Here is a 57,671-nt window from a genome sequence, read left to right as displayed (position 1 = left end):
GATTCAATCTATAAGCTGAGTCCAATTTATCTTGCTAAGAACAACCCTGTGATGTTTGTTGTTATATTTGGTTTTTTCATTACAGCTATAATGTTAATAATACCAGGTCAAATTCCAAAATATGAAATCAACTTTTATTTAGCAGTTTCCCTAACGTTATTTTTTGCTGTGTGGTTTTCTACATTTTCTGAAGCTTTTTCAGAGTATGAGGCAAAGGCAAGGGTCGATTCCTTAAAGATATTCGAAAAAGAAATTATTGCACATAAAATCACAAATGATCATTACACTGAAGTTAAATCCAATTCTCTAAGGCAAGGTGACAGAGTTTTAATCAAAAAAGGTGAAATCGTACCAACAGATGGATTTATAATAGATGGATCTGCATATATGGATGAATCTATGATAACTGGAGAATCTGAACCTGTTTATAAAAACAAAGGAGATCATGTTATAGGAGGAACTAAAGTTATTGAAGGAGAAATAAAAGTAGAGATAACGTCTGAAAGAGGTAGGAGTTTTGTAGATAAAATGATTTCATTGGTTTCGCAAGCAAAAAGGCCTAAGTCACAAAGCGAGATATCTTTAAATATATTGCTATCAGGTTTATCATTAATATTCTTAATAGTTGCAGGAACTCTTTATTATATATTAAAATCTTTAGGCTATACCTACGTTAATATCGCATTAATAATTGCATTGCTAGTTGCTCTAATGCCTACAACAATTGGGGGCTTATTACCTGCTATCGGTATAGCTGGTATATCCAGACTTACAAGAGATAATATAATAGCAAAATCAGGAAAGGCAATAGAAGCAGCAAGCGATGCTGACATAATATTACTTGATAAAACTGGAACTATAACAGAAGGAAACAGAGCTGCTATAGAATTTATACCTTTAGACAATTTTGATGTTAGATGTGTTGCTATTACATCGTATTTATCTTCTTTTAATGATAATACTAGAGAAGGAAAATCAATTATAGATTTAGTAGAAAGCATGAAGATTGAAATTCCAGACAAAATAATTGATATAACTTTAATGTCCAAACCTATAGAATTCAACATAAAAAATAGGTATTCTGGCATTGAAATTTCAAATCCATCAAAAATAATGAATTATATTAAAGACGAAAAGATTTGTATGAAATTCATGGAAATCCTAAGAGAATATGCTACAAAGGGTGAAAACATTAAAATATTAAAAGGTTCTGTAGACGCTCTTCTTCCGCACATTGATAATATGAATAAAGAAGAAATAGAAAAAATTGTTAGAGACATTGGAGAAAAAGGAGAAACACCGTTACTTTTAACAATTAATACTAAAGCTGTGGGAATTATAGTATTAAAAGATAGGATTAAAACAGGTATAAAACAAGTTATATCAGATCTAAAGGTTATGGGCATAACTCCAATAATGGTAACAGGGGATAATCCTATAACCGCTAAGGTAATAGCTAATGAAGCAGGAATAGACCATGTTATATCTCAAGCTAAACCTATAGATAAACTTAATAAGGTTGATGAAGAACAAAGGAAAGGCCATGTGGTTATAGCCATGGGGGACGGTACAAACGATGCCCCTGCATTAGCTAAAGCTGATGTAGGTGTGGCAATGAACTCTGGGACAAGGGCTGCAAAAGAAGCTGCTAATATGATAGATTTAGATTCCAATCCTTCTAGAGTCGTAAAAATTATAGAGTTAAGTAAACAGCTTTTGGTAACAAGGGGAGCAGTTACAACATTTAGCATAGCAAACGATATATCAAAATATTTTACTATATTACCTATGATACTAGTATTAAATAATCCCAAAATAAGTTATTTGAACATACTCCATTTAACAACTCCGGAAACAGCTATTCTTGCAACAATGATTTTTAATGCAATTATTATCCCTGCCTTAATTCCATTAGCTTTAAGGGGGGTCAGATATAAACCGGAAAATCCAAGAAAAACATTTATAAAAAATTTCTTAATTTACGGTATAGGAGGTGCTTTATTACCTTTTATAGCTATAAAATTAATTGATATGTTATTGGCTATTTTAATGGGTGTTAAATGATGGTAAAGCAATACGTTCTAGTACCGATAGCAATTTTTGTTTTCTGTTTGATATTGTTAGGCTTAGTCTATCCATTAATAATTAGGGGGTTTAGTCTTGCATTTAAAAACAAGGCTGATGGGAGTCCAATAATAATAAATAAAACAATCATTGGATCCTATTTAATTTCTGGATATATAAATAATAGTGCATTTTTCTGGCCAAATTATAATAATTCTTTTGCTTTTGGATACGACCCGTATATTACAATCAATCAAGCACTAAGCCAGATTAATAGGATAAGCAACTCAACAGGAATATCAAAACAATTCTTGAAAGAACTGATATACAAGAATTCATATCAAATAGAAGAAGAAAATTTGTTTTTATTTTCTCCAGGCCAAAGAATAGTTAATGTAATGGAATTAAATGAAATATTAATAAAAACCTATCCAAATATTTATAGCAAATTTCTAGGTGAAAAATAATGGGAATATTAGATATAATATTTATAGGCTTCTTATTAGTATCAGGTTTCGTGTTGCTAAGAGCAATGTTAAAATCGTAATTTAAAGTTGATTTTTAAAAATTCTGTCTAACTTTTGTTTTATAAATTCTTGCACTTTTTCCTTAATATTTTCCAGATGATTGGCCATACTCAAACTTTTTTCATATACTAACAATGATACTATTTCTTCATATGTTAACCCCCTTGATTGCAAATAGAAAAGTATGTCGTCACTAACCCTATATTGAGCTGATTTATGTGTAGCGGAAATTACATCTCCCGTTTCAATTTTCATCATTGGCATAGTATACGCTCTAGCTGAATTCCCTAAAATTATAGCCTCAACAATAAAATTAGACCTGCTCTTTCTTCCATCGTAAGTTATTATATCAGTTCCTCTAACTGATGATAAAGAAGAATCAAACGCAAATCCTAAGCCTGAAACATCGCTATCTGAGTTTTTGCCAACTTGTATTGTATCTATTATATTATCAACCCTTGAATTTTTGTAAGATAATGTAAGTGATTTATGATTAAAAATAGAATTATCAAATAAAACGACTTTTTCTTCTATTCTATTCATTAATGTTGGTGTAGAAAATGTCATTGAATTCATGCTGGCCTGACTATATATTGCTTTCCTTATTAAATAGGCTGTTGGATATTTTATTTCAGGATCAAGAAGTATAGCAAGGTTTGACTTAGAGTTTTTATGTGCATTAATTTCTATAACACTACTTCCTGGAGATTTTCTACCTTCATAAATTAATAAAGAGACGTTAGAATTTTCCTTTATATTCACAATAAGATGTTGCGAGACCCACCTTTCGCTTATTGGATTACAAAAAGATATGGCATATTCTCCTGAATCTAAGTTGATTTCATTAATCTCATTTAAGTAGTAAAAATGATATGAAGCAAGTTTACTTTCCTCAGGTTTAATAAGTTTGGGTTCGTATGCCTTATTAGAATTTCCACAAGGACCTACTATAAAATCGAATTTTCCATTTGGTTTTTCAAATTTTAATTCTCCTTGTTTATTTAGTATCTTTTCATATTGGCTCCAATCAGTATAATATTTTGTAGTGGGAGAGTCTCCAATATCTTGCCATTTATGCTTTTTAATGTTTTCTATATTAATCTCAAAAGAATTCATAAATTTTCACCCAACGCTTCCTAATTCGCTAAATTCTAGTCCAATAACTTTAGTCAATATACTTACAGTCTCTAATGGAAGGCTCTTCAAAACGTCCCTTATAAAACCATTAACAATTAATGCCTTAGCCTCTCCTTCTCTAATGCCTCTAGAAGCCATATAGAATAATTGATCTTCGCCAAGTCTACCGACTGTTGCTTCATGAGATACTATTGCTGTTGGTTCATCAACCTCATTTCTTGGTAACGTATATGCCTGACTTTTTTCATCTAATATTAAACTATCACATTGCACGTGAGAAAAACTTCTCTCAGCTCCTTTCAATACTTTTACTAGTCCCCTATATGTTGCAATCCCTCCATTTGAGCTTATACTTTTTGATATAATCATACTTTTAGTATCTGGAGCAGCATGAATTGCTTTAGAGCCTACATCTTTTATATAAGGGCCGTTTGAAATGCCTATAGAAATGTTTTTTGTTGAAGCGCCTCTTCCTCTTAACATCGTACTAGGATAAGTATAAGTCATTTTACTTCCAATGCTACCTTCTACCCATTCCACATGAGCATTTTCTTCTGCTATAGCTCTCTTATTATTAAAATTGATTATGCTTCTGCTCCAATTTTGTAGAGTTGAAAAATATACCTGAGAATTTTTACCAGCATAAATTTCTACCATTCCATCATGAAAACTATAATTTCTTAATACTGGAGCAGCACAACCTTCTATAAAGTGTATATAACTTGTTCCAAAAGAACTATTGTCATCTGCCACAAGTAATGTATGTTCAAATTGCCCTTCCAACTCCCCTCCTATTATAAAAAATGCTTCAACTGGGTTCACTATCTTTGTGTTTTTGGGTACGTAAACAAAAGCTCCCCCGCTCCATAATGCATAATGAAGTGCAGCAAACTTATGGTCTGCCATAGGAAATTCTTTACCAAAGTATTCCTTGACTAGATCAGGGTATTTTTGTACTGCTTCATCCATAGGCATGAATATTACATTTTTCTCTTTAAGTTCATCCTTAAGTCTGCTAATAATATTTTCGCTATCGAAAACTGCTGTTAATCCTGATAAAACCTTTGCTTCAGTTTCTGGTAAGCCTATCCTAGAATACATATCCCTCATCCAATCAGGTAATTGATCCCAATTTTCTGCGACCTCTACTTTAGGCTTAACATATTGGGCGAATTCCTCTAAATCTATGCTTTCTACTCCTGCTATCCAATTTGGCATTGGGAGTTTTTCAAATAACTCCAATGCTTTTAATCTAAGATTTAGCATCCATTGAGGTTCTTTTTTAGACTTTGAAATCTCTTCTATTATATCTTTTGTTATCTTCCCTTTTATTTCAATGTCTTTAGGGTATGGAATTGATTTACCTAATATATCTTCTATACCTTTATTCTCTACTATTTCTTTTAATTCCTTATCCTTTGCTAATTCTATTGGAGAACCCATTTATTGCACCCCTTCATAATCTTTATATCCATATTCTTCAATCTTTTTAATTAACTCAATGCCGCCTTCGTCCACAATCTTTCCTTTAGACATTATCATAACTTTATCGGGTGAAACAAACTTTGTGATTTCTGCATGATGGGTAATTATTAAAATTCCTTTTCCTGCGGATCTTAAACTATCTATAGTTTCTCCTATAAGTTTTATGCCATCAACATCTAATCCGCTATCAGGCTCATCTAAAATTATATATTTTGGATCCATAGTTAATATTTGTAACATTTCTGACCTCTTTTTCTCTCCACCACTAAAACCTACATTTACTTCTCTTTCCAAAAATGAGGGTTGAAGTCCTAATTCTCTTGTTTTGTTTCTTGCCCAAATAATTAATTTTGGATCTATTGATGAAATATCAAAACTTGAGCCGCTTTTCTTCATTTGAATAGCATTTAGTAACATTGATAATCTTAAACCAGGTATTTCAACTGGATTTTGGAATGCTAGCCCTAATCCCATTAAAGCTCTCTGATATGTTGGATAGTCAGTAATATCATTATTATCTAAAATTATTTTTCCTTTGTTAATTTGATATTTTGGATGACCTAACAATGCAAAAGCAAGAGTTGTTTTACCACTACCATTGGGTCCCATCAAAATTAGAACTTCTCCTCTTTCAAGCTTAATAGTCATGTTATTTAATATCTGCTTATCTCCAATTGTTACACTTAAATCTATTGTCTCTAATGACATATCTTTTACCCACCTACTTTAACAGGTGTTAAAGTTAATAAATTAAAATATAGAGCTTTTCAATTCAAATTTATTATATTTAATAATAAAAAGTTGTATATTTCTCTACTACATTTAATAGCTCTTTCGGCATCATCTTTATTAGCATATTCAAGTATTTCTGATCCAGGAATCTCATCTGCACAATATGTATCACAATGACTAATTTCTAAATTTTTTAAACTATCTAAATAATCTATGCAATATTTTATCGAATTTAGATTTAAAAAACGATTAATTTGTTTATATAATTCTCTTAGGGTGTTATTTTTTGTCTCTAAGTTTAAATAATCAGCTAACTTTTTTAGTGAAATTATTGCAGATAGTCTTGACTCATAGCAAGAAATACCAAATTCCTTATTAATTAAATGATTCTCTGCAGATCTTATGAGCCTAAGCGATTCATTTATTTGATTCAATTTTTTTCCCTTTAAGTATTGGAATTCCTGGATTAACTAATATATTTATATCAGTAATCAAATTTATTGTTTTTTCATCTAATCCCAAATCCTTGGCTACATCTTCTAATCTTTCTCCGTTTTTAATTCTTTCATATAGGCTTTTTGCTTTTTCATATCCTATTAAGGGAGAAAATATTGTTATTAAGGATGGACTACTGAAAGCAAGTATCTTCATTCTTTCTCTTAAAGGTTTAATGCTTGGTAAAACGACTTCTGTAAGCTTTTTCAATGACTCATTTAATAACAAAGATTGAAGCGATATATTATAAATCACTGATGGATTACCCATATTTAGCTCGAATTCTCCTAATAAAGATATGTAAGAATTTGCATTGTCTAATCCCAATATTTCAGAAGATGCCTGCATAATAGCTTCTACAGTTACTGGATTTATTTTTCCAGGCATTATACTGCTTCCTGCCAAGTTAATCTCCATATCGATTTCTCCTATAGCTGTATTGGGTCCCGAGAACATCAATCTTATATCATTACCTAATTTCCATAAGTCTATAGCAATTTTCTTATATACGGAGCTTAGTAGTATTAAATCGCTTAGTAGCTTCATTGGCCTCATTAAAGACTTTGAAGGTTTTATATCTATATTCAGAAATTCTTTAAGATTTTTTATCGCTAGTTCTTTGAATCTTTCATGACTATTAATACCTGTTCCAACAGCAGTACCGCCTAGTGGTATTTCTAATATTTGGTTCATAGCATATTCCAGGTCTTGCTTATCTTTAATGAATTCTTCATAATAGGCATAAAACTCTTGACCCAATGTAACAGGCAAAGCATCTCTCAAATGAGTTCTACCGGGTTTTATAAAATCCTTGTATTTTTCAGAGTATTCATACAGCACATTTAATAATTTTGCTAAGTTTGATAAAACATCTTTAGCTTCTAAATAAGATGCTATTCTTATTGCTGACGGTATAACATCATTACTACTTTGAGACATATTTACATGATCGTTTGGATGTACATTTTTATTTATTAGTTTAGAGGCATGTCTAGATATTATATCATTAATATTCATATTAATTCCTGTACCAGATCCCGTTTGAAATACATCAACTCTTATTTCATCTGCAAACTCTCCATTTGCAAGCATTAACGATATTTTTACTATTGCATCAGCAATCTCGCTATCTAACAATTTTAGTTCTTTATTTGCTATAGCAGCAGAGGCCTTTATTAACGATATTGACTTTATTAAACTAAACGGAAATTTAAGTCCAGTCTTCAGATAATATTTTTCTGCTTCTTCTTCATATGACAAAGTGTCTCACCGTGATATAATTTTAAGAATAAAGTTAATATCTATTTATATATTGAAAAGATACTTTAAAAAAGCAAGTATATAATTTATAGTAGTTAAAAGGGTTTTCATATTAAAATATCTTGTTGTAAAAAGCCGTATAAAAAATAGTTATATATAACAAAATTATGAACGACCCTAAAAACCATTTATAATAAAGTAATCCAGATATATAACATCAATTTAATCATACACTTTTACGTTATTTAACTATTTTAATATATTTAAGAAAAATATGGTTATACCTTGATATAGTATGTATTAATAAATGTTTATTAATTTTTTCAATATATTATGAATATATAGAGAATTATAATATTTGGTGGTTATCATGGGCAATGGAGTAAAAATAATTTTAACTGCAGAAGGAGCAACAGCGAGCGAGACACTTGGTTCTACTGTTGCCGGGTTTATTAGTGCATTGCCTGATAACTACATGCCTCCATTTATTTCAAATTTTTATTTTAAGGTAGAAAATAAAAAAGGAATTGCAAAAAAGGCCCCATATGGTCTTTCAAAAGTAGAAGCAGCTTTGCTAGATTTTGGTATTCCAAGAGAAGATATAGTAATAGCTAGCCCATACGAGCTTGATAGATTTATAGGTGATAATACAAGAATATTGGGAATATATGTTATGGATCCTTTAGGTCTAAGCTTCGGCAGCGGAATAACATATTGGATATTAAAGCTTGCAAATTTGCCGTATAAGGGTATTCCATATATATCAAGATCTTTTCTAAATATATTAATAAATAGAACCTTATTAAAACATAGAAAACACATAAAAATTTTAGTTGGAGGTCCTGCAACGTGGCAATTAACAGATACCGGATATAATAAAAAATTAGGCATAGATGTTGTATATGAAGGAGAATTTGAGTCGATAGGACCTAAAGTAGTTTTTGATCTAATAAATGGGGCCAATGTCCCAAGTATAGTTTATGGTGGTCCTGCACCCCTAGATAAAATTCCTATAATTAGGACTCCAGCTAATGGAGGTCTTGTTGAGGTAACAAGGGGATGCGGTAGAGGTTGTTCTTTTTGTACTCCTACACTTAGCGGTATGATAAAATCATTGCCATTTGAAGGTCATATAGAAAAGGAAATCAAGATTAACATAGAAAAAGGTGGATCTAAGGATATTACTTTACACAGTGAAGAATTTTTTAGATATGGAGCTAAAGGTATAGATCCTGATCCAGAAAAAGTTTTAAATCTTGTCAAAAAATCCTATAAATTAGTTAAATCCTATGGAGATGATTATACTATATCAACAGATTTTACAACGGCGGCAGTTGTATTAGAATCTCCTAAAATGGTTCAAGAGGTAGGTGAATATATAAACGAAGGTGGAAGATGGACTTATATTGAAATGGGCATAGAAACTGGTTCTCCAAGATTGTTAAAGAAATTAATGCCAGGAAAAGTTTTACCATTTAAACCTGAAAACTATCAAGAAGTAGTAGAACAAGGAATAGGAATACTTAATGATAACCGTTGGATTGTTGTTGGTACCATTATATTAAATTTGCCTGGCGAAAAAGATGATGATATACTTAAAGATTTAGAACTTTTAGACAAATTAAAGAAATTAAGAGTTATTACATTTCCATTACCATTTATTCCTATGGGTGCTTTAAGGCATAGGGACTTTACAATATTAGATAAATTGCTAGAAAACCCATTAAGAGGAGAATTTATTAGAGAAGCGTTAATAAAGGCTTTATCTGAGTCTAAGAGAAGCTTAAATTTAGCTGTTGACAAAATGTATAATCCTATAATTAAATCTCTTATATTGAATATAGGCAATTACATTATAGACTTTGTTATAAATAGATATAAAAATTATAGCACAACTTATATAGAAAAAACAAAAGAAATGATTGAAAATGAAGAAACATTTAACAAAAACCTAATTGAAAGTATAACTTAATTTTTAATTTAAAAATAAAATGAAGGTTCTAAACCAAATAAATTTAAAATGAATCAAACAAAATGATATAATATAGTAAACAGAAGAATTTGGTGATTATGATGAATATAAATGAATTTTATTTAGCTCAGATTTGTGATGTAATGAAGTTAATGTACAATAGAAATTTAGTTCAAGTTAGAGGTGGAAATGCTAGCCTTATAGATAGAAACAGCAAATTAGTCTATATAAGCCCTACAGGTGTTCCAAGACATAAGATATCTAATAATGATGTTGCTGTTATAGATTTTGATGGAAAGGCAATTATAGGCTTACCAAGTAGTGAATGGAGAATGCACTTATCAATTTATAAAAATGTTGAAGACGCTAAAGCAGTTGTTCATGCACATCCACGATATTTACTTGCATTAATTAAAAAAGGCATGAAGCTGGATTTGAATTACTTAACAGAAACGTCTTTAAAAATAAAATGCTTACAAGAAATTCCACTTATAGCCCCTGGAACAGAAGAATTAGCCAATGCTGTAGGAGAAGCCGCTAAAATGGGATGTAACGCGATTATATTGGACAATCATGGAATAGTCTCATATTCAAACGAATCTATATATCATGCATTGGAAATTATTGAGGCTGTTGAAGATTTATCACTGATTCAATTGCAAGGATCTTAAAAGATCTTAGCCTCCAGGTGTTCCATGATACATAGCATCATTCCATATTTGTTGCCATATATCTTCTTCTGTTAAAGTAATATTTTTTATCAATAAATTATAAATATCAGATAACATTGCGTGATGAAGTTTTTCATCTCTAAGTAACATATCTATTAAAAACTTTAATGGTTTATCGTTTTTTATTGCATCGTTTTTTAGTAGTTCATTAAGTTCATCTATAGATTCTTTTTCCATTTCTATATGTTTCTTCATATCATCTAAAACCATTTTGGATTCAGTTTCTGTAATAAGCTGAGGATTTTCAATTATTAATGCCATAGTTTCATATATTTTTGAATGCTTAATAGAATCTTGTGCTACAGCGTCCATAATTAATCTAATTATAGGATTTACAGAATTATTACTTGTATTTTTTATTTTCCCAGAATATTCTATTTCTCTTTTAGCCTCTTTTCTAAAATAGGAAACTAATTTCCTTCTATCTTCAAATTTGTAAGATGACATAGCTATCCCTATTATTTTTAGTTAGGTTTAAGTTTAAAAATAAATCATATGATTTTATAAATACAATTATGCTTATCGAACAATTATGGTTATGGACTTTTTTTAAAAATAGGAAAGTTTTCTTGTTGTCTCAAAATTGTACGATTTATGTGAGGTGTTATATATTATGATATTGTATTTTTAAATTAAAAAATAGGTTTCACGTTATAATTGAAGAGAACATTCTTCGATCATAATTTAAACAAAATACAAAGCTTTGGAGTTAATGAAATAATATTATATAAGATTTGCACATAAAGAAAAAATTAAGATACGTTTAATCAACGATAAGAAACTTAAAATGGAAATAAATTTTCAGATTAATATTTTAAATAGTGTGAGAAGATGAAGCCAAAAGCTAAAGCAACTAGATTGGAAAACGAACTAGCTAATTTATTTTGGCAAAATGGTTATGCTGTTGTTAGAGGTCCATCAAGCGGAGGTGGGGTTTCTAAAAGATATCAACCTGATTTGGTTGCTATAAAGGATGGAAGAATTTTAGTAATAGAAGTAAAAAGTAAGAGAAATGATTCGCCTCTTTATATTGATTCCTCTCAAATTTTAAATTTAATGGAATTTTCAAAAAGATCTTTAGGTATACCTATTATCGCTTTTAAATCATCAAGAAAAGAATGGAGATTTCATTTTATAGATAATTTAGAAAGTAAAGGAAACAGCTTTAAACTTGAGAATCCAGGAGAAGGCCTCAGGTTTAGAGATTTGGAAGAAGCGTTATTTAAAAAACATAAGGATATGGAAGAATTTTTAAAAAATAAGTAACAAATTTTTAGATTTTAAATCTTTTAAATGATAAAAATTTTTAGATTTTAAATAACATATGTTCATAACATTTTATTTTAAAGATTTATGTATTTACTAAAACAATTATAAAATGGGTCTGAATTATGACAAGTAAGATAGAATGTGAGGTTGAGGAAACTCCATTAGGGAAATTCTTAACTCCTCCACAACAAGGTTATTATATAAGAGTACCAAAAGGATTAGTTGACGTCATTACTGACACTACTAACGTGAGCGGAGTAGATCCAAAAGGTACAAGCACTATATATAGAGGGTATACAATTGATGATATAGGAGAACATGCTGATTTCTATGAAGCAGCACATTTAATACTATATGGCCACTTACCTAATGAAAGTGAATATAAAGAAATAAAGAATAAAATTGATACGTATAGAGGACAGATTCCTGAAAAAATATTTGATGCATTAAAATATGTGCCCGCAACGCATCCTATGTATTATGCTCAAGTTGCAGTAAGTATGATGGGTCAATACTTTGCTCCAGAATGGAAATTTGAAAGAGATTTATTATATGATCATGCATTAAGGTTAATAGCAGCAATGCCAGTTTTCTTTGCTGCTGGATGGCACTTATCTAGGGATGGCCAATTATATAAACCCGATCCAAGTTTGCCTCATGGCAAAGACTCTTTAAGAATGATATTAGGTAGAATGCCATCAGATTTGGAGGCAAGAGCATTTGAGAGCACTTTAGTATTATATATGGATCACGGATTTAATGCTAGCACATTTACTGTAAGAGTAGTTGCTAGCACTTTAACAGATATATACAGCGCTATAGCAGCAGGTATTGGTGCATTAAAAGGCCCATTACATGGAGGTGCTAATGAACAAGCGATGGCAATGTTCTTAGACGCTTTAGCTAAAGCTAAGGCTAAAGGTGTTCCATTAGATCAATACATAGAAGAATATATAAAAGATAAGCTTGCTAAAAAAGAATTAATCATGGGATTTGGGCACAGAGTTTACAAGGTACATGACCCAAGAACAGACGTTGCAGGGAAATTCGTTAAACAACTAAAAGATGGAGAAATGTGGTTAAACGTTCTTAAAAAGTCTGAAGAAGTCATGAAGAAAGAGAAGAACTTACCTGCAAATATAGACTTATACACAGGTGTACTTTACTATCAACTTGGTATTCCAATACCTATGTACACACCAATATTTGCAATGGGTAGAATTGTTGGTTGGTCTGCTCATTACATAGAACAGGTTGGTGAAGGAGACACGAAGAAAAACAAGATAATGAGGCCAACAGAAGATTATAAAGGGCCAGTAGGACTTAAGTACGTTCCTATGTCAGAAAGAAAGTAAATTATTTTTTTTTAATTTTTTTTTTTGGTTTATGCTTTTTCCATTGCATTTATACTAACCAGCATTCCTATTACAAATAGAGTTATTGATATGACTATAAGAATTATCCAGCTCAATAAATAATTGCTTATAGGTGCACCTACTAAATTATATCTAACTATGTCTGCGGCATAAGTTATTGGGTTAAATTTGGCTATTTCTTGTAACCAACTAGGCATTTGTTTTAATGGAAATAGCGCACTTGACGCAAACATTAATGGCAAATTAATTAAGTTTACTATAGCAAACATAATTTCAACATTATCAACATTAAATGCTATTGCTGCAAAGATGCTTACAAACCCTATAGCAACAAATATTATTGCAATACCAGCTAATAATATGTTTATTACTGTCAATTCTGGCTTGAATTTAATCCCCAGTCCCCAAGCTATTAATATTAATATAGCCTCATAAAATAATATTCTGATTAGAGTTCCAAACACCTTTGATAAAAATATACCTGATCTTGGCGTTGGAGTCATTAATAATCTATTTAAGTAGCCTAACCTCTTTTCGAAAACTAGGTTTGTTCCGCCAAAAACACTTTGGAAAAATCCAAATACAACTAACATTCCGCTTGCGAGATAGGTAAAGTAACTTGTTGTACCGAACAAGTTTAACAATTGTTGGTCAACATATTTAGAAATTAAAGATGAGTATTGTGGGGGTATATTTGTTGGGGCAAACATCTGAGCAAAGTTAAGACTCTTTCCAAATAAGCCTAACCAGAACAATGGAGTTATTAAAGACACTACAAATGTACCCCTTCTACTTAACCACTTTTTAAGTTCCCTAATAGTCAATGTATAAACTTCCTGAATCATCTTCTAGCACCCCTTGTGACTCTCATATATTTAAATCTATCAAATCCTCCTTCTTCTTCCCTAAGCTCTCTACCTGTTAACTCTAAAAACACTTCTTCTAAATTCGGTTTCACTACTTTAAGCTCAACAACATCGTAGCCTGATAATATCTTAATAAGTTGTGGAAGTAACTCACTTGATGATTCAGTTTTAACTAAAATTTGATTATCTATTTTTATTGCTGAATTAGGGATTATATCATTGATTTTATTAATAATCTCATCCAATTGATCATTTTCTTTAACTAATATATAAATTCTATCGCCTTTTATTTTAGCTTTGAGTTCATCAGGAGTTCCTATAGCTATAATTTTTCCATGATCTATTATTGCTACCCTATCTGATAATGCTTCAGCCTCTTCCATATAGTGGGTTGTAAGCAAAACAGTTGTTCCATTTTTCTTAAGCTCTCTAACGAGTTCCCAAATATGCCTTCTTGATTGCACATCAAGACCTAAAGTAGGTTCATCTAAAAATATAACAGATGGATTATGCACTATACTCATAGCTATTTCCAATCTTCTCCTCATACCTCCGCTATATTCTCTTACCCTTCTAAAAGCGCTGTCCCACAAATCCATAAACTTTAAAGCCCATTCTGATCTATCTTCCGCTTCCTTACCTTTATAGCCAAAAAGCTTAGCCATAATCAATACATTTTCATAACCGCTTAATTCATCATCTGCAGTTAAATCTTGAGGAGAAACCCCAATAATTTTTCTAACGTGGTACTTCTGTTTAACTATGCTATATCCTAATATATAAGCATCACCTTCTGTAGGTCTTTTTATTGTTGATAGCATTCCAATTGTTGTAGTCTTACCTGCTCCATTAGGGCCTAATAAAGAAAATATTTCACCCTTATTGATTGTAAAGTTGATATGATCTACTGCAACAAAGTTTCCATACTTTTTGGTCAAATCTTTGACTTCGATAGCAGTTTCCATTTGTTTCACCCGGATTAATGTATATAAAAATAATATATAAATATTGCTATATATTAGAAAAGTGTATATAAATAATTTATCATATAGTTAATTTTATCCGGAAAACTAAACAAATATTGATGAAAAATGGAATATAATAAAAAACAAACTCATATAGCAATTGGTAACATAAATATAGACTTTATATCAATAATTGAAGAAGAATTAAAACCGGACTTTAATGTTGTTGCAAAAGATGTATGGATAGGTTTAGGAGGAGCTGCCACAAACTACGCTATAGCTGTATCTAGATTAAATCATAAAGCCAAACTTATAGCTAGATCTGGAGAAGATATAGTCAAATATGGATTTTTAGATAAATTAAAAGAAGAGGGCGTAGACGTTTCATCTGTCGAAATTTCAAAAGAAAAACCAGGTATGGTAATGATAATTGTTAATAGAAAGAAATCAACAAGAACAATGATTACAGCAAGAAATGCTAACAAAGGGTTAAGATTAAGCAATGAAAAAATTGATGGAGACCATATACATTTTTCTAGTGTTGACCCAGATTTAATTAAATATGCCAAATATGCGAATAAAACAAAAACAATTAGCTATGATCCTGGCGGGGAAGCATGCTATAATAAAGAAAAAATTATTAACAACATAAAATATATCAACTGGTTATTAATAAATGAAAATGAGTTCTCATGCTTAGATTTAGATGTTAATAAGTTATTTAAAAACTATGGGTTAGAATTTATAGCTATAAAGAAAGGATCAAAAGGAGCGGAAATTATAAACAAAAATAAAAAAATTTTAGGCAAAATAGAGACTACAATAAATCAGATTGATCCAACTGGTGCAGGAGATGCCTTTAATGCATCCTTTAACATTTTTTATAAAAGCACAGGCGATATTAATGAGGCATTAAAATATGCCATATCGGCTGGATCTGCTAAAGTAGAAAAGTTGGGAAGCAGTAACATGCCTTATTTAGATGAAATTGAATCTAAGCTAAAATTTGTTGAAATTTTGCATTATTAACTATTTTTTCTATAAGACTTTCAGCTTCGCTTAGATGCTTTTGACCTATCCTTAAATGGCCTCCTATATCTATTAAAACGTCTTCTCCAGCTAAGAGGCTTTCTATTATTGCGTTTTCGTTATATATGTTTTTTATATAATCTAATGTTCCTTTATAATAATTCATCGCTGGTGGTCTAGACGTATCATAAACAACAATTTCAGCTTTGTTGTTTTCCTTTATTATATTTGGAGGTAAACCAGCTAAAGCCCTTATCTTTTCGCTTTTTTCATAAACATTTTCTATTTTTGATAAATTATAACTTCTCTTGCCTAATAATGTTAAGTAATCATTAGAATCCTCGCTAATTCCTTTTCCATCGCAACCATAGCCGCTAACTTCTATTTTTCCACTGAGGCTTGGTGGTACTGATATATTGTCTATACAAGATGGCGCAGCTATGCCAAAGAATCCTCCTAATTTATCTTGAAGATCAATGATATACGAAACGTCTATAGACTCAGCAAATATCGTTGTAACTCCATGCATGTTTAACTCATAAATGCTTGGCAAAGATAAAGTAAACAAGTCCTTTTTACTAAGCATCTTGTACAATTCTATTCTTTTGTTCATCTTTAAATTAAAAAATCTAATTAAGAAGGTTGATATATCTGCTATAGCTGTTAGAGATGGGGCTATAATCCTACCTTTTCCTCCTAAAACTAAAGAAGGCTCGCTTATTTCATCGGGAACTGGCTGAATTCCCACTTCTTTTATTTTACCATCTTCAATGAAAACGTAGCCATCTCTTATCAATTCTTTTCCTGTGAATATTGATGACCCTGTTATTAGCATTGAAACCATTTTTTCACCTATAAGTTAATTAATTTAAAGAAAGTATAAATACGTTAATAAAAATCTTATGCATTAATAGTGCAATCCTTTTTCATGTGGACTTTTTAGATGCTTTAAAAATAATATTAAGTGATTCAGAAATTTAAAATAAACAAAAGCGTTAACACAAGTAGGTCAGCAATAATTTCAAACGGATTTATAATAGATGATTATACATGTATTGAAGAAGGAGCAATTATTATAGGTCCTGCTTATAAAGGAAAAAGAAGTCAAATATTAGCTAGTAGTATAATTAAACCATATACAAGTATTGAATAAAATGGTATAGGAGAAAATGGTATAGTTTATTCTTCCCTTATAATGAAAAACTCTTATGTATCTTCATTATCAGAAATAAGATATTCAGTTTCGGGAGAAGGGATTAAAATAGAGCAAGAATTTCATTATAATAGAAAGTGCCCCTGAAATGCTTTTTGATAGGTTAAAAAAAGAAACAGAGTTCTTGGGATAAGTAAAACTGGGCGCAATAGTTTCTTCCAGAGAAAAAACTAAGCCATTTAGCATATTGTGTAGCTGTAAAATTGTTGAATAATTTAATGGTAAACAAAAACATACTCAATATCATTTGGTAAGTTAATTGTTTTGCATTCTTTATTTTTGCATATTATTTCAGCCTCAACTCCTTTATCATAATAATCCATTTTTGCATTATTTCCGTATACGTGAAATTCTATATTATTAAACATCTTTTCTTCTATATAAGAGATTTCATCCTTTAGCATTGGAATAATTGAGTTTAGCTTAACAAATAAAGGAAACTCATCTAAATCATAAGATAAATTATACCATTTTCCTCCTTCAAAATACTTATTTGAAAAGAATTCAATATAGTAACCCTCTGGCAAATAGACTTTTCTCTTACCTCCTTTTTCCATTATAGGTGCAACCAATAGACTATTACCTAAATAAAACTCGTCATCTATATTATAAGTGTTAGGATCATCATTTTCAAAGAACAATGGCCTAATAAGAGGAGTTTCTTCTTTTATAGATCTTATGGACTCGCTATATATGTATGGTAATAGCTTATATCTTAATTTTATCATTTTTTTAGTTATTTCTTCATTATACTTCCATGGTTCTCTCTCGCTATTCCCATGGGCTCTTACATGACTTATCATTATACCCGCTTGCAACCACCTTATGTAAAGTTCTTCACTTGGTTTTCCAATAAAACCTCCAATATCAAATGATGCAAAAATTCCTCCTGATGAATGAAAAGATAAAAGTCCTCTTAAAGCCTGCCTAAGTCCTTCCCAAGTTGATGGGGGATCACCTCCCCAGTTTAATGGATATTGCCAAATACTTGTATAGCCAGATCTACCCCAAACTATTCCATATCCTTTAATCTCTTTAGTTGCCTCATAAACAGCTTTCATATAATATAAGGGAAAAAGGTTGTGAAGTTCCTCACCTCTTAAACCTTTTGATATTGCATCAAAAGGTATTGCTTCTCCATAATCGGCTTTAATTACATCAGCATATTTTAAAACTAGCTCTTTTAAGACTTTTTTATATCTTGAAAAGCCTTCTTCATCAAACAGATCCGGTATCCCAGCATTTTCTCTTTTTTGGCAATCTGCTAGAGGAACTGCATGGCCTCCATTTGATGATTTTAACAGCTTATCTTTCATAATATTCCATAACTTTGTCTCAGGCTCTATATAAGGGTTTATCCATAAAGAAAGCTTGAATCCCATTTTATGTAATTTTTCTATCATTTCATCAGGATTTGGAAATGCTTTTTTATCCCATTCTAAATCCACTGTATCGCAATTGAATTTATCCCAGTTTCCCATCCATGGAGGGTCTATATGAATAACATCACTTGGAAATTCTCTTTTTCTTAATTCTTCTGCAACACTTAATACTTCTTCCTGATTTCTATAGGCGCATTTGCTCTGCCAAAAACCGAAGCTCCACTTAGGTAATTCATTTTTTGGTTTACCTGTTATACTATATAATTTCTTAAATATTTCCTTTACATTACCTAAAAATAGATATGAATCGAAATAATCCCTTGTTATAATTAAAAGCCTATCATAAGAAGTCTTTCCTATATCAAAATAAACTGGTGAAGAACTGTTTATTAAAAGACCCCAACCCTTTACGGACCATATGAAGGGTATTGGAATATAGGTTGCATAATTAGGAGTTGAAGGCATATCTGAAGCCCACGTTATAAAATCGTAACCCCTTTTATTTATATGCCCAAAATGCTCACCCAAGCCATATATAGGTTCATCGCCAGATAAAGATACGGAAAAGGAAAAACAAGTTTTACCATCTTTACAAGTTAAAACGCCAGTTGTTATAGTTGTCTTATCATACCATTCTAATGAAGAATCAAACAATGGATCAAACCATGATCTCTCTCCTTCATTTTCTCCAGTTCCCCACTCTTCAAGAACCTTATCATTATTAAAGATTAGCAATTTTGGTAGTAAATGAACTCTATAGTTATTTGTAGTAAATGAACTATTTACGTTTCCATTAATTCTATTGCCAATCCTTAAAATACCATCATCAACTAATGAATAACATAATTTGCCATAGTCTGAATAAATACATCCATCTTTAAAAAATCTATTTTTATATGGGTGAAAGGATAAAGTTTTAAATTTCAACTCGTCAAATTTTAATGTTGCCATTTTTTCACCTGATTCTAACAATATTATTTATTAATAATTTATACGTTTATACTCAGATAAGAAATTATCTGAAAAAACGAATAGGCCTCTTGGTGCTCGATGAGGTTTTTAAATATTGAATCCATTAAAAATTTTAATCCATCAATTTATTAATAACAATCGTCAACACATAAATTAAAAAGCAAGATGCTGAGTGATTAAAATGTATAAATACTATAGACCTCGGCTTGGAAGAAAAAGATTTGGAGAGCCAATAGTGACCTTCAGTATACCATGGCCTGAAAAGGCAAAAAGGCTTTATTTGGCATCAGAGTTTACTTCTTACTTTCCAGGTAGGTTTGAACTAAAAAAAGAAGGAAATAGGGGCTCAGTTTCCCTAAAAATATGGGAAGGTATTTATAAATATTTTTATTTTGATAATTACTACAATGTTTTAACTGATTTCGAAGTGGAAGATCATGAATTCATAAAAATTTATCCTTTTGATACCTTGTCATCTATAGCTAATATAGGTCTTCAAGATTTAAGAGACTCAATAAAAAACGGTTTATCTGATGAGCTCATAATACATGATGAGACTATGCCTTCTTTTATATCAAAACTTGGGAATAGATATCATATAAGAATTTTTACAATAAAAGATCAAATCGATGATATATATTTAATGTTTTTTAACGGGAAAAGTTGGAATGAAATAAAAGCAAAAAAAGTTTATTCAGACAATTACAGGGATTATTACGAGGCAATAGCAGATAACGATATAAAAGCTTATAAATTTAAGCTGATTATTGATAATCGAGAAAAGTACTTCGGTTTTGATGGTTTTGATGATGATAAACCATTTTATGTTTCTGATGGAGAAAAAGAAATACCATGGTATGTAGGAACGATTTATTATTTAATTTTTCCTGATAGCTTTTTATCAAAAGATTTTGATTATAAGGAAAGGTTACCAACAAAGATTGGTGGTAAGATTGATGATATAATAAACAAAATTGATTACATAAAAGACCTAGGAATAGAAACAATTTATTTAACTCCTATATATGTATCTCCCAGTTATCATAGATATGATGTTATAGATCACTTTAATGTAGATCCTAACTTGGGTGGAAATGAGAAATTTAAAGATTTAATAGAAAAAGCACATAAAAAAGGTTTGAAAATAGTTATAGATATTGTAGCTCATCATACGTCCCCTTGTGCAAAGGAATTCAAAGAGGCTTTAAGAGACTTTAATTCTGAAAAAAAGAATTGGTACAGGTTTTTAGTAGAGGATTTAAAGGAAGTAAATGAAGAAACAATGAACTTTTTTAAAAATTATATAGATAACAACTGTCAGAAACTGCCTCAAGAATTAAAAAGCTTAAAGCCATTTTACGAATCTTTCTTCAATTTATGGTCAATGCCGAAACTAAATCATAATAATATAGATGTTGATAACCATTTTTGTGAAATAGTTAAGAGATGGTTAAGTTTTGGGGTTGATGGCATAAGAGTTGATGTTGCTCATGGAATACCAGATAAATCAATGGAATTTTTAAAAGAATGCGCTCATAGATTAAAGGAATCAGTAACAATAATGGAAATTATGGGAAATTCATCAGATTTTCCCCTAGGAAAAATTGCTGATTCTGCAATGAATTACGAAATAAGAGAAAAGATAATAAAATTTTTAATAAATGAAATTAGTGCTTACGAACTATCAGAACATTTAAATAAACAATATATGAAGTTACCTGTTAATGTTTCAAATTCTATGTATAACTTGTTGGGAAGCCATGATATTCCAAGGATTATTAATGTTTTAGGCTATGATGTTGATAAAGTAAAAAGAGCTTATGTAATAATGTATTCCATTTATGGATCTCCCAGCATATATTATGGAGATGAAATAGGTTTATCAGGTCAAAAGGATCCTGATAATAGAAAACCTATGATTTGGAATGAAAACAAATGGAATAAAGAAATATATTTATTAATAAAAGAATTAAATAAAATAAGGCTAAATAATTCAACTTTAAAATATGGTTCATTTGTATCAAATGCTTTAAATAATGATGGGTTAATTATAAAAAGAAGGTTCAAAAAAGAGGAAATTATCGCTTATATAAGTAGAAAAGAGATTAGCGGAATAAAAATAGATAACCATAAAATCATTATTCAAGAAGGATATAATGAAAACAAATTAAACGGTTATGTAATAGCCCTCTCAAACTTACAATATTAATTTTTTTAATATAAACCATAAATATATTTATACTTTTTTGCGTATACAATATAATTAGATAACTTTGGGTGAAATTATGGGTAAGTATAGGTCCTTAAGTGGAACTGCGATAGCAGTAATAGTTATAGTCGTTGTAATAGTAATAATAGCAGCAGGAATTGGAGCATATTATGCAACAAGAAAGCATATTACTGCGACTTCGACTACACCTGTTGTAACAACAACTTCTTCTGTTCCAGTAACTTCTACCACAACTACGACAACACCACCTCCAACGACTACAACCACTACCACAACAACTACTACCACAACAACTCATACTCCTGTAACAATAACTGTTGCAGATTCTTATAGTACATCAGAAAATGCTGCATTTAATCAAACATTAGCTGCATTTGAACAACAATATCCATGGATTCATGTAAATGTAGAGTATGGTGCTCAAGACTCCGCAAGCAATTACCAAAGTGAAGTACAGGCTGGAGATGCTCCTAATGTGCTAAGAGTATCAAGTGATTCAGCAGGCGTAGCATTTGCATCAGGATGGTTATTGAATTTATCTCAATACTTACCTAAGAGTTATTTTGAAAGATACATAAATGTTGCAATTCAGGACTCAATGCTTAATGGCTCAGTATATGGTTTGCCTGATGATGTAAACTCCATTGTAATGTTCTACAATAAGAAATTTGTGCCAGAACCACCAAATACAACAAATCAATTAATACAAATTGCCGAAAATGTTAACAAAACATACCATATATGGGGTATTGCCTACGGTGTATCAGATGAATATGGTTATAGATTTGGTGCATGGTTTGCTGGTTTTGGTGGACAAATATTTACTACAATAAATGGAAAAATATATCCAGATTTGAATTCAACAGCTATGGTTAATGCATTAAACTTCTGGTATAATTTAACTTATAATTTAAAAATAAACTACTTAGCACCATCGCCTGGAGCAGGAGGTGCAGAAGGTGAACTATTTACATCTAATCAAACAGCTATAATTTTTGACGGACCATGGGATTTAGGAAATTATTTCAGTGCTTTGGGCTGTAATTTAGGTGCAGCACCATTACCAGTTGTTAGCCAAACTGGGCTGTATGCAACTCCATTTGTTGGTGCACAAGATTGGGTAATAACAACTCCATCAGCATCTGGGGCAACACCTGCGCAAATAAATGCTTCATTATTATTCATAGAATTTGTAACGAACTATTCAGCAGAAATGAGGTTATGGAATACAGCTGGGGATATTCCAGCTTTAACTTCTGCATACAACACAGCTTTAAAAGAATTAAGTGAAACCAATACAACTAATGCCACTATATTATGTTTAAACAATATAAAGAAAGGCATTTTAGAGCAAGAAACTCATGGAATGATAATGCCAAATATACCGCAAATGGGTTCTTATTGGTCCTCATTCCATCAATATGCTAGTGAATTCTTTGCCAACAAAATAAATGCAACACAAGCAGCTCAAGGAATGGAACAAGCATTTATACAAGCATTACAGCAATCCGGTTTACTATCACCAATTCCACTACCTAATTCTTTATATTTATTGCAAGAATTTTCAACAAAGTATTGAGGTATAGTAAATGGTTAGTTGGAATACAAAACAAAAAATAATTGGCTTTTTATATATTCTTCCTCTTTTTATTGTTGTTTTGCTTCTTTTCTTGTATCCATTAATATATTCAGTTTATATTTCCTTTACTAACATGGCAGCTATTCACTTCCTTCATTTCAAATACATTGGATTGTTTAATTATGAAATGATGATTAAGGATAAATATTTAGCGACACTTTTAATAAACACAGTTATATGGACTCTTGGAAGCCTAATTCCTATGATAGCTTTAGGTTTATCATTAGCTATAATACTAAATCAAAAGGATTTATACGGTAAATCAATTTTTTACGCCATTCTAATTTTGCCATGGGCTTTTCCTGGTTTTATTTCATTATTAGTCTGGCAAGGTATGTGGGTAGATCCATATGGATTCATGAATAGATATGTCTTACCATTTCTTCATTTGCCTCACGTAAATTCATTGATATCTGTAAGCTCTGCGTGGACTGAATTAATTGTAACCAATTTGTGGTTAAGCTTTCCCTATTACATGACAGTTTTCTATTCTGGTTTGCAAAGCATACCTCAAGAACTCTATGAAATAGCAGATGTAGATGGAGCGGGACCTTTGCAAAAGTTTGCAACAATTACATTTCCATCCTTAAGAAAAATTATAGCTTTTGTTTTTATAACAAGCTTTGTATTTACATGGAATAACTTTTACCCAATTTACATATTAACAGGAGGGGGTCCAGGTATTGCAACGGAAACCTTTACAGTTTATGCTTATCAGCAGGCTTTCAGCCAATATAATTATGCATTTGCAGCAGCTCTTTCAATAGTTTCTACGATAATAACTGTTGGTCTTGGTATAATTGTTTTAAAGTTTACTGGAGTTTTAGAGAACATAACATGAGGTGGTTAATTTGAAATTTAGGTTAATTAAGAAAATTGTGAGATTGATTATTTCATATTTGGTTCTTATTGCAATAGCGATATGGTCAGTTTTACCTATTTATTATATTATTATGACATCGTTTAGCAAAGTAGGTGGGTTAATTTCAATAAGCATAAAGACACTAATACCAAATCATATTTATTTGGCAGCATATAAAACGCTCTTAGAAGGCAAATTCATTCCATCTATAAAGGTGCCCAACTTTCCTATATGGATTTTACATAGTATAGAATTAGCAGCTGCAACAGCAGTTTTATCTGTTATATTGGCTATGCTAGCTGGTTATTCCTTATCAAGAATGCAAATGCCAGCTAAGCAAACACTTGCAACATTTATTTATATAATAACATTTTTACCTATGACAGCAACAGCAGTTCCCCTCTATCTCTTATTTGCGAAATTCCACTTATTGAATTACCTTGGCTTAATCCTGGCATATACTCCTGGAACAGCGGTTTTCGCAGCTTTTCTAGCTAAGCTTTCTATAGATTCTATACCTCCTGATTATGAGGAGGCAGCAATGATAGACGGATTATCAAGATTTCAGGCATTTTTAAGGATTATATTTAGATTAGCCTTGCCAGTTGTTATGCTTACTGCCTTACTAGGCTTTTTAGGGGCATACATGGATTACGCTTTGGCATATGCCTTTATCGGCCCTGCATCAGCAAAGTGGACTGCTATGATAGGTCTTTATTATTTATCAGGTTTGTTTAATTATGCAGCTGCTCCAGCATATAATATATTTGCAGCTGGAGCGGTACTAATGGGTTTACCATTAATGGGTTTATTTTTAGTATCTCAAAAGATGATGACTAAAGCTTATAGTAATTTAGCAGGGATAAAATAGGTGATATAAATGGAATACATAAAATTAGAGGATATATGGAAAACATATAAAACGAAAAAAGTTGTTACTACGCCTCTTAAAGGTCTTAATTTGTCAATCGACAAAGGGGAATTAGCGGTTATTTTAGGTCCTTCAGGAGAAGGAAAAACAACAATTCTGAGAGTTATAGCGGGTTTAATTAAACAAGATAAAGGTCATGTATTTTTAAGGGGGAAAAATGTAGATGATTTATCACCAAAAGAAAGGAACATAGCAATGGTATTTCAGAGTTATGCAATTTATCCATTTATGTCAGTATATGATAACATTGCATACCCATTAAAAATCTCACATGTATCAAAAAATGAAATAGAATCAAAAGTTAAATACATAGCTGATATTTTAAAGATAAGCGATATTTTGCAAAAAAAGCCTTCAGAATTGAGCGGCGGACAAAGGCAAAGAGTTGCTATAGCAAAGGCCTTAGTGAAGGGAGCTGATATAATATTAATGGACGAACCTATGGCAAACCTTGATGCAATTGTTAGAGTATACGCTAGAGAGGAATTAAAGGAACTTCACAGGAAATTAAATACTACAATAGTTTACGTTACACACGACCAAATAGAGGCATTATCCTTAGCAACTAAATTAGGAATTTTGCATGATGGGATAATACAGGATTACGGGGATCCTATGGAAGTATATAAAAATCCAAGAAACAGCTGGGTAGCTTCATTTGTTGGCAACCCTCCAATGAATCTTGTTGAAGGTATCGTTAAGAATAATGAGATATCATTTATTAGGGGGAATTTAAAATTTGGTTTACCTAAAAGGTATTTAAACAATATTAATGACGGGCAAGAAGTTATAATAGGCTTTAGACCTGAAGATGCTATTATAGGTAAAGGGCAATTTAAGGGAAAGGTTTCTATGACTGAAAAAATCGGTGCGTATACTGTTATTCACATAGATGTAGGAGATAATGTTCTTTTAAGGCTAATTCAACCAGCGTTTGCTAATTATTCTAGAGGGGATGAAGTAAATTTTGATATAAAAGAAGATTCGTTAGTTTTATTTGATAAGAAAAGCGGGAAAAATTTGTTAAGATAATTATTACTATTATTGTTTTTCTTTGTATTTAATATATTAAAATAACTAATTTTCTTTATTTTTCATCATATTTTACAATAGATTTGTATCTAATGTTTTAAGTTTTATTTTAATAAATTAATGAGTGAAAAATTGGAAGATAGATTTTATAATGAGATTTTTGGTCCTTCTTCTAACGGGTTTGAAACTCATAGAATTTTGACGAATCTATATTTCAATTCTTAATCCTTAGGCTTTACTATAACCACAAGGTATAGAATCTTTCACCTTCCTCTTTAGCAAGATAACATCAACCCACACACGCGAAATTTCACATAATGGCAAAACATATACTTCTTTATATCTAAAGGTCCTACATATCTGGAAAATCATCCATATATAGGGAAGGACTTAGATATGAGAGGCGAGATCACCTCCTTTAGAAGAGAACTGTAAAGTGAGCAACTTACATTCGAAAACGCTACGAGTCTTCCAAACAATTCTTAAAACTTTTCGTAAATGAGTAATATTAGCATCTTTAAACGTCTGTTGTTTGTTCAGTACTTCAACAGCAAATAGCATTAAAGGATATTTCTTCAATAAGTTGCTTAAAAATTTATGAACATAATCTTTAACTCGTTTTTCTTCTATATGGGAGTATTTCTTCAATAACTCCTTACTTTTTCTATCATGTTTTGATGGATAGTGTTGTATTTTGTTCCTCTTCAATCCTATACCATACTTTAGACTGTACAGTTCCTTAAAGGTTGCTTTCTATAGCTAAAAAGTTTAATTGAGAACTCAACAGTAACTTATAACGTAAAAGTAAGTAAACTCTATGTTCTTTTATCAAGGGCTAATTAAGTTCAAACCTTTTAACATTCTTTGAAAATCATATATCTGACCAAAAAAATATCCAAATGCTAACAGTTATCCTAACAGTTTCACCTTCAACATTTCCTAACGTTGATTTAATCTTAACATAAGTTCTCTTTATCTTGGGTTTTATATTATAGCTTTTCTTTTTTCAGATCTCCTCTTCCGGCTCTTCGATATAGAATAAGCTTCATTAATAGCCTTATTAACGTAATGGGGAGCTAAGACATTAGTTTTCTCTAATTAATCCAATAATGTTTTGTATACCCCATTCTTTTTAGGTAAAAAAGTCTTGACCTTAGTTCTGATTTTACTTCCACTTCTTACCTCATTTCTTTCTATCTTTGTCCTTTTCCACAACCAATCAAAAGCTTTCTCTAGAAGGCCTTCTATAGTTCTCTAGAAGCGTTCCCCTCATTTTTGTTATTTTTGCAGAATATGTTAGATAAACGTACTCTCCCTTCGGTTTGAAAAATTTAAGCCATTGACATCAGCTTTAAAATTCTTTGAATTTAAAAAAGAATAATATAATTTATACTCCTATTTTACATAAAATTATTGGTAAGGGGATAACAAAGTTGGTAGAAAATGCAGGCCTATATTTAGTTGACATAGAATCTGTATTAGATGGTAGTGCGAGGAGAGCCATTGAGGAAGGTATGGTTCCTGTAGGAAGAGTGATAATATTAAAAGATCTAATTGAGTATTTTTATAACCAAGCTAAAAAGGGAATGAGCATAGGATTTACTGGTTTAGATGAAATAAAGAAGATAGGTAATATAAAAAGAAGTGGAGTTCAAATAGATATAGTGGAAAGAGATAGAAAATTAACAAGAGAAATAACTTATGAAGAATTAAAAAAAGAAATTAGAGATTACGCTTGGAAATCAAGTGCTATTATAATAACAAGTGATTTGATGATGTTAGAATCCTCTGAAGCGTTAAATATACCTGTTCTATTTACAGGATCTAAGAAATCTGGAAAACTAAAAATAGAAGAATTTTTTGATGAGAAAACTATGAGTGTTCATTTGAAAGAAGGAGCTTTACCATTAGCAAAAATAGGTAAGCCTGGCAGTTGGATATTCGTTAAGCTGTCAGATAAAACCTTAGATAGGTCTCAAATTGAAGAAATGTCGAGAGAAATAATAGAAAGGGCCTCTACAATGGAGGAAGGATTTGTAGAAATAGATAGAACAGGATCCACAATAATTCAACTCAAAGATTATAGAATTATAATTACGAGACCTCCATTGAGCGATGGATGGGAAATAACGGCAGTAAGACCAATAGTCAGACTAAAGTTAGAAGATTATAATTTACCTGAAAAGTTAATGAAAAGACTGTTAGAAAGGGCTGAAGGAATTCTAATAAGCGGATCACCAGGAGCTGGTAAAACAACTTTTGCCCAGGCTCTTGCAGAATTTTATTCTAGCAAAGGAAAAATAGTGAAAACTATTGAATCCCCTAGAGATATGAGATTACCTCCTGATGTAACTCAATACTCGAAAACTTATGCAGAAATGACAGAACTCCATGATATATTACTTTTATCAAGACCTGATTATACATTCTTTGACGAATTGAGAGACGATGATGATTTTAAGCTCTATGTGGATTTGAGATTAGCAGGAATAGGCATGGTAGGTGTAACTCATGCTACATCACCAATAGATGCAATACAAAGAATCGCTACAAGGGTTGAACTGGGTATGATACCAAGTATAATTGATACCGTAATATTTATAAATAATGGAAGTGTTGAGAAAGTTTATGAATTAGAAATAACTGTAAGGCTTCCTACTGGGTTAAAAGAAGCTGAGTTAGCAAGACCTGTTGTTGAAGTGAAGAACTTTTTGACAGGTGAACTTGAATATGAATTATATACATTTGGAGAACAAACTATGGTAATTCCTGTAAGAAGAAAATATAGAGAAGGTAAAGGAGGTAAAACTAGCGTTAATTTATTGGAAGAGGATTTTTCATCTATATCAGATAAAATAAGTAGGCTAATTCCTAATGCTAAGACTGAAATAATCGAAGGTAGCCTTATTATAAGAATCCCTAGGCATTCAAGGGTTACAGCGAAAAAGGTAAAATCAATAAAGAAAATTGCAGATGAATATGGATTAGACTTAAAATTTATACCATTAGATTAGGAGGATAAAACTATTAATGATTAATTCCACAATTATATCGTTTCTCTATGTTGGTGTTATAATATTAATTGCTAAAATACTAGAAGAGGGCCTAAAAAAATTCTACATTCCAGCATTTGTTAGTATAATTATTTCTGGCATTATATTGGGGCCAGCAGTATTAAATTTTATAGTTCCAAATCAATCAATAAATTTTTTATCTCAACTAGGCATAACTTTTATTCTATTTCTTGCTGGAGCTGAGGAGTTTAATTTAAATGAAAGACCAAATATAAAATTATTTGTTGCATCTTTAATACAAGTATTGATTCCCATTACTTTTATTTTGTTATTTTTTAAACTAATAAACACTGAGAATGCTTTAATATTAGCTGTACCATTAGCTATGACAAGCACCGGTCCTCTTGCAAGAGCACTTTCTGATATGAATATTTCAAAAACAAAAACGGGAACTACACTCTTTTATCAAGCTGTGATAACTGAAATTATATTTATTATTTTATTTGTAGGATTTAGTCAAAAGACAAGGATATTAGAAGCTTTCATTGGAACTTCTTTAGTAATAATAGCTATCTTTGCTCTAGGACAAATATATTCGAAAATATTTTCAAAAATACTGTACTTATTAAAAGCAAGAGAAATTGAATTGGCATTAATAATATCAATAATTTTAATCGTAGGTTATTTCTCAGACTATTATGGTTTCAATGCCGCTATTTCAGCTCTTTTTCTAGGATATTTGTTTAGAGATTACTTCGAAGACAGACAAGAAATTTTAGAAAGAGTTCGGGGATTAACTTATGGTTTTTTCGAACCTATATTTTTTGCTGATATTGGATTAGAAGTTGTTAAGATAACAGCTAACATAGTTATAATGTCATTAATACTTGTTGGAATTGTCCTGTCATCTAAACTTTTTTCTGGGTATCTTTCTTCTGATATAATAAAATTTCAAAACAAATGGCTCAATTCGTGGGCCCAAACGGCCAAGGGCGGCGTTGATACATCATTGTTGCTTATTTCATTACTAAGCAATTATATAACTGGATATCAATATTCTTTTTCGGTTTTAACAATAGCTATAGTTGCAATAATATTCCCATTTGTTTTAAGAAAATGGAAGCTACCTGGAGAAAAAATTGAAAATATTAAGCTCTCAATGCCATTATCAACTATTAAAGTTGATAACTATGATATATTGCATTGCGATTCTACATTATCAGATGCTGCAAAAATATTTTCAAAAAGAGATATAAATGAAATTGTTGTTGTTAATCGTGATATGGTTCCAATTGGAGTTTTTTCTATAAGAAGCCTCATAGATGTAGATCCTAAGAATTATGAGAACACGATGATATGTGAAACCTATTTAAAACAAGTTGAAGTATTATTATATAATAATACTATAGGTGAAGCTATAAGAAGAATAAAAGATAAGGACGCCTATGTAATAGCTATAATTGATAAGGATGGTAAGTTAGTCTTCCCATTATATAGAAGAGATATATTAAGGATTTACAGCAGATAAAAATTTAGGTTTTATGTATAATATGATCTTGGTGGTAATGATTGAATAAAAATGATTTAGCTAGGTTCTCTAGACAATTATTAATGCAAGATATAGGATATGAAGGTATGGAAAAAATTATGAATTCCAAAATAGCTATTGTAGGCTGTGGTGCCTTGGGTTCAACCCAGGCAGAAATTTTAGCAAGGGCAGGAATTAAAAAAATCAAAATTATAGATAGAGATTATATAGATTTAAGTAATTTACATAGGACTCATATGATCACAGAAAAAGATGCTTTGGAATCATTACCTAAGGCTATTGCCTGTGAAAAGTGGATTAAAGAAATAGATCAAAGTATAAAGGTAGAAAGTGCTATAGATGAATTTGATTCTTTAAACGCCGAAAAGTTTTTAGAAGATGTAGATTTAATTCTTGATGGAACAGATAACCTAGAAGCTAGATTTTTAATTAATGATGTTTCAGTTAAACACAACATACCCTGGATTTATGCAGGCGTTAATTCGTGGTATGGTAATGTTATGTTCATAAAACCGAATCAAGGGCCTTGCCTTAGATGCCTTATACCTGAAATTAGCAATCAAAATGAGAGTTGCGATATTATACCTTCTATTGGAACTATAACTTCATTAGTTTCTTCCATATCTTCTAATTTAGCTATAAGATACTTAGCAGGTAATGAAGTGCCCTATGGTGTTTTATTTGTAATAGATGGAAGAGATGTGGGCATAGAAAAGATAAAAATAACTAAAAATGAGAAGTGTCCTACATGCGGTTTACATCACTATGAATTTTTAGAGAAAAAAACATTAAGAGGTGTAGTAAAGATTTGCGGAACGCATGCTGTAGAAATAAGGCCAGAAAAATTTGTTAATTTTGATTTTAGTAAAAAAATTAATAAAATTAAAGAAAAGTTTAATGTAATATCTATAAACAAATATAGTTTAAGAGTACAAAAAGATACTATTCAAATTGTTCTCATGAATAATGGCTTAGGCATGGTAGAAGGAATTGATGATATAAATACTGCAAAGAAAATATATGATGATCTCTTTAATATTTTAATTCAATAAGATTTAAAATTATTCTTTATTGATGTCTTCAAGTTTTTTGTTAATTGTTTCAACCCCATAAACATACCATAATATAGATGCTAGGCCCCCAATTCCCCATAATATGATATTATATATTAAATATTGCATTACATCAAAAGAAGCTGCATAAAAAATAGAGGCCGCGTATAAAATATATGGCAAAAGTCTTGAAATAGCTATTCCAGTTGATCTAAAGTTTGTTGGAAATATAACTGGTTCTAATGAGACTCTTGCAGCCCATGCAAATTCTCCAAATAATCCATTTATAAATAACAGGGCCAAAAATAATTGTAATACATTTTTGGCAAAAATATAATCAATAACCACAAATATCATAACTATGAAACCTCCCATATAAGAAAAAACAGCAAAAAATTTCGTGCCAATTCTTTTAATAATGCCTAATGAAATGAAACCACCAATACTTTCCCCTAAATTATAAATAACTAATAAAATTGAAGTCAATTTAGGAAACAGATAAGGACCTATAGTTAATGCTAATAAAGCATAAGTTAATGCTGTTGCAATGATCAAAGACGTTAAAAAGTAAATTTTAAACCATAGCTGTTCAATTTTAACCCTTTTTCCAATTTCTTTTTTCTTCTTAATCTCCCATCTCAATGATTCGGGTATCATTAACCTAAATACTAGCATTAATGATATTGATGCTATTAAAGATATCAAATAATAAAATCTTTCTTGTTCTATTGAAAGAAGACCTGCCTTTAATGAAATGATACCGCCTATTAAAACACCTACATTTGCAATGTTAGTTGTAAATATTAATACAATTTCTCTATATTTTATTGGAATCATTTCTGATAGATATGTTAAAAGCGTAGGCATTTCTCCTCCAAGACCTATTTGAGAAATAAGCAAGCCTAAAATCAAAACCAAAAAATTATTTGATACCAAAACTATTAAAGAACCTAATCCATACAATAATAATGTTAATATAAACATATTTTTTCTTCCTTTAGTATCAGCTAACCTTCCTATAACGATGTTTCCTATAATTGTTCCTATTGGAATCGAAAGAAATATGTATACGTAATAATTTTGAGGTACAAAGCTCCACGTAGTTGAAATTGAAGGTAAAGCTAAAACTAGGCCATAAATTAACATACTGAAAGATGAGGAAATTATTATTAGCCATTGATACTTATTTAAAGGCCCATAATCAATTCTGTTTATTTCATTCACAAATTTTCACCAAATAAAACGAATTGAATTAATAATATTAGCTCTGCTAAACGTTCAATAAAATTTAGGGATATGATTCTTCTATAGCCCCTAGTACATCAGTTATTGAATTTTTATATCCTAAATCATTTAGAGATCTTGATAATGCTGAGTAAGCTATCAATAAGTTATTTAGAGATGCTTGATATCCCATATGCCCAATTCTTGCAACTTTTCCTTCAAGTTTACCCCAACTACCTGCTATCATAACACCATATTTCTTCCTTGTTAATTCTCTTAATTCTTTATCATTAATGCCTTTAGGTAACAAAAAAGCTGTAACGCTTGGTGAAGAATAATATTCTTTTTCTGGATATAATTCTAGGCTAAGAGATTCTAATGCTTTTAAGGATGCTTTTTTTGCTAACTTATGCCTTTCGTAAACGCTTTCTAAACCTTCTTTAAATAAATTATTCAATGAAGTATCTAAAGCATAAATTAAAGTATCATTCATAGTGTAAGGAAATGTATCTTTATAATCAAACATTTCCTTCCATAAAGTTAAATTCATATAGTACCCTTGGTAGTTTACCTTTTTAATCTTTTCCCATGCATAATCACTTAATGCAACTATTGTTAAACCAGCAGGTACATTTAATGCCTTTTGAGATCCACCAATCATAATATCTATATTATCAAACTTTATTTCTGTTGTTGCTAAACTAGATACAGCATCAACGATAAGTAATGCTCCATGAGATTTAACAACTTTAGATATTTGATTTAAATCGTTCAAAATACCTGATGGTGTATCGCAATGCACTAAAGTAACAGTATCGATGTCTTTATTTTTTTCTAATGCTCTATCTATATCATTTGGGTCAGCACTTTTTCTCCAATCTAAACCCATCGTTAATGGAATACCTTTGTACATTTTAACTAAGTCTTTGAATCCATCGCCGTAAACACCATTATCTATAATTAAAACCTTGTCTCCTTGGTTTATTGTATTAGATATAGCTGTTTCCAAGCCTATCATTGCTTCACCTAACATTATATAAACATCACCCTTTTTCATATTTATTAAATTCTTTAGTTTGTTTCTTAAGTTATTATAGAAAACTATGAATTCTTCGTCTAAATCGGTATTTTTAGCCTTGGTAATCATACTTTGATAGATATCTAAAGGAACTTGAGTGGGACCTGGAGTTAGCAAAATTTCATCTGTGTAATATTTAACCATATTTTCACCATCTTACATACTATCTTTTTATAAAGTAAAAATTTTAAGTGTTTATTTTTCAATATTAATTGTGGAGAAAATGTGGAGTTTATTTTGTAAAAAATGTGGGTTTGAAGGAGAAGAAAATAAATATTATCCTTACTGCCCTGTTTGTAAATCATCACTTTATATAAAAGGTATACCACCAAAATTTAAACCCATACTTGGAGAAGGAAATACACCTATTGTTAAGGAAAGTATTAATAAAAATGATGTTTATTTTAAGCTTGAGTATCTAAATCCAACTGGTAGCTTTAAGGATAGGGGGGTATCATATAGCTTACAACTTGCTTCTCAATTAAAATACAAGTGCTCTGTAGAAGACTCTAGCGGAAATACTGGTATATCTACAGCAGCTTTTTCATCAAGGCTAGGAATTAAAAGCAAAATAGTTATACCAAAATACGCACCTCCTGGAAAAAAATCAATTCTAAGATCTTTGGGAGCTGAAGTTATAGAATCAGAAACAAGAGATGAAGCCTCAAATATTGCTGAAGAATTATCAAGGGAATGTTTTTATGTATCTCATGCTAGAAATCCTTTCTTCATTGAAGGTATGAAAAGTATTGCTGAAGAAATTAAACATATTAATCCCAGAGGTATTGTAGTTCCAACTTCCAGTTTTTCATTATTTTTAGGAACATATTATGGATTAAAAGAAATCGGAATAAATGCCAAAATGTTTGCAGTTCAAGGAAAAGAAACAGCTTCTTTAAGGGAATTTATAGAACCTATATATGAATCTAAAGGAAAAGAATCAAAGCTAGCTGATGGACTCGCATTAAAAAAAGCACCAAGGATTTATGATGCATTAAGCGTTATTAAAGAAAGTAATGGTGGGCTATTAGTTATAGATGATGAGGAAATTAAACTTGGTTTAAAAAAACTATGGAATTTAGGTTATATGGTAGAGCCTACATCAGCTGTATCTTATATAGCACTAATTAAACTTAACGAATTGAATTATGATATAAACAGATATGTAGCAATGCTTACAGGTAATGGGCTTAAATTTTATGACTTAATTGAAAAAATAATAAGCAAAATATAAATCAGTTTTTTAAATTGTACTTATTTAAAGCATTATAATTTCTAATATAATGAAACTAATCATTCTTTTTGTTCGTGAACAGTAGTTAATAAATTTTAAAAATTAATTTTAAAAATTAAATAATTGTATAGAAATAAAGTATTAACTTGAGTAAGACTAAAAATTAAATCTATTAATAATACCATATTAATTTAGTTGTAATACTTAATCCAGGTATACATCTTTATTTTAGTTATTTGGTATGAACTAAATCGTTATTAATGTTAAGTTTATAAAAATAAATAGGCAAGGTGGCCTATATGGTTTTAAATAGAAAGAAGAAAGGTATGGTTGGTATTGATACTGCTATAATTTTAATTGCCTTCGTATTGGTGGCTGCTGCAGTTGCATTTGTTGTATTAGATATGGGTATGACATCAGCGACAAAGGCAAAGCAGACAATGGTTAACGGATTACAACAAGCTTCCACAGCATTAGAAGTCAATGGAGAAATACTAGGACTAACAAATACTACGAGCACTAGTTCAAATACTACGAGCACTAGTTCAAATACTACGAGCACTAGTTCTTCAATAATTGGAGTAGAAGAATTGGCTATACCTTTAGGTGTGACACCAGGTACAGGTTACGTTTCATTTGATAATGCTACTTTTGTAGTATCATTTACTGATCAACATGGATCATATCCAAATATATATATAGGTGTTAGCAAACAATTAATCTCATCATCAACTAGCTTGTATAGCTTATATAAACCACAAAATTATTATCCTACAGCAACAGCCTATTTCTTAACAGGTAACGTAACTCCAACAGTTTTAGGGCCCTATGGACAAGCTCTATTAGTAATAAACTTACCTACCAGCGGCAACTTAACTGCATATCATAGCTTTACAGTAACAATAAAACCAAGTGTAGGTGGAGCATTAACAGTATCAAGAATTATACCTCCTGACACACCACAAAACACCACAATAGATTTAGGATAAACTTCATATTTCATTTTTTATTTTTATATTAATTATATAATTTTTATATTAAAATGGTTTTATTATATTTCACTATTTTTATTTTTAAAATTTACTGATAAGTTAGTTCACATGAAGAATAAGTACCAACTTCAGTATATACAGAAACCTTATATAGATTGCCAGGCGTTAAGGCAAATGTTTGTATATATATCGGTAACGCTTTTCCTGGAGGAATCTTTACTAATAAGCTGGTATTGCTAGCATCTTCTAGCCCATTTTGATCATAGAGATAAGCTGATGTAATTACGGCGTTTGATTTTCCTATATTTTGCACATATGCCACGATTGTTATGAGACCATTTTGGTTCTGAAATGAGAAACATTGCACTACGCTTATACTTTCGTTAGTAAGCTGAAATTGCGTTGTACCTATAATATACATAATTTTTGGAACATTAATTACAATAATAATAACTAACACGAGTATTGCAATTAACATTATTATAGCACTTTTCCCATTTTCTTCCGGTACTTTTATTTTGGGCAATTTCGGTCTTCTCATATAAATCACATTTTTATTTTTACTCTAGCTAGGTATTACAGGGGTTAAGGTATACTCATAAATAAAAATGCTCACAAAAAGGAAAATTTATTTGTATTTTTGTAACTAAAATGTTATATAGCTCAGGGGAAACTATATGAAATTAAATAAAAGTTCAATTAAATACAAATATAATTAAGGTGATTGTATTGCCTAAAACTTATTTATACGTAAGCGGAAACAATAAAACGGCTAGAAAAATTAAGATCGAGTCTTACCTGTTAACATCTATGTTTCTTTTAATAGAAATTTTAGGAATACTCTTTATATTAATGAAACCATATAGCATGTTATATTTTATTTTGGGATTGGCTCTAATTGTATTATCATCAATAAACATTCCTATACCAGCAATTATTGGATATAGGATTAAGGGAGGTTGTTCAATCCCTTTCAGGAAAAAGACCTGGCTAAGATTAACAAAAAAATATTATCAGGATTTATATTATATAAGCTATCAAATAAACATAAAATTATTGGGAGGTGTGAGCAATTGAGTCAACCTCCTCAAACACCTCCTATTGAGAAAAAACAAGATGATTCTGTTAAGGAAATAGCTGAAGCGTTAAGGGATGCTACCTCCCAATTAAGAGCTATAATAAATGATCTAACTAATCCTTTGCTCAGAGTAAGTTTACAATCACAAGCCCAACAAAGTAATATTCAACCACAAAGTGGTAATCAATCAAGATCACAACAAGTAGTAAATAGTGAGACCATACAGCAAACATCTAAAAACTTGCAATCTCCAAATGAAGAAATTGAATTAAAGGAGTCAATTCAAAAGATACAGACAGAAAAACAGCCAGAAAAAATTATTAGAAAAGAAGTAATAAAAACTGGAGAAGAGAGAAGAGAAAAAATCGAAACTACGAACGTTTTTAAACTTCTTTCTTTGGTTTCAGATTTATATATGCTTCCTAAAGAGTTTTTTGAGCAAGCCATAGATGCTATGAAATCTCTAGGTTACTTAACACAACAAGAAGCAGACGCTACTAAGAAACTTTTAAATGTAATGATAATGGCTGGAGATAAGGGTTTAACTCCAAATGAATCACTAGCATTAGTTGCTTTAATGCTTAATGAATTAAGCGGAGAGAATAATGAGCTTGTTAAGGATTCTCTTAGTAAAATTGTAATTAATAAATTAAAGAGACAAGAAGAGGTTAGATAATGAGCGATGTGCCAATTAGCCATACAATATTTTTATTAGTTACTATAATATTAGTTAGCGCTGTAAGCTCAGTAGTAATAGTAAAAACATATCAAATCATGTCTTCATATTCACAAAATGCTGAGGCTATAAGCCAACAACTATCAACATCATTAAGTATTGTATATGGGTATTATAATCAAACTATCAATGGATACGTCATATATGTGAGAGACAATGGAATGGAAACGTTAACTCAAGCATCTTTTTCTAGGATACAAATATATTTAGGATCAGTTAACTCAACTATGGGTTTTTATACTTATAATCCTAGTGGCGGTTTAGGATATTGGAATATTTACAAAATAATTGGTGGGAATAATAATGATATGACGCCTGGATCTACCGCAATTATCTATGTTTATACAGGTGCAAATTATGGTAAAACTATTCAAGTTTCTATATCTTTGCCAAATGGGCAAACATTTAGCAATGTTGTGCAATCAACACCATAGGTGATATTTTTGGGAATAGAAATTGCCGTTGGTATGGTAATTGCCGCGGTTGCATTAGTTGTAGTTCTTGGATCATTAGCCTCTCTTATTTTAACGGGATATAAAATTTCAATATCAAATCTAAATATTAATGTTCAGGATGAGATTAAAATTACTGGAGCTATTCTTGAAAGCAATAATCAAACCCTATTAGTTAATATAACAAATATCGGAAGCAATTTAATTTATGATATAAATAAATTTGACATAATAGTTGAATATAATTCTACGAATAAAACCCAGGTTGTAACACTTCTTCAATATAATGTTTCTTGGTTTCCAATAGAAATTTTTGTAAATTCATATAGTTCTCCATATATTTCCTATAATGGTATTTTACCTGGAGAAACTTTAGAGATAAAAATAAACTTACCTAATCAAGCTAATAGAAACTATCCATTAGTAATAGTGGTATCACCCCTAAAAGGTATTGAAGCAACTTATACATACTAGGTGAAAAAAGTGTGCAGATACTCAGCACAGGTAACGAAGAAATTGATCAAAGACTAGCTGGCGGAATCCCACATCCAAGTTTTATAGTTATAGAAGGTTCTCATGGAAGTGGAAAAACTGGAATAGCGTTATTGTTCACGCAGGCATATTTAAGATCTGGTTTTAGGGTTACCTATTTTACTAGTGAAGGGGATAGCTATAGTTTTATAACTAAGGCAGCACAATCTGGTTTTGATTTTTTAGACTATTTTGCGAAAGGAAACTTATACATATATAATATGAGTGTAGGTTTGTCACTAAATGAAAATTTTGCTAATATTTTGCTTAAGCAATTAGCGAACATATTAATAAAAGACTTCATTAAAACAGAAGCTATAATAATTGATAGTCTTTCTTACCTGGCTGAGGCGTCTGCAGATTATGTTAGATTAGCTATAGAAACTTTTAGAAGAATTTCCGATGAAGGTAAAAGCGTTGTAGTAACTTTTCATCCAAATTCATTTCAACAAGAAGTAGACTTGATGATGAAAAACTCTGCTGATGGTTATATAAAACTAACGGAGGCCAGCATCGCAGGAAGAAGACTTAAAGTTATGAATATAATAAAATTAAAGGGACTTCAATCTGGAGCGCAAAGCAATATAACATTTGATATAGATCCAGCTTTCGGGATAAAGGTTATACCAATAGTTGTTTCTTAAGCGGGGATAATAATGGCAATTAAATTAAACATATTTAAAAGGAAAAAAAGTGAAATAGAAGCCAAAGAACCAGACTTCGGAGAGAAACCTGATTATTTAGACAATTATATGAAAAGTGTTGAAAATCCTCCTCAATATATAAGCAAACCAGATTCTAGTATGAGAAAACTAAGAGAATTTAATTTTATTTATCCTGTTGGAGGAGGGGTATTTATACATGTTTTATCCGTAAAAGGAAGCGATATGGGTAAATATATTGTTATTGAACCTCCTAAGCCTAATAATGAAATTTTAAGACTTGTAGACATAGCTCTTGCTAATAAAATTCATGAAGAAGCGCCTGAAAACGCTCAAGAAAGGAAAAAAATGTTGCTTAAACTTATTGATGAAATATTAGAACCGACTAACAAAGAAATAGACTATAAAACCATGATGAATTCCTTCTATATTGAAAAAATTCCTGTAAAAAGAGAAGCGATAAATTATTTAAAGTATCACATAATAAGGGATAAGATTGGAGTTGGGGTTCTAGAACCATTTTTAAGAGATCCGTTTTTGGAAGATATATCATGCAGTGGTGTTGGTCCAATATATGTTGTCCATAAAATTTTTAATAGATTAGCCAGCAATTTGGGTTTTAAATCCCTTGATGAATTGGATGCTTTTGTTTTAAGATTAGGAGAAAAAATTGGTAAGCCTATAACCAGGGCTAGACCAATAGTTGATGCTAGCTTGCCTGATGGTAGCAGATTAAATATTGTTTTTGGTTCAGACGTTAGCTTAAATGGAACTAATTTTACTATAAGAAAATTTTCTCAAATACCAATAAGTGTTACTCAACTAATAGATTGGAACACTATAGATGAAAGGGTTGGAGCATACACTTGGATGCTTTTAAGAGAAGGGATGAGCGGTTTTATATGTGGAGAAACTGCATCAGGTAAAACAACTGCTTTGAATGCGATAGCTGCATTTATTAAACCTACAAATAAAATTGTAACAATAGAAGATACTGCTGAAATACAATTACCTCATTCGAATTGGACTAGAGAGCTTGCAAGAGATACTGGAAAACCAGAAACAAGTGTAACTTTATTTGATTTACTAAGGGCAGCATTAAGGCAAAGACCAGATTATATAATAGTTGGAGAAATAAGAGGTGCAGAAGGAGCCATAGCATTTCAGGCCATGCAATGTATAAAAGAGGGTAAAATAATACTAGAAAATGAGATAAAAAATATCAAGGATTTATTTAATTTTTATAAAAGCAAATTTGGTAGCGAAATAATAGATGGCAAAGAAATAGTTTATGTTAAAAATGAAGAAATCAAAATCCCTTCATATAATAATGGGAAAATAGTTAAAGCCAAGCTCGTAGCTATTTCTAGGATGCCAAAAGAAAAATTAATAAGAATTGAACTGGAAGATGGTAACGTTTTTGATGTAACAAAAAATCATAAATTTATAACGAACTATGGTGAAATTGAGGCCAATCAAATAGTAAATTTATTAAAAAATAACAAAGAGGTATATGTTAAAAGAATTAAAAATTTTAAAACGACAAAGAAACAGATTAAGTTTAAAGAAGCTACATTGAACATATCAAACCCATTATTTTGGTATTTAATTGGAATAATTTTAGGAAGCTACGTTAGTTATAGAAAGGGGAAGTTCATACTAAAAACTGCTAATAAATTAGAAGAATTTATGACAATTGATAACCTACCAATAATTCCAATGAGGAAGTCAGGTAGAAAATATTACTATTATGAGTTAGAATTGTTTTTTGTTGATTGGCTTCTAAAAAATAACTTCATAGAATTTGATGGAAAAAAGATCAAAATCAAAATACCTAATATTGATTTTAATGTAGCAAAGTTAATTATTTCAGGCTTTGTATTTTCTACTGCAATCTCATCGATTAAAAATCCCATTATAATAAACTTCGAAGAAAATGAGGAGATCTTATACGCAATCAATACGTTAAAAAAATTATTTTATAAAGAACCAAAATTCTATCAAAGAGGAAAAATAGCAAATAAATTACTTAAAATTTTTAAAAATAAAATTTCTTATGAAGATCTTACCAATTATAGGATTAACTCTTACAGCGATGTATCAATTAAATTTATAAAAATTAATGAAGATAAATTAAATATTTACATTAGTAAACTTTGGTATTCAGGATATATGTTTTCGTTAGATTTAGTTAAATCGAAATACAGAATTATTTATGAAGACAATAAAGAATTCGTAAAAATAATAAAAGCTGATTATAGTATTGAAGATTATACGTATGATTTAATGTTAGAAGGAGCAAAATATTATATAGGTTTTAATAATGGCTATCCAATACCATTAGAAGACACAGGTCATCCTGTTATGGCCACATTTCATGCTGGAGACTTAACAAGGTTAATTCAAAGACTCACTGGAAATCCTATAAATATACCTAAACCGTATATGGATAATTTAAATTTTGCATGGTTCCAGGCATCAACTTATTCAAAGACAGGTTTATTGGTAAGAAGACAAACATCTTTATATGAGCTAGTAGGTTATGATCCAAATACAGACCAAGTAAGCGCTATTCCAATATTTAACTGGGATCCGAGTACTGACAAGTTCCTTTTCTCAGGTAAGGGATCTTCTTATTTGCTTGAGGAAAAAATAGCTAGAATGAGAGGGTTGAGTAGAAAGAATTACGGACTTATTTATGACGAGCTCGACTTAAGAGCAAAATATTTAAGGGAACTAGTAAATAAAAAAGTATTTGATTATTATAAAGTTTTCAAGGCAATCACTATTGCGGAATCTATAGGAATAGAAAATGCATTAAAAGAATTAGTTTCTGGGAGGCTAAATCTAAATGATTAATTTAATACATTTTATCAAAACAAAGTTAAAATTAACGATTTTTATAACTTTGGGTTTAATTGCTACAGGCTTGATTATTTTAATAATAGATAGACCTTTTCTTTATATTGGACTCGGAATAGTAATTTCCGGAATATTATTTTATTTATTATTTTATTTAAAAAATAGAAGCTATGTGAAAATAGATTATGATTTATTATATTCTATTATGCATATGTATTCGATTTCAACAGGTTCTCAACCTCCAGGAGTAGTTTTAAAAATTGCAGGAGAAGGTCCTCATGGAAGGTATTCAAAGGTATTAAAGAGAGCTGGAGAGCTTTCCAAAAAATGGGGTTATACGGTACCAGAAGCTGTTAGCTTGATTGCTTTAAGAGAGAAAAATAAAGCATTTAAAGAGTTTTTAGAAAGGTTTGCAGTCGTATCCTCTGTTGGAGAAGAGCTCGTAACTTTCTTAAAAGTAGAATTCGACACATTGAAGTTTAATTTTGAGAATATTTATAATAGATCATTAGATTCTTTAAATGTCCTATACGGCGTATATACATCAACGATGGTTTCTGTTATTTTTGCAATATCTACATTGCTAATGTTATCATTTTTCTTTGGCGGAGGAAGTCTTAAAATGATCCTAATGGGTTACATATCTGCAATGTTTATTATTATTATATTGGGTTCATTGGTTATTTTAAAAGCGCCTAAAGATTACTTTGAAGCAAAAGCATCAAGAAATCCTGTAGCACAATTTGCTGATATACTAGCAATAGTCGCTATTATTATTGGAATGATTCTATCATATTATATTATAAACGATGCAATAAATTATGTAACTTTAGGTTTTTCAATGCTTATAATAGGCTTATTGTTAATACCTGCAGGATATATAATAAATAATATGGAAAACATAATTAATGATTATGATACATTTTTCCCAGTAATGATTAGAAGTTTAGGCACATACCTTTCACAAGTACCAAATTTGAAACAAGCAATCAAAGATTTAGCAAAGGTTGAACTGGGAAAATTAAAGAATTTATTAAAGAAATTAAATTCTGCTCTGTTTCTTGGCGTTGAAAACGACATTGCAATGCAAAAGTTCGGTTTAGATACAAACAGTGAAACTATATATAGATCTCTAAAGATATTTTCTGATACAGATAAATATGGCGGAGATTTGTTAAATGTAGGGGTCGTATTATCAGATTTTGATAATATGATACTCTCTTTAAGGCAAAAAAAATTACAAGTTTTTGGGAATTTCTTTTCGGCTTTAATAATAATGCACGCAAGTATCATAGCTATATTAGAATTTATGTCATTAATAACATATTATTTTAATAGCCTCTTAGTTCCTTTAAGCTCCGGTCTTTCTTCAACTTTCCCTGGATTTATCTCCCCTCAGCCTGGCATGGTGGTTTTTCTTAACTTAGGTACTATCGCTTTTTCTGTAATACTTGCAGTAATTAATTCGTATATATTAGCAATAACAAAGGTAGGAAGTGTAAGATCATTTTATCTATTTTTAGCTATAATGTTTATTTTAACGGGATTAACATTAGTTGGTGTAGATGCTATAACTATGCATATGTTTCATCTATTTCCAGTTACATCTACTCCTCAAATCTAATTATCTTTGATATTTACCCATTAATAGTCCGTAACCGATCACTTTTCCTTTGATTAAATTAATAAGTTTGTCTGCGTTCACTTCTCCCTTAATATTTAGTTGATCAACATTTAGAGCATGTAGCGCAAAGTAATATCTATGAACACCATGACCTCTTGGAGGACATGGGCCATCGTAGCCAATCTCACCAAAATCATTTTTACCTTGTTTTCCGACTCCTTCTACAACTACATTTTTCTGTATAGCTTCATACAATGAATTTAAAGATGAAGGAATATCGTATAAAACCCAATGAATAAATGTCTTCATTGGAGCATCAGGATCATAAACTATTAATGCATAACTTTTCGCTTCACTCAATCCATTCCATTTAAGTCTTGGACTTATGTTGTCTCCATCGCATGTAAACCTTTTTGGTATAGTTTCACCATTTTTAAAATCATCAGAAGTTAAACTAAATTCGTTTCCATCTTTCAACAAATACTCTCTGGGCATTTTAATCCCCGTTCTATAGTGACGCTCAAAAAATATAAATTGGTCGGTTGAGACAGGTATCATCACCTATCAGACCCGTGGCAACCTCATTCCATAAAAATAGTTTATTAAAAAATTAAAATGCTTATTTTAGAAAGAAAACTTAAATTCTTTATCAGATATAATAGATAATAGATTTTGAGGGGAAAATTTTGTGCGGAATTATTGGAATAACTAATAAAAAATGCAATGTTGTCGACAAACTTATTATTGGCCTTCAAAGACTTGAATATAGAGGATATGATAGTGTCGGTATTGCAGTAATTAATGGAGACTCTATAAACTTTAAGAAAGGGGCAGGAGATTTAGATACAGTAATGAAAAGGCTAAGTTTTACTGATTTATCAGGTAGCACTGGTATAGCCCATACCAGATGGGCAACTCATGGAGGAGTCAATGATATTAATGCGCATCCCCATATGGATTGTACTGGTGACATAGCTGTAGTTCACAATGGCGTTATAAGGAACTTTGCCTCTTTGAAATTAGAACTCGAAAGTAAAGGACATAAAATAAAAAGTGAAACTGATACGGAATTGTTTGCTCATTTATTAGAAGATGAGGAGAAAAAAAGTGCAACATTTATTGAAGCGTTAGCGAAAGCGTTAGCAAGAATAGATGGCACTTATTCCTTCGCTATATTATATAAGAAAGATCCTGACAAAATATATTTTGCAAAAATGAGGTCACCATTGATAATAGGAGTTGGCGAAAACATAAAAGCCATAGCAAGCGATTTACCAGCTTTATTAGACATGACCAAAACAGTTATATTATTAGAAGATGGAGAATTCGGATATATAAGTCCTACAAATTTTGAAATATATAAATTATTACCTGGAGGAGGGTATAAAAAACTTAACCTTGAGCAAATAACGCTTAAAGTTAAAACTGTAGAGCTAACGCCTGAGGCAGCAAGTAAAGGTGGATATCAGCATTTTATGATAAAAGAAATATATGAACAACCTAACGCTATAAGGGAGACATTCGAGGGAAATATAGAAGATCCCGCCCTAAGCAAAGCAGCTGAAATTATTTCTTCATCTAATAGAATTTTCCTAACAGCTGCTGGAACTAGTTATCATGCTTCATTGGTATTCTCAAAAATTTTAGCTAAAAGGGCAAAGCTTTTCTCATATCCAATAATATCATCTGAAATGAGCTATGTATCTTCAACATTTCAAAAAGACGATTTGCTAATAGCAGTATCACAAAGCGGCGAAACTTATGATACCTTGCAAGCAATAAGAGATGCAAAAAAGAATGGAGTAAAGGTTATAGCAATAACAAATGTTTTAGGAAGCGCTATAGTTAGAGAATCCGACTTTTCCTTATATACAAGAGCAGGGCCAGAAATAGGGGTTGCTGCAACAAAAACGTTTTTGTCTCAAATAATGCTTCTAGAGATGCTATCAGCTTTTATTTCACATGAAAGAAAGGAATTAGATAAAAATGAAAGAAATAAAATATTAGATTATTTAAGATATGCTCCAAATCTTATTCAATCATCTCTTGAAGCAAGCGATACGTTAATACCGGCTTTGTTAAATTTACATAAAAAGAATTCATCATATATCTTAGGTAGAGGTTTAGGCGTAGCGATAGCCATGGAAGGAGCGCTAAAGATTAAAGAGATAACTTATTTACACGCCGAATCATATCCAGCTGGAGAAAGCAAACATGGTCCTATTGCTCTAGTTGAAAAAGACTTCCCAGTTTATATAGTGTCAACTAGTGATGCTCCAGAAATTGCTGGAAATGCTATAGAAATGGCTGCTAGAAATGCAAAAGTAATTGTTGTTAAACCTGCCGACTTAAAATTAGAACTAAAGGAAGATAGAAAAAGCATATATTTCGCTGATATGCCGCCTTCAAACTCAATTATAGAGCTTGAACCGTTTATTTTAACTCCTCTTTTTCAATTACTTTCATATAGGCTTGCAGTAGAAAGGGGATATAATCCAGATAAGCCAAGAAATTTGGCTAAAACTGTAACTGTTGAATGAGGTGATTAAAATGCTCGGAGTAGTATTGGCTGGAGGATATGGTAAAAGGCTTTTACCTTTAACAAAAGAAAAGCCGAAATCTTTTTTAGAAATTGGAGGAAGGCAACTTTTCGATTATAGTGTAGAAATTTTAAGAAATGCAGGTATAAAGAGAATAGTTGTCATAGTGCCTCCTGGATATGAAAATATGGCTTTACCAAGAGATGAAGAAGTTTATATCGTAACACAGAAAGGAGAAGACATAAGAGGAGGGATTTTTACAGCTGTTCAAGAAGCTAAGAAAAGAAATGAAGATCAAGTTTTAATCGCATATTCAGGTTTTCTAGCAAACCCAAATATTGGAAAGGCAGTATTAGATTATTATTCTACATCAGGATATCCAATTGTTATAGGTGTAGCTCCAGTATCAACCGGTTTAGAAACATACGGATTTGTTAGCATAGATTATAGAGGACAAATAACAAGCTATATGCAATCAAACGAGCAAAACAGAGGATGGTTAAAAAATAGAGGGTATGTTTTTGCAGGTATAATGGTCTCAGATATTAAACAATTAGAAATAATAGCAAAAGATCAATTTGAACAGTCCATGATGATAATGTCAAAAGAAGGAGTAGTTGGAGGTATAATATGGAATAACAAATGGATAGAAGTAGGATATCCATGGGATCTCTTAGATGCATTAAAAATTATATTAAGCGAATCAGGAATTAAAATAAGCAAAAATGCTAATGTTAGTAGATCAGCCATTATATCAAATGGAGTTACAATAGACGATTACGCAATAGTAGAAGATGGTGCAATAATTATGGGTCCAGCTTATATAGGCAGAAGAAGCCAAGTATTAGCGGGAAGCATAATAAAGCCATACACTAGCATTGAAGAAAATGTAATAGTAGGTGAAAACAGCATTATTTCGTCTTCTTTGATAATGAAGGATTCCATAGTATCATCACTATCAGAAGTTAGATCTTCTGTTTTAGGAGAAAAAGCTAAGGTAGATCAATGCTCTCATTTAATAGAAGGAATGCCAGAAATGCTTCCAGAAAGATTAAAAGGCGTTACTGAATTCTTAGGAGAAGTTAAATTGGGTGCGATTATTGCACCTAAAGAAAACGTCAAGGCTTTTAGTATAATAGGAAGTGGTAAAATTATTGAATAAGCAAATACATTACTGTAATTGTATATAATAAAGATCAGATTTATTTTAAAATAAATTTTTATCCTTTTTTAAATAATTTCCAAATATCTCTTCAATTTTCCTATAAACATTTTCGTCTTCACTTACAATCTCCGGCCAAACTTTACCTTCTCTTTCTTCAGGTAGCTTTCTTGTTGCATCTATGCCCATTTTGCTTCCAAATGATGGAAATAAATTTGAAGGATCCAAAGCATCACTATGAGATCCTTTAATTATTAAAACATCGTTTTCAGGGTTAACATTACTTGAGATAGCCCAAATTACTTTACCAATATCATTAGGATCTATATCATGATCTACTACTATTATAATTTTTGTTAATGATGATTGCCCAATACCCCATAAAGCATTCATAACTTTTTTAGCTTGACCTGGGTATCTTTTCTTAATGGAAACTATAATCATGCCTTGAAAGACACCCTCAACAGGGTAGTTTACATCAACAATTTCTGGTATTATTGTTTGCATTATTGGTTTAAAGATTTTTTCTATGGCTTTTCCGATAACAGCATCTTCTAAGGGAGGTAATCCAACAACAGTACCATAGTATATTGGATCATCTCTTAAATATACTCTATCAACAACTAATAATGGATATTTTTCAATAGGCTTATCGTAATAACCCCAATGGTCTCCAAAAGGACCCTCTTCTAATAATTGATTAGCTAATACTCTCCCCTCTATAACTATTTCCGAATTCGCTGGAACTAAAACACCATTATTAAGTTCGTAAAGCTCAATACCTTTATTCCTAATTATACCTGCGAAAAGTGCCTTATCAATAGGATAAGGAACTGGAGAAACTGACGCAAGCATAGTTCCAGGATCGCTACCTATTGAAATAGCTACTGGTATTTCATCCTTCTTATTCTCTAAAGCATTTAAATGTACATGAGCCCCTCTTTTATGTATTTGCCAATGTATAATCCCTTTATTACCATCCAAAATCATAACCCTGTATACCCCCATATTAACTGTTTTCTCATTTTCCAGAGTAATAACCATACCGAATGTAATATAACGTCCCCCATCTTTAGGCCAAGTTTTAAAGAAAGGTATTTTATCTAGTGGATTGTCGTTACCTTCGATAACATTTTCCGTAAAAGCTGCTTTGTTAGTTTTCTTAGGTAAATATGAAGACATTTTTGTTAGATCTCCCAATGTTTTTATTTTATCAAACGTCTTATATGGAATCGGTAATATTAAAGGTTGAATCATCCTAAAGCCTACTTCTTCCAAATTATCTACAGACAAAAATGATGATATTGTATCCAAATTAGGAAAAAGATTTCCAACTATACGCCAATTATCAAATCCTTTAACTTTTTCAAAAATAACTGAAGGTCCTTTTGAGTACATTAATTTCCTTAAGAAAGTTGGAATCTCTAATATTGGAGACAACTCTTCTCTAATTCTAATAAGACTTTTTCTTTCCTCAAGCCATTCTATGTAATTTCTTAAATCTCTTAATTGATCCATAAATACACCAACCTTAAATATATATGGGAAATATAAAAAGTTTACATACAAAAATAATTTAAAAATAAAAGTGTTTATGAATTATTAAAATCACTAAAAATTATAAAATTTAAAAATAAATTATTTAGCAACTACCTCAACCTTCTGGCCCGTTACTTTAGGCCCTAATATAGCAATGTCAATACCTACTATTAATGAAAATACAAATGTTACTAAAAATAGGGCAGATGGACCCAATGATACTAATATTGAACCAAGCATAGTTAACAATATAAAAGTACCTAGCCTGCTTATACTATATTGAAGCCCGTCAGCAGCAGCCCTTACTCTTGTTGGAAGTATTTCTGCCATATACAAATGATATGTATTAGAAAACAGATTTAAGAAAGTAGCTAACAAAAATCCAGTTGTTTCTAATAGGGCAACACTTTTAGAGTATCCAAACAAAACTCCAAATATCCCTGCCAATATTATATACGTAACTATTTGCCATTTTCTATCAAATAGCTTTTCTATAACAAATATAGATATGACAGAACCTATAAAGTAACCGGTATAAATTACAAAAGTCATTGTTGTTGATTTTGCAAACGTAAAACCTTTTTCATAAAGAACTGTTGGTGCTAATGAAGTAAAACCATAATAAACTGCAGCTTGGAAAAATTGGAAAATTATAAGCATTATCATTCTTTTCAAATATGGTCCTTTAAAAGCATCACTTAAAGGTACTTTCTTAGTTTTTATTACTTCAACTTCGATAGGTTCAGGTAACTTTTTACCTTCTTTTATAGCCTGCTCTTCGAATTTAGATACAATTTTGTCGGCCTCGTCATATTTTCCATGAACTTCTAACCATCTTGGCGATTCTGGTATCATAAATCTCAAAGGAATTATTGATAGAATTCCTAACCCACCTATCCAAAATATCCATTGCCAATGAGTTGGTAATGCAAATACTGCTATACCTGCTACAACCAAAGGAGCTAGCCATGCTATAGTATATGCTATTGCTAATCTGTTACCTCTTATAGAAGGTTGGAAAAACTCAGTTGACATAATATCAACTACCAATATTGCCTCTGGTCCTGCTCCAAAGCCCGCTAAAAACCTTAAAGCACCTAATACGTAAATGTTAGGAGAAAATGGTGTGAGTAAGTAAGCTAAACTCATTATTGCCATATTTATTAATATAACTGTCCTTCTTCCAAGATAGTCTCCTATATAACCTAACAAAATTACCCCAACAAATGCTCCTAAAAAGAATATTGCTATTGTATAAAATATTGATGTAGAAATGCTTACGTGATAATAAAGGTGTATTGGAGCAACTGTAAAACCTCCGGCTATTAAATCGTATAGATCAAAAAATTCTCCTAAACTTAATAATATCAATAACTTAGTATGCAAACTTGTCCATGGTATCCTATCTAATCTTGCTGCAATAGAATGCTTATTTGAGCTCATACCCAATTTCATCACCTAATGTATTCATATTTGAATTTTAATCTTAATAACAGTTATATAAAACCCTTTTTATGTAAAGCAAATAGCTGATAAATAAAAATTAAATGTGGGATATAAATTGGTTCAGTTAATAGATGATACGTTAAGAGAGGGGCTTCAATCTCCAGGAATCTCTTTCAAAATGGAGGAAAAATTAAAAATAGCTGATTTATTAGGTAAGTCAGGTATAGAAAATGCTATTGTAAGCTATCCTTCAGCTCATTGGTCCGAAAAGAAAATTACTGAAGAAATAATTGATAAAAAATTGATAAAAAATACCTATGGATTAGGAAGAGCCATAAAAAAGGATATCGATGAAATTCTTAGCACGGGAGCTCATATTGCATTGCATCTACCATTTAAATATAATAACATAGACAGCGTTATCGAAGATATAAAATATGCCATAAAAAAAGATGAATTGACTTCAGTAGCATTAGTTGATATTGTTGCTAACAAATCTTTAATCATAGATATATTAAAAAAACTTAATGAGATTGGATTAAAAAAAGTTCAGTTACCCGATACTACAGGAAACGCCAATCCTAAATTTATGAGAAACCTAATAAAGGAAGCTATAGAATCTTTAAAAAATAACATCGATATAGAAGTTCACTGCCATAATGATTATGGGCTTGCTGTAACTAATTGCTTAGCTGCTATAGAAGAGGGTGCATCTTCTGTATCAGTAACAGTTTATGGCATAGGCGAAAGAAATGGCATAGCAGATTTATACGTAATGTATAATGCATTAAAAGAAGAAGGGTATAAATTAGATTTAAGTGAAGAAGGCTTGCAAAATTTGTATAAATATGTAGGAGAATTAATTTTAAACAAAATTGGATATAAGTTCTTTTATTATAATTTTCCAATAGTAGGTATGAATACAAAAACTATGACAGCTGGAACGCATGCATCATTTACCACAGTATTTACTCAAGAATTGTTTTCTGTAAATGTCTATGCTGGCAAAAGCTTAATCAAAAAAATATTAGAAAAATACGGTGTTAATTTAAGTGAAGAAAAGTTAACCAAATTAGTAAACCTAGTAAAGGATATAAGCGTAAATGAAGGTAGAGCTCTTACATACAATGAAGTTTTAAAATTATCTAAAGAGGTGTAAAAATGAGAGCATTAGAAATTGGGCATATAGTTGCCGGGCCTACAGCAGGATTAATTCTATATTCATTAGGATTTGAATTAATAAAAATCGAAAAACCAAATGAAGGTGACATATCTAGAAGATTACCTGGAAGTAGTTCAGGTACTTTTCCGTACCTAAATTGGGGCAAGAAAAGCATGACACTTGATATATTTAGAGATGAAGGTAGAGAAGTTTTTAAAAAATTGATAAAGACTTCAGATGTGCTCATAGATAATCTAGCAAGAGGTGCTTTAGATAAGGCCGGCTTAGGATATGATGAAATTAAAAAAATTAATCCAAGAATCGTTTATGCGTCAATTAAGGCCTATGGTTATGGAAAATATGAAAATAGAAAATCTTTAGACTATCCAATTGAAGTACATAGCGGCCTAGCCTACATGACAGGACTCAAAGATAGACCATTAAGATTAGGGGCATCTATTGTTGATATAGGAGCTGCTATGTTTGCAGTAATTGGAGTTTTACAAAAACTTTTAGAAAGAGAAAAAACAGGATTAGGAGGGATAGTAGATGTTGGATTGTTCGAAACAGCAATGTTTTTTGTAGGCCAACACATATCAACATATCAAGTTTTAGGTAGGCCTATTTTACCTATAAATGAAGAAGGATTTGCATGGGGCATATACGATTTTTTTGAGACCAAAGATAATAAAAAAATTTTTGTTGCAGTAACAACAGACAAGCAATGGATAGATTTCTGTAAATCTCTCAATTTAGATATTTGTTATGATGAAAAATTTAAGAAAAATGAGGATAGATATAAAAATAGAAGTTTCTTAATACCATACCTACAAAATGAAATAAAAAAATTTAATGCTAATGAACTTATAAATATATTTGATAAAAATAACATAGGATACTCAATATTGAACAAACCATGGGATCTACTTCAAGATCCTCATGCATCGGAAAAAATGATCAAAATATTTTATAATGAAAGAGAGCTAAAAGTTCCTACACCACCTTTAATTAATATCATAAAAAGTACAAAAGTGCCAAGCTTAGGAGAATATACATATGAAATTCTTAAGGAGTTAGGATATAATGATGATGATATCATTACGCTAAAGAAAAAAGGGATTATTTAACTAAAAATCAGACAAAATATTGCTAAGTATTTTATTTATTGCATTTCTAATATGATATATAATTGTCGGCTGAGAAACACCTAATTTTAAGCTTAATTCTTCTAAATTTATTTCTTTAGGCCAAGAAAAATAACCATAATTATATGCTTTAGATAAAATTTCATATTCTCTATTATTAATATTACTTGCTTCTATTATCATTTTTGAAATCCAAGATAAAAGAGACTTCATATTTACATCATTATAATTAAAATCGATTACATTATTATTGCGAGATATATCTTTAATTATGTAATCTATATCCTTTTTATTTTTTATTAAGATCAAAAATCTTTCATACCCATCTCCAGCAATGGTTGGAGTTATCAAAGCTCCTTTATATTCAATTAATGTGTTTACTATTCCATGACCTTCTTTTAATCCATTAAATAAGATACTTTTTTCACCTATCTTATCCCAATTTAAATATGAAAAATCTTCATATCTTTTCTTCCATGACTTCATTAAAGTTTCTTGATTTTTTTCCTTTAAAGTTACGAAGGCAATTATTGAGTTCATGCCTTTGCTAAATTGCGATACTGAAAAAGACAAAACCTCTCCATTAAAATCATGAGCCATTTTTGATAGACTACAATTACTTTTTATTGATAAGTCTAATATTATCATTAATTCGACCTCTTATTAATTTCATGTCTATATATGCAATTTTGACTTAATAAAGATATTTTATTAAATTATTATAATTTAATTGTTATTTTTAAATCGATAAGTAGAATTTATTTTTAAATATATTTTAGATAAATAATATTAAGGTATTGGGGATAAACTTGAAAATTGGAATCATTGGATGCGGAGCAATAGGAAGTTTTCTATCAATTATTTTGAATCGTTCAGGTCATGAAATCACCATAATTGAGAAAACAAAAGGATGTAAAAAACAAAAAGTAATAGTAGAAAATATAGGTGAAGAAGAAATTAAAGTTTGCAATTATAAGGAAATTAAAGGACAAAAATTTGATTATTTAATTTTTGCAGTAAAAGCATATGATTTAGAAAAATCTATAAAAATTGCGAGAAAATATATTAATTCAGATTACGCATTATCAACTCAAAATGGTTTATATTCTTTAGAAAAGCTTGAAAAATACTATAAATCTGGTTCAATGATAATTTATTATGGACTTAATAAAATTAAGAAGTGCCATTCAATATTTAATGGAGGATCCAAATTAATCATTGGATGCAAAAATAGAGATTGCAGAGAAGAATTTAAAAACTTGGCAATAAAAGATGTTAAGACAGAGCTTGTTGATAATATAGAACCCTACAGATGGGAGAAGGTTATTGTTAATTCTGCCATAAACCCAGTCGCATCGTTATATTTAAAAAAGAACGGATTTATATTGGAAAACAAAAATGCTTATAATTTATCACTTCATATAGCCAATGAATCTAAAAAAATAGCTTCTTTATTTAAGATAAACTTAGCTAGTGATCCTATTATAGAATTAAAAAACACAATAAAATTTACATACAACAACTATAATTCAACTATTCAAGATCTTTGTTCAAATAAAAGAAAAACTGAGCTCGATTACATTAATTTAGCTTTATATAAAATTGCGAGAAAAATAGGATATCAAGCAAAATATAATTATTTTGCCTATAAATCAGTTATGGTCATGAAAGATCTTTTAAAAGAAAATAATAGACTTTGTGATTCCATATTAAATGGGTGAACATATGGAGAGAAAAAAGATAACGATTAGAGACATTTTAAAAATGAAAGGTAATAAAAAAATTGTAGCTGTAACGAGCTACGATTATCCAACAACAAAAATAGTTGATGAAACAGGGGTTGATATAATATTAGTCGGTGATTCATTAGGTATGGTAGTCCTAGGATATCCATCAACTTTACAGGTTTCAATGGCCGAAATGCTTATTCATACCAAAGCTGTATGCAATGCTAAACCGAATGCCCTAGTTGTATCAGATATGCCGTTTATGAGCTATGAATATAGCAAAGAGAAAGCTATATTAAATGCATCACGCTTTCTCAGGATTGGTTCTGATGCTGTTAAACTTGAAGGCGGTAGTGAATATAAAGAAATAATAAAAAGTATCGTAAATTCAGGTATTCCTGTTATGGGTCATATAGGATTAACACCTCAAAAACACAAACAGATTGGTGGATATAGGCTTTTAGGGAAAACCTATAGTGAGGCTAAAGAAATACTTAATGATGCTCTTCAATTAGAAGATTCAGGCATTTTTTCTCTAGTTATTGAATATACAGCATATGAAGTTGCTAAAAAAATAACAGAAAAAATTTCAATACCAACTATTTGTATTGGTAGCGGACCATATTGTGATGGTCAAATAATGGTTATAAATGATTTATTAGGTCTCGGAGACTATTCTCCTGAGTTTGCAAAAAAGTATGTAGATTTAAAATCAGTAATAAAAGAAGCTATATTAAATTATAAAACCGAAGTAGAAAGTGGTAAGTTCCCTGAAAAATATTGGGGTATGAAAAACAATGAAGATAAAAAGAAATTCATGGAAGAATAATTTTTAATAAAGCAACAAATAATCAATAAAAAGCTTCGTTATTTATTCATAATATTATTAAAGATTACATTTACTATTTCAATAAAGTATTAACTTGCTTTAGCTGTGATCAAGCATATTATTTTATAAAGTATTTATAATCATTTTAGAATAATTTATAGTGAATTAATTTAAATTTTTTATAACATAAGTTTATTATAAAATTCTTAAAAAATTAGGAAAACATTATCACTAATAAAAACTTAATTAATTAAATAGGTTAAATAAATCTTTTATTAATATATATCATGCATAAGAAATTTATACTCTTTAAAGAATGGTTTAATTATGTGATTTTGTTTGGATAATAAAGAGAGTCCAAACAAAAGTACAGGCCTCAAAAAGGAATTATCTTTTTTGGAAATATTTATAGCAGGCGTAGTAGGAGCTGTGGGTACTGGAGTATTATTTTCAACTGCCGGAATGGCTGGATATGCAGGGCCATCATTAATTATTTCATGGATTATTGGAGCACTATTTTATACATTTATTGCCATTCCAATTATTGAGTTATCATTAGTATGGCCAGAAGCGGGAGGACCTGCAAGGTATCCCTTATATACACATGGAAACACTTTAAATCTATTATCATCATTTATGAACTTAGTTTGGTATCTTTTTATTCCTCCAATAGAAGCTTTAGCAACCGTTGAAGGATTGGCGTATTTCTTTCCAAAACTATTGGTTCCAAATTCTACAATACCAACACCTCTAGGAGCTATTGTTGGCACTATCTTGTTGCTTTTATTCGTTCCATTTAATTATTATGGTGTTAAGGTATTTGGAAAATCTACATTAGGATTAGGCATTTTTAAATTAATACTATATATTGTTGCAGCTTTATCAATTTCATTTGTGTTTTTCTCGGCTAAGAACTTCACATCTCTACCCGGAGGATTTATTCCATATGGTTTCACAGGAATATTTTATGCAATACCTTTGGCTATGTTTGCATATGGTGGAATAAGAGTTATACCAGATTTTGCAGAAGAAGTAAAAGATAAAAATTTCTTGGGAAAAGCTATAATTTTAGTAGTTATTGGGCAAACTATTATTTATATATTATTTTCAATAGTTTTTGTTGGAGGTATAAAATGGGATTCTTTTGGCTTTAAACCAGGCGACTGGACTTCCATATCTAATTTACCAGGTAATCCTTTTGTTGATATTTCATCTGCTATTCATTCCAACATATCATTGTTCTTAATATTAATCGTTGCTATACTTGGTCCTTTTGTAACAGGATATATATATATTTAGGTAGTGGAACTAGAGTAGTTTTTGCTATGGCCAGATCTGGATATATGCCAGAAAAATTAAAGGAAGTAAGCGAAACATATGCTATACCATATTGGTCTTTGATAGTATTTGCAATAATAGGCGCAATATTAACTTTTCTAACAGCACCTGTCCATGCAATTTATTCTTTATTGGAAGATGCCGTAGTTAGCGGTTATCTAGCTTTTGCTACTCTACCAGTTGCTATGCTTTCAGCTAGAAGGAAAGGATTAACTCCAAATAATTATAGATTGCCTGTTGGTTGGCTATGGAGTGGCTTGGCTTTTATTTCTGCTTCATTAATTGCTTTTTGGAGCGGATGGCCATCTGTTCCATACGCAATTGCTATAGGAATTATTGCCTCTATTGTATTCGGATTTATATTTAAAGTTAAAGGAGATTTTAAAAAATCTATATGGTATGTTGTTTATCTTATATTCATATTAATTATGACATATATAGGTAGTGATGGGGTTTGGGCTTCATTGAATTTTCATGAATTTATATCTAATTCTCAGCCCTTGGGCTTCACCAGGGTCACGGGATA

At 30.5% G+C, this 57,671-nt stretch carries 49 protein-coding genes and 1 pseudogene (1 of these 50 running past the window's edge); 33 read left to right on the top strand and 17 right to left on the bottom strand.

Going from position 1 to position 57,671, the window contains the following annotated elements:
- Both ACP5GV_RS02720 and ACP5GV_RS02715 read left to right on the top strand, forming a co-directional pair.
- Positions 1-2,064, top strand: partial view of an HAD-IC family P-type ATPase gene (locus tag ACP5GV_RS02720; protein ID WP_428102118.1) — the 3' portion only. 54 nt of this gene lie to the left of the window's left edge; only the last 2,064 of its 2,118 coding nucleotides appear in the window; its start codon lies beyond the left edge, outside the window; it ends in the stop codon at positions 2,062-2,064.
- Positions 2,064-2,531 (top strand): potassium-transporting ATPase subunit C, encoded by a 468-nt coding sequence (locus tag ACP5GV_RS02715; protein ID WP_428102116.1) that lies wholly within the window; start codon positions 2,064-2,066, stop codon positions 2,529-2,531. Before ACP5GV_RS02720 ends, ACP5GV_RS02715 begins: the two co-directional genes overlap by 1 nt.
- 81 nt (positions 2,532-2,612) lie before the next feature.
- Here ACP5GV_RS02715 and ACP5GV_RS02710 read toward each other — a convergent pair whose 3' ends face one another.
- From ACP5GV_RS02710 to ACP5GV_RS02690, 5 genes are read right to left on the bottom strand one after another with little or no spacing between them, the layout of a single operon-like run.
- Complete coding sequence (locus tag ACP5GV_RS02710; protein WP_428069427.1) at positions 2,613-3,707, bottom strand: SufB/SufD family protein; 1,095 nt, start codon at positions 3,705-3,707, stop codon at positions 2,613-2,615.
- A gap of 6 nt (positions 3,708-3,713) precedes the next feature.
- Positions 3,714-5,171, bottom strand: a complete 1,458-nt coding sequence (sufB, locus tag ACP5GV_RS02705; protein ID WP_428102113.1) for a Fe-S cluster assembly protein SufB — start codon at positions 5,169-5,171, stop codon at positions 3,714-3,716.
- Complete coding sequence (gene sufC, locus ACP5GV_RS02700) at positions 5,172-5,921, bottom strand: ABC transporter ATP-binding protein (RefSeq protein WP_428102111.1); 750 nt, start codon at positions 5,919-5,921, stop codon at positions 5,172-5,174.
- 59 nt (positions 5,922-5,980) lie between these two features.
- Positions 5,981-6,379: a HEPN domain-containing protein gene (locus tag ACP5GV_RS02695; RefSeq protein WP_428102109.1), complete on the bottom strand. Its 399-nt coding sequence runs from the start codon at positions 6,377-6,379 to the stop codon at positions 5,981-5,983.
- A complete protein-coding gene (locus tag ACP5GV_RS02690) occupies positions 6,363-7,700 on the bottom strand; it encodes a lyase family protein (protein ID WP_428102106.1) in 1,338 nt (445 codons plus the stop codon). Before ACP5GV_RS02690 ends, ACP5GV_RS02695 begins: the two co-directional genes overlap by 17 nt.
- 370 nt (positions 7,701-8,070) lie before the next feature.
- Here ACP5GV_RS02690 and ACP5GV_RS02685 point away from each other — a divergent pair, with 370 nt between their 5' ends.
- Positions 8,071-9,672: a B12-binding domain-containing radical SAM protein gene (locus tag ACP5GV_RS02685; protein ID WP_428102103.1), complete on the top strand. Its 1,602-nt coding sequence runs from the start codon at positions 8,071-8,073 to the stop codon at positions 9,670-9,672.
- Between the two features lie 101 nt (positions 9,673-9,773).
- On the top strand, positions 9,774-10,343 hold the full coding sequence (locus ACP5GV_RS02680; protein ID WP_428102101.1) for a class II aldolase/adducin family protein: 570 nt from the start codon (positions 9,774-9,776) through the stop codon (positions 10,341-10,343).
- A 6-nt stretch (positions 10,344-10,349) separates the two neighbouring features.
- Here the strand turns inward: ACP5GV_RS02680 and ACP5GV_RS02675 are convergent, their stop codons facing one another.
- Positions 10,350-10,850 (bottom strand): hypothetical protein, encoded by a 501-nt coding sequence (locus ACP5GV_RS02675; protein WP_428102099.1) that lies wholly within the window; start codon positions 10,848-10,850, stop codon positions 10,350-10,352.
- A gap of 384 nt (positions 10,851-11,234) precedes the next feature.
- Here ACP5GV_RS02675 and hjc point away from each other — a divergent pair, with 384 nt between their 5' ends.
- On the top strand, positions 11,235-11,669 hold the full coding sequence (gene hjc / locus ACP5GV_RS02670) for a Holliday junction resolvase Hjc (RefSeq protein ID WP_292319141.1): 435 nt from the start codon (positions 11,235-11,237) through the stop codon (positions 11,667-11,669).
- A 125-nt stretch (positions 11,670-11,794) separates the two neighbouring features.
- On the top strand, positions 11,795-13,027 hold the full coding sequence (locus ACP5GV_RS02665; protein ID WP_428090254.1) for a citrate/2-methylcitrate synthase: 1,233 nt from the start codon (positions 11,795-11,797) through the stop codon (positions 13,025-13,027).
- A 29-nt stretch (positions 13,028-13,056) separates the two neighbouring features.
- Here ACP5GV_RS02665 and ACP5GV_RS02660 read toward each other — a convergent pair whose 3' ends face one another.
- Both ACP5GV_RS02660 and ACP5GV_RS02655 read right to left on the bottom strand, forming a co-directional pair.
- Complete coding sequence (locus tag ACP5GV_RS02660; protein ID WP_428102097.1) at positions 13,057-13,893, bottom strand: ABC transporter permease; 837 nt, start codon at positions 13,891-13,893, stop codon at positions 13,057-13,059.
- The gene (locus ACP5GV_RS02655) at positions 13,890-14,879 is read right to left on the bottom strand and encodes an ATP-binding cassette domain-containing protein (protein WP_428102095.1); all 990 of its coding nucleotides are present in this window, start codon (positions 14,877-14,879) and stop codon (positions 13,890-13,892) included. Before ACP5GV_RS02655 ends, ACP5GV_RS02660 begins: the two co-directional genes overlap by 4 nt.
- Positions 14,880-15,005: 126 nt before the next feature.
- On the opposite strand from ACP5GV_RS02655, the gene ACP5GV_RS02650 reads away from it, so the two are divergent.
- Positions 15,006-15,908 carry a PfkB family carbohydrate kinase gene (locus ACP5GV_RS02650; RefSeq protein WP_428090249.1) on the top strand — a complete coding sequence of 301 codons (903 nt, stop codon included), beginning with the start codon at positions 15,006-15,008 and terminating at the stop codon, positions 15,906-15,908.
- On the opposite strand, the gene ACP5GV_RS02645 is transcribed toward ACP5GV_RS02650, so the two are convergent.
- Positions 15,874-16,752, bottom strand: a complete 879-nt coding sequence (locus ACP5GV_RS02645; RefSeq protein WP_428090246.1) for a hypothetical protein — start codon at positions 16,750-16,752, stop codon at positions 15,874-15,876. The two genes, ACP5GV_RS02650 and ACP5GV_RS02645, sit on opposite strands and share 35 nt — an antisense overlap.
- Before the next feature lie 120 nt (positions 16,753-16,872).
- Here ACP5GV_RS02645 and ACP5GV_RS02640 point away from each other — a divergent pair, with 120 nt between their 5' ends.
- A complete protein-coding gene (locus ACP5GV_RS02640; protein WP_428102092.1) occupies positions 16,873-17,061 on the top strand; it encodes a hypothetical protein in 189 nt (62 codons plus the stop codon).
- A 275-nt stretch (positions 17,062-17,336) separates the two neighbouring features.
- Here ACP5GV_RS02640 and ACP5GV_RS02635 read toward each other — a convergent pair whose 3' ends face one another.
- Positions 17,337-19,454 carry a glycoside hydrolase family 31 protein gene (locus ACP5GV_RS02635; protein WP_428102090.1) on the bottom strand — a complete coding sequence of 706 codons (2,118 nt, stop codon included), beginning with the start codon at positions 19,452-19,454 and terminating at the stop codon, positions 17,337-17,339.
- Between the two features lie 202 nt (positions 19,455-19,656).
- Here ACP5GV_RS02635 and ACP5GV_RS02630 point away from each other — a divergent pair, with 202 nt between their 5' ends.
- The 8 genes from ACP5GV_RS02630 (at position 19,657) to ACP5GV_RS02595 (ending at position 31,784) form a co-directional block, all read left to right on the top strand.
- Complete coding sequence (locus ACP5GV_RS02630; RefSeq protein WP_428102087.1) at positions 19,657-21,684, top strand: glycoside hydrolase family 13 protein; 2,028 nt, start codon at positions 19,657-19,659, stop codon at positions 21,682-21,684.
- A 76-nt stretch (positions 21,685-21,760) separates the two neighbouring features.
- Positions 21,761-23,284 carry an extracellular solute-binding protein gene (locus ACP5GV_RS02625; protein WP_428102085.1) on the top strand — a complete coding sequence of 508 codons (1,524 nt, stop codon included), beginning with the start codon at positions 21,761-21,763 and terminating at the stop codon, positions 23,282-23,284.
- Positions 23,285-23,294: 10 nt separating this feature from the next.
- Entirely contained in the window at positions 23,295-24,185 is an 891-nt protein-coding gene (locus tag ACP5GV_RS02620; RefSeq protein ID WP_428102083.1) for a carbohydrate ABC transporter permease, read from the top strand.
- 10 nt (positions 24,186-24,195) lie between these two features.
- The gene (locus ACP5GV_RS02615; RefSeq protein WP_428102080.1) at positions 24,196-25,077 is read left to right on the top strand and encodes an ABC transporter permease subunit; all 882 of its coding nucleotides are present in this window, start codon (positions 24,196-24,198) and stop codon (positions 25,075-25,077) included.
- Positions 25,078-25,086: 9 nt separating this feature from the next.
- Positions 25,087-26,169 (top strand): ABC transporter ATP-binding protein, encoded by a 1,083-nt coding sequence (locus ACP5GV_RS02610; RefSeq protein ID WP_428102077.1) that lies wholly within the window; start codon positions 25,087-25,089, stop codon positions 26,167-26,169.
- Positions 26,170-27,602: 1,433 nt separating this feature from the next.
- Positions 27,603-29,183, top strand: a complete 1,581-nt coding sequence (locus ACP5GV_RS02605) for an ATPase, T2SS/T4P/T4SS family (protein ID WP_428090243.1) — start codon at positions 27,603-27,605, stop codon at positions 29,181-29,183.
- Between the two features lie 16 nt (positions 29,184-29,199).
- Positions 29,200-30,711 carry a cation:proton antiporter gene (locus ACP5GV_RS02600; RefSeq protein ID WP_428102075.1) on the top strand — a complete coding sequence of 504 codons (1,512 nt, stop codon included), beginning with the start codon at positions 29,200-29,202 and terminating at the stop codon, positions 30,709-30,711.
- 41 nt (positions 30,712-30,752) lie between these two features.
- Positions 30,753-31,784: a ThiF family adenylyltransferase gene (locus ACP5GV_RS02595; protein WP_428102072.1), complete on the top strand. Its 1,032-nt coding sequence runs from the start codon at positions 30,753-30,755 to the stop codon at positions 31,782-31,784.
- 9 nt (positions 31,785-31,793) lie between these two features.
- Here ACP5GV_RS02595 and ACP5GV_RS02590 read toward each other — a convergent pair whose 3' ends face one another.
- Together ACP5GV_RS02590 and ACP5GV_RS02585 are read right to left on the bottom strand one after the other, a co-directional pair.
- Positions 31,794-33,008 carry an MFS transporter gene (locus ACP5GV_RS02590; RefSeq protein WP_428090238.1) on the bottom strand — a complete coding sequence of 405 codons (1,215 nt, stop codon included), beginning with the start codon at positions 33,006-33,008 and terminating at the stop codon, positions 31,794-31,796.
- Positions 33,009-33,072: 64 nt separating this feature from the next.
- On the bottom strand, positions 33,073-34,230 hold the full coding sequence (locus ACP5GV_RS02585) for a pyridoxal-phosphate-dependent aminotransferase family protein (protein WP_428069569.1): 1,158 nt from the start codon (positions 34,228-34,230) through the stop codon (positions 33,073-33,075).
- Positions 34,231-34,309: 79 nt separating this feature from the next.
- Here ACP5GV_RS02585 and ACP5GV_RS02580 point away from each other — a divergent pair, with 79 nt between their 5' ends.
- Both ACP5GV_RS02580 and ACP5GV_RS02575 read left to right on the top strand, forming a co-directional pair.
- Positions 34,310-35,320, top strand: a complete 1,011-nt coding sequence (locus tag ACP5GV_RS02580) for a PLP-dependent lyase/thiolase (protein WP_428069579.1) — start codon at positions 34,310-34,312, stop codon at positions 35,318-35,320.
- Positions 35,321-35,619: 299 nt separating this feature from the next.
- Positions 35,620-36,309: an archaellin/type IV pilin N-terminal domain-containing protein gene (locus ACP5GV_RS02575; RefSeq protein ID WP_428102070.1), complete on the top strand. Its 690-nt coding sequence runs from the start codon at positions 35,620-35,622 to the stop codon at positions 36,307-36,309.
- 91 nt (positions 36,310-36,400) lie between these two features.
- Here the strand turns inward: ACP5GV_RS02575 and ACP5GV_RS02570 are convergent, their stop codons facing one another.
- Positions 36,401-36,853: a hypothetical protein gene (locus tag ACP5GV_RS02570; RefSeq protein ID WP_428069565.1), complete on the bottom strand. Its 453-nt coding sequence runs from the start codon at positions 36,851-36,853 to the stop codon at positions 36,401-36,403.
- A gap of 188 nt (positions 36,854-37,041) precedes the next feature.
- Between ACP5GV_RS02570 and ACP5GV_RS02565 the strand changes: the two genes are divergently transcribed.
- The 7 genes from ACP5GV_RS02565 to ACP5GV_RS02535 all read left to right on the top strand — a co-directional run bounded on the left by ACP5GV_RS02565 (position 37,042) and on the right by ACP5GV_RS02535 (position 44,257).
- Positions 37,042-37,389 (top strand): hypothetical protein, encoded by a 348-nt coding sequence (locus ACP5GV_RS02565; protein WP_292319122.1) that lies wholly within the window; start codon positions 37,042-37,044, stop codon positions 37,387-37,389.
- Positions 37,386-38,066: a hypothetical protein gene (locus ACP5GV_RS02560; RefSeq protein WP_428069563.1), complete on the top strand. Its 681-nt coding sequence runs from the start codon at positions 37,386-37,388 to the stop codon at positions 38,064-38,066. Before ACP5GV_RS02565 ends, ACP5GV_RS02560 begins: the two co-directional genes overlap by 4 nt.
- Positions 38,066-38,560: a hypothetical protein gene (locus tag ACP5GV_RS02555; RefSeq protein ID WP_428102067.1), complete on the top strand. Its 495-nt coding sequence runs from the start codon at positions 38,066-38,068 to the stop codon at positions 38,558-38,560. The genes ACP5GV_RS02560 and ACP5GV_RS02555 overlap by 1 nt, the downstream gene beginning before the upstream one ends.
- A gap of 9 nt (positions 38,561-38,569) precedes the next feature.
- On the top strand, positions 38,570-39,052 hold the full coding sequence (locus ACP5GV_RS02550) for a hypothetical protein (RefSeq protein WP_428069561.1): 483 nt from the start codon (positions 38,570-38,572) through the stop codon (positions 39,050-39,052).
- An 11-nt stretch (positions 39,053-39,063) separates the two neighbouring features.
- Entirely contained in the window at positions 39,064-39,753 is a 690-nt protein-coding gene (locus ACP5GV_RS02545; protein ID WP_428102065.1) for an ATPase domain-containing protein, read from the top strand.
- Positions 39,754-39,765: 12 nt separating this feature from the next.
- Complete coding sequence (locus ACP5GV_RS02540) at positions 39,766-42,630, top strand: ATPase, T2SS/T4P/T4SS family (RefSeq protein ID WP_428102063.1); 2,865 nt, start codon at positions 39,766-39,768, stop codon at positions 42,628-42,630.
- Between the two features lie 70 nt (positions 42,631-42,700).
- Entirely contained in the window at positions 42,701-44,257 is a 1,557-nt protein-coding gene (locus ACP5GV_RS02535; protein ID WP_428102061.1) for a flagellar protein J, read from the top strand.
- Here the strand turns inward: ACP5GV_RS02535 and ACP5GV_RS02530 are convergent, their stop codons facing one another.
- Positions 44,258-44,752 carry a YbhB/YbcL family Raf kinase inhibitor-like protein gene (locus tag ACP5GV_RS02530; RefSeq protein ID WP_428069554.1) on the bottom strand — a complete coding sequence of 165 codons (495 nt, stop codon included), beginning with the start codon at positions 44,750-44,752 and terminating at the stop codon, positions 44,258-44,260.
- A 191-nt stretch (positions 44,753-44,943) separates the two neighbouring features.
- Between ACP5GV_RS02530 and glmS the strand changes: the two genes are divergently transcribed.
- Entirely contained in the window at positions 44,944-46,797 is a 1,854-nt protein-coding gene (glmS, locus tag ACP5GV_RS02525) for a glutamine--fructose-6-phosphate aminotransferase (protein WP_428069552.1), read from the top strand.
- A 10-nt stretch (positions 46,798-46,807) separates the two neighbouring features.
- The gene (locus ACP5GV_RS02520; protein ID WP_292319113.1) at positions 46,808-47,959 is read left to right on the top strand and encodes an NDP-sugar synthase; all 1,152 of its coding nucleotides are present in this window, start codon (positions 46,808-46,810) and stop codon (positions 47,957-47,959) included.
- Positions 47,960-48,004: 45 nt separating this feature from the next.
- Here the strand turns inward: ACP5GV_RS02520 and ACP5GV_RS02515 are convergent, their stop codons facing one another.
- Together ACP5GV_RS02515 and ACP5GV_RS02510 are read right to left on the bottom strand one after the other, a co-directional pair.
- Positions 48,005-49,477, bottom strand: a complete 1,473-nt coding sequence (locus ACP5GV_RS02515; protein WP_428090484.1) for a UbiD family decarboxylase — start codon at positions 49,475-49,477, stop codon at positions 48,005-48,007.
- A 120-nt stretch (positions 49,478-49,597) separates the two neighbouring features.
- On the bottom strand, positions 49,598-50,941 hold the full coding sequence (locus ACP5GV_RS02510; protein ID WP_428102129.1) for an MFS transporter: 1,344 nt from the start codon (positions 50,939-50,941) through the stop codon (positions 49,598-49,600).
- A gap of 118 nt (positions 50,942-51,059) precedes the next feature.
- Here ACP5GV_RS02510 and ACP5GV_RS02505 point away from each other — a divergent pair, with 118 nt between their 5' ends.
- Both ACP5GV_RS02505 and ACP5GV_RS02500 read left to right on the top strand, forming a co-directional pair.
- Positions 51,060-52,103, top strand: a complete 1,044-nt coding sequence (locus ACP5GV_RS02505; RefSeq protein WP_428069547.1) for a hypothetical protein — start codon at positions 51,060-51,062, stop codon at positions 52,101-52,103.
- Positions 52,104-52,105: 2 nt separating this feature from the next.
- Positions 52,106-53,233: a CaiB/BaiF CoA transferase family protein gene (locus tag ACP5GV_RS02500; RefSeq protein WP_428069545.1), complete on the top strand. Its 1,128-nt coding sequence runs from the start codon at positions 52,106-52,108 to the stop codon at positions 53,231-53,233.
- Here ACP5GV_RS02500 and ACP5GV_RS02495 read toward each other — a convergent pair whose 3' ends face one another.
- The gene (locus tag ACP5GV_RS02495; protein WP_428090487.1) at positions 53,234-53,899 is read right to left on the bottom strand and encodes a helix-turn-helix domain-containing protein; all 666 of its coding nucleotides are present in this window, start codon (positions 53,897-53,899) and stop codon (positions 53,234-53,236) included.
- Positions 53,900-54,060: 161 nt separating this feature from the next.
- Between ACP5GV_RS02495 and ACP5GV_RS02490 the strand changes: the two genes are divergently transcribed.
- The 4 genes and pseudogenes from ACP5GV_RS02490 to ACP5GV_RS02475 all read left to right on the top strand — a co-directional run.
- A complete protein-coding gene (locus ACP5GV_RS02490; RefSeq protein ID WP_428090490.1) occupies positions 54,061-54,972 on the top strand; it encodes a ketopantoate reductase family protein in 912 nt (303 codons plus the stop codon).
- 4 nt (positions 54,973-54,976) lie between these two features.
- Positions 54,977-55,807: a 3-methyl-2-oxobutanoate hydroxymethyltransferase gene (gene panB, locus ACP5GV_RS02485; protein ID WP_428102059.1), complete on the top strand. Its 831-nt coding sequence runs from the start codon at positions 54,977-54,979 to the stop codon at positions 55,805-55,807.
- A 339-nt stretch (positions 55,808-56,146) separates the two neighbouring features.
- Positions 56,147-57,106, top strand: coding sequence for an APC family permease (locus ACP5GV_RS02480; protein WP_428102057.1), 960 nt, complete (start codon positions 56,147-56,149; stop codon positions 57,104-57,106).
- 26 nt (positions 57,107-57,132) lie between these two features.
- Positions 57,133-57,671 (top strand): annotated as a pseudogene (locus ACP5GV_RS02475) (APC family permease); the annotation flags it as partial.

The organism is Caldisphaera sp., assembly GCF_049974385.1.
In the GTDB taxonomy this organism is placed as follows: Archaea; Thermoproteota; Thermoprotei_A; order Sulfolobales; family Acidilobaceae; genus Caldisphaera.
Note: the sequence above shows the minus strand (reverse complement) of the source record. Positions and strands in the feature narration are given on the sequence as shown.

Bases quoted from the DNA above. Each gene is read 5' to 3' on its own strand.
- ACP5GV_RS02645 (WP_428090246.1), bottom strand. From the start codon at position 16,752: ATGGTTTCAATGCTAATAACAGGGTCATCAATATTCACAGGAAAAGAA.
- ACP5GV_RS02530 (WP_428069554.1), bottom strand. From the start codon at position 44,752: ATGCCCAGAGAGTATTTGTTGAAAGATGGAAACGAATTTAGTTTAACT.
- ACP5GV_RS02710 (WP_428069427.1), bottom strand. From the start codon at position 3,707: ATGAATTCTTTTGAGATTAATATAGAAAACATTAAAAAGCATAAATGG.
- ACP5GV_RS02555 (WP_428102067.1), top strand. From the start codon at position 38,066: ATGAGCGATGTGCCAATTAGCCATACAATATTTTTATTAGTTACTATA.
- ACP5GV_RS02680 (WP_428102101.1), top strand. From the start codon at position 9,774: ATGAATATAAATGAATTTTATTTAGCTCAGATTTGTGATGTAATGAAG.
- ACP5GV_RS02660 (WP_428102097.1), bottom strand. From the start codon at position 13,893: ATGATTCAGGAAGTTTATACATTGACTATTAGGGAACTTAAAAAGTGG.
- ACP5GV_RS02600 (WP_428102075.1), top strand. From the start codon at position 29,200: ATGATTAATTCCACAATTATATCGTTTCTCTATGTTGGTGTTATAATA.
- ACP5GV_RS02620 (WP_428102083.1), top strand. From the start codon at position 23,295: ATGGTTAGTTGGAATACAAAACAAAAAATAATTGGCTTTTTATATATT.
- ACP5GV_RS02635 (WP_428102090.1), bottom strand. From the start codon at position 19,454: ATGGCAACATTAAAATTTGACGAGTTGAAATTTAAAACTTTATCCTTT.
- ACP5GV_RS02520 (WP_292319113.1), top strand. From the start codon at position 46,808: ATGCTCGGAGTAGTATTGGCTGGAGGATATGGTAAAAGGCTTTTACCT.
- ACP5GV_RS02510 (WP_428102129.1), bottom strand. From the start codon at position 50,941: ATGAGCTCAAATAAGCATTCTATTGCAGCAAGATTAGATAGGATACCA.
- hjc (WP_292319141.1), top strand. From the start codon at position 11,235: ATGAAGCCAAAAGCTAAAGCAACTAGATTGGAAAACGAACTAGCTAAT.
- ACP5GV_RS02655 (WP_428102095.1), bottom strand. From the start codon at position 14,879: ATGGAAACTGCTATCGAAGTCAAAGATTTGACCAAAAAGTATGGAAAC.
- ACP5GV_RS02630 (WP_428102087.1), top strand. From the start codon at position 19,657: ATGTATAAATACTATAGACCTCGGCTTGGAAGAAAAAGATTTGGAGAG.
- sufB (WP_428102113.1), bottom strand. From the start codon at position 5,171: ATGGGTTCTCCAATAGAATTAGCAAAGGATAAGGAATTAAAAGAAATA.
- ACP5GV_RS02650 (WP_428090249.1), top strand. From the start codon at position 15,006: ATGGAATATAATAAAAAACAAACTCATATAGCAATTGGTAACATAAAT.
- ACP5GV_RS02540 (WP_428102063.1), top strand. From the start codon at position 39,766: ATGGCAATTAAATTAAACATATTTAAAAGGAAAAAAAGTGAAATAGAA.
- ACP5GV_RS02665 (WP_428090254.1), top strand. From the start codon at position 11,795: ATGACAAGTAAGATAGAATGTGAGGTTGAGGAAACTCCATTAGGGAAA.
- ACP5GV_RS02625 (WP_428102085.1), top strand. From the start codon at position 21,761: ATGGGTAAGTATAGGTCCTTAAGTGGAACTGCGATAGCAGTAATAGTT.
- ACP5GV_RS02585 (WP_428069569.1), bottom strand. From the start codon at position 34,230: ATGGTTAAATATTACACAGATGAAATTTTGCTAACTCCAGGTCCCACT.
- ACP5GV_RS02495 (WP_428090487.1), bottom strand. From the start codon at position 53,899: ATGATAATATTAGACTTATCAATAAAAAGTAATTGTAGTCTATCAAAA.
- ACP5GV_RS02715 (WP_428102116.1), top strand. From the start codon at position 2,064: ATGGTAAAGCAATACGTTCTAGTACCGATAGCAATTTTTGTTTTCTGT.
- panB (WP_428102059.1), top strand. From the start codon at position 54,977: ATGGAGAGAAAAAAGATAACGATTAGAGACATTTTAAAAATGAAAGGT.
- ACP5GV_RS02570 (WP_428069565.1), bottom strand. From the start codon at position 36,853: ATGAGAAGACCGAAATTGCCCAAAATAAAAGTACCGGAAGAAAATGGG.
- sufC (WP_428102111.1), bottom strand. From the start codon at position 5,921: ATGTCATTAGAGACAATAGATTTAAGTGTAACAATTGGAGATAAGCAG.
- ACP5GV_RS02580 (WP_428069579.1), top strand. From the start codon at position 34,310: ATGTGGAGTTTATTTTGTAAAAAATGTGGGTTTGAAGGAGAAGAAAAT.
- ACP5GV_RS02610 (WP_428102077.1), top strand. From the start codon at position 25,087: ATGGAATACATAAAATTAGAGGATATATGGAAAACATATAAAACGAAA.
- ACP5GV_RS02675 (WP_428102099.1), bottom strand. From the start codon at position 10,850: ATGTCATCTTACAAATTTGAAGATAGAAGGAAATTAGTTTCCTATTTT.
- ACP5GV_RS02575 (WP_428102070.1), top strand. From the start codon at position 35,620: ATGGTTTTAAATAGAAAGAAGAAAGGTATGGTTGGTATTGATACTGCT.
- ACP5GV_RS02515 (WP_428090484.1), bottom strand. From the start codon at position 49,477: ATGGATCAATTAAGAGATTTAAGAAATTACATAGAATGGCTTGAGGAA.
- ACP5GV_RS02685 (WP_428102103.1), top strand. From the start codon at position 8,071: ATGGGCAATGGAGTAAAAATAATTTTAACTGCAGAAGGAGCAACAGCG.
- ACP5GV_RS02500 (WP_428069545.1), top strand. From the start codon at position 52,106: ATGAGAGCATTAGAAATTGGGCATATAGTTGCCGGGCCTACAGCAGGA.